We start from the raw sequence: 56,160 nt of genomic DNA on the forward strand, positions 1-56,160 counted from the left end.
ATGGAGCCAGGTGTGATACCACCTATGTCGGCATGGTGGCCGCGTGAACCTACATAGAATAACACTTCGGTGCCTTCTGCATTGAAGGCAGGTGTGATCACAGTAACGTCAGGCAAATGTGTACCGCCATTGTAGGGGTCATTGAGCATATACACATCACCTGGCTGCATGCTACCTGCATTGGCGCGGATGATGGTCTTGATACTGTCGCCCATGGAACCCAGATGCACTGGGATATGCGGCGCATTCGCAATCAGATTGCCTTCTGCATCAAACAGGGCGCATGAGAAATCCAGGCGCTCCTTGATATTGACCGAGAAGGCAGTATTTTGCAGGCGCAAGCCCATTTGTTCGGCGATGCTCATGAACAGATTGTTGAATACTTCCAGCATCACTGGGTCAGCCTTGGTGCCTATGGCCTGGCGTTTAGGGCGAGCTTCCAGGCGGGTAAATACCAGGTGATCCAGTGCAGTGACTTCTGCGCCCCAGCCTGGTTCTATGATGTTGGTGGCATTTTTTTCTGCAATGATGGCCGGGCCCTTGATCTGGTCACCGGGGCGCATGTCATCACGGCCATACAAGCCCGTGTCATGCCATTGTCCACCTGAGAACAACTGGACGATTTCCACTGGTTGCAAAGACTGGCCATTTTCTCTTGGCTGCAGGTAGTCCACGCTTTCATTGCCTTCGCCAGAATTACCTATGGCTTCGACAGAAATCGCTTCTATGACGAGTTGCTTGGCAGTCATCAGGAAGGAGTAACGTTTTTTGTAGGCAGATTCAAACTGATAAATCATGCTGGCAATATCCTGCATCGCCACGACGATGACAGAGTCCGTGCCTTCATAGCGCAAGTGCACACGCTGTTTGACACTCAGGTTTTCCGGCGCCACACCCTGGCTCAGCAAATCATTGCTGGCTGCATCGGACAGGCGTGCCAGTTCTTTTTCCAGCGCGGGTATGGACGTGGGGGCGAGTGGCAATTCCATCGCCAGTTCGCGCATGGCAGTCTGGTCTGCCAGGCCCATGCCGTAAGCAGACAAGACACCTGAGAATGGGTGGGCAAATACCCTGGTCATGCCCAATGCATCTGCGACCAGGCAGGCGTGCTGGCCACCTGCGCCACCGAAGGTGGTCAGGGTATAGTCAGTCACATCATGGCCGCGTTGTACCGAGATGAATTTGATGGCATTGGCCATATTGCCGACGGCAATTTCAATAAAGCCTTCAGCCACCTCTTCTGGTGATTTGCGTATGCCTGTGGCTTTTTCTATTTCTGCTGCCATGGCCGTAAATTTCTCGACGACAGCGTCTCTGTCCAGCGACATGTCAGCTTTGGGGCCAAACACTTTAGGGAAATAAGTTGGCTGTATTTTACCCAGCATGACATTGCAATCAGTCACTGCCAACTGCCCGCCGCGCCGGTAACTGGTGGGGCCGGGGTTGGCACCTGCACTGTCCGGGCCTACGCGATAACGGGTACCGTCAAAATGCAGGATGGAACCGCCACCGGCAGCAACGGTATGTATGCTCATCATCGGCGCGCGCATCCTGACACCGGCAACCTGAGTTTCAAACTCACGCTCAAACTCGCCAGCGTAATGTGACACGTCAGTCGATGTACCACCCATATCAAAGCCGATGATCTTATCAAAGCCTGCAGTCTGTGCAGTACGTACCATGCCGACGATGCCGCCCGCCGGGCCCGACAGTATGGAGTCCTTGCCCTGGAAGCGGTGCGCATCTGTCAAGCCGCCATTGCTTTGCATGAAGAACAGACGCACACCATCCATCTTGCTGGCAACCTGGTCAACATAACGACGCAGGATAGGAGACAGATAGGCATCCACTACGGTCGTGTCACCACGCGAGATCAGCTTCATCATGGGGCTGACCTGATTGGAAATCGAAATCTGGGTGAAGCCAGCTTCAGCAGCGAGTTTGCCTATGATGTCTTCATGCTGGGTATGTCTGTAGCCATGCATGAGCACGATGGCCAGTGCGCGGTAACCGTCTTTATATAAAGCAGCGAGTTCTTTTTTGACTGCGCCTTCATCCAGGGCTTGCAAGACATTGCCATGCGCGTCAATGCGTTCATCAACTTCCACGACTTTTTCATACAAGAGTTCTGGCAAGATGATATGGCGGTCAAACAGGCGAGGGCGGTTTTGATAAGCGATGCGTAATGCATCACGAAAACCTTTGGTAATAATGAGCGCAGTCGGATCACCCTTGCGTTCCAGCAGGGCATTGGTGGCGACAGTCGTGCCCATCTTGACGGCAGACACCAGTTCAGGCGAGATATTCTGGTCTGCTGTCAAACCCAGCAAACCTTGTATGCCAGCAACGGCAGCATCTTTATATTGTTCAGGGTTTTCTGACAGCAGTTTATGGGTGAGTAATTTCCCATCCGGGCGGCGTGCCACGATATCGGTAAACGTACCACCTCTATCTATCCAGAATTGCCAGCGTTGATCTTCAACGAAGTCATTGTGTGCCTGTTTCTGTTCGTTCATTTTGCAACCACCTTTCATAAAGAGATGTCGCCGTTTTGCCGGCAAAGTCTTATCTCGGTCTGGAGCCATTCCTGCCGGGCCTGCAAACTTTGTGTCAAAAATCAGACAAAAATATTTGTTTGCATTTTATGCCCGGAAATATCAGAAGTAATGGATACCCAATATTAAAAAAGCAAAAAAGTTCACTGTTCTTGTGCATCGCCGCCACAGCGTGGTGCAGTTCTTTTCATCTTGGTTTTCATCTTAATAACGACAAGGAAAAAAACTTTATAAACATCTTGTAGATTTTTCCTTTGATGATATTGTAGTAGTTATTGAGATTAAATGTAAGATATTTTATTGACGTTTTATCGATAAAACGTTTACGATATAAAACATAGAGGAGACAAATGATGTTGGATTCAATTCGCAATAAGCTGAGTTTTTCCTGCATATCTGCTCCTTCTCGCAAGAGATTTGCCGGTATTTATATGTTGGCGGTAGCAGTCATCACTACAAATGCACAGGCTGAGGCAGTGGATATACGTATCGCCACCGCCTATGCTGCAGATAACTTCCAGACGATGAATTTGCAACAGTTCGCCAAAGAAGTAGCAGGTGCCAGTAATGGTCAGGTGAAGATGACGGTGTTTGCTGCAGGCAGTTTATTAAAACCGGCAGAAATATTTCCTGGTGTAGTGAGTGAAAAGGCTGAAGCTGGCGAAGTCATCATGTCCAGCCTGGCAAAAGAGATACCGGTGTTTGGTCTTGATTCTTTACCATTCACCGTCAGGGGTTATGAAGATGCTCATAATTTGTGGATGGCTTCCAAAGCGGAAGTGGAAAAAGCACTGGCCAAGCGTGGCTTGAAGTTACTGTATTCAGTACCGTGGCCACCACAGAATCTGTATTCGAAAAAGCCGCTGAGTTCATTGGCAGATTTCAAGGGTATGCGCATGCGCAGTTATAACCCGGCCAGTGAACGTATTGCCGAGCTGGCAATGGCGACTGCAGTACCAGTACAAGTGATAGACCTGGAAAAGGCGATAGCCAGCGATAAACTGGACTTGATGATTACCTCAAGCTGGACCGGGGTAGAAACCAAGGCCTGGAGCAAGATGGCGTATTACTACCAGGCCAATGCATGGATACCAAAAAATATCGTCTTCATCAGCCAGAAAGTGTTTTCCAGACTGGCTGCTGATACGCAACAGAAAATGATGGAGGCAGCCCAGGCCGCAGAAAAGCGTGGCTGGAACATGAGCCGAGATAGTGATGCCGGCTTCGAAAACCAGTTACGCAACAACAAGATCAAGGTTGACCGGGTAGATGCACTATTAAGAAATAACCTCGACAGGCTAGGTGAACAGTTTGTCAGGGAGTGGTTGAAAACAGCAAGCAGTGAAGAAGTATCGATTTTATTGAAATACACGACCGAAAGGTCAATGAAGTAAATCTTTGGCTGACAAGTACCAAGGAATCTTTGATTAAGCGCCGCGCAGTAACTTAATCAGAAATTCCCTGGCGAGTGCAGGCAAAGGCAGATGTGGCAGCATAGGAAAGGGCTCTCATCAAAGTAATAGCAGAGGGCTTACATTTAATTAAATTGGAGCGTTTAATAATGTTTACAAATACCATCAAAAAAATTGCCCGCGCCGGTCTTCTGGTTAGCCTGGGTCTCAGTTTTTGCTACTCTGCCTATGCGCAGCAAGAAATCAAGATAGGTGTTATCTATCCATTGTCCGGTGCGGCTGCATCCTCAGGCAGTGAAATGAAAAACGCACTGGAACTGGCTGCCGACATCGTCAACAACGGTGCCAAAAGTGTACCCAATCTGCCATTCTCTGCTGGCGGTGGCTTGCCTAACCTGAAGGGTGCAAAAATCAAGCTGGTGTTTGCTGACCACCAGGGCAATCCGCAAATCGGTGCGACAGAAACCGAGAGACTGATCACCCAGGAAAAAGTGGTTGCCGTGGTCGGTGCCTATTTCAGTAATGTGACTGCTACCTCCAGCCAGGTGGCCGAGAAATACAAGATCCCTTATGTGAATCCGGAATCTTCTTCTTCCACTTTGACGCAGCGCGGCTTCAAATGGTTCTTCCGCACAACGGCGCATGATGATTTATTTGTCCATAATTTCTTTGAATTCTTCAAAGAGCTGGAAGCCAAAAAAGGCATCAAGGTCAAGCAGTTGGCCACCTTCAATGAAAACACTTTGTGGGGTAATGAAACCACCAAGCTGGAAACCAAGCTGGCAGCAGAAAAAGGCTACAACCTGGTGAAAACTATCGTCTATCCAGCGAAAAGTACACAGCTGACTTCTGAAGTGCAGCAGTTGAAATCATCCAGCCCGCAAGTCGTCATGCAGTCCTCTTATCTGGGCGACGCCATCATGGCAATGAAAACCTATAAGGAACTGGGTTTTTCACCTGACATGATTTTGGCGAACAATGCTGGTTTTACCGACACAGAGTTCCGCCGCACACTGGGCAAGGATGCTGATTACGTCATCACCCGCGAAGTCTGGTCGCCTGATCTGGCAAAAAATAACCCGCTGATCAAGCAAGTCAATGATTTGTATAACAGCAAATACAAGGCTGACTTTACCGGTAATTCCTCCCGCACCTTTACTGGCTTGATGACACTGGTTGATGCGATCAACCGCGCCGGTTCCACCGAACCAGAAGCAATCCGCAAAGCCCTGACTGAAACCAATATTCCCGCCAACAAACTGATCATGCCGTGGAAGGGCGTAAAGTTTGATGAACATGGCCAGAACGTTTTGGGTTCCGGCATCCTGGTGCAGATCATTGATGGCAAATACAACACGGTATGGCCATTCGACCTGGCAACAAAAGATGTGGTCTGGCCTATGCCGAAGTGGGATCAACGCAAGTAACAAGCTCAGTAAAAAATGAAGCACGCTCACCCGGCCTTTTGGCTGGGTGAGACATAAAGATACTCAGTAAATTGTCTGACGAATACCTGACGTCGGTTTTACATGGTTTTACATAATAGGAAGTGCGAGGAGAACTTATGTCCCTTGAAATTATCATTCAAACCCTGGCGTCAGGGATCTTGATCGGATTGATCTATGCGCTGGTGGCGATAGGTTTGACGCTGATCTTTGGCGTCATGGATATCGTCAACTTTTCTCATGGTGAGTTTTTGATGTTCGGCATGTATTCCAGCTTCTGGATGTACTCGCTGTTCGCATTGGACCCCATGTTTACCCTGCCATTAACGGCCTTGTTTTTATTTGCTCTGGGGGTGATGCTCTACAAACTGATCATCAAAAAGATCACCAATGCGCCGATGCTGTCGCAGATTTTTACTACCTTCGGCCTGATGATGTTGTTCCGTGGCCTGGCACAGTTTTTCTGGAAGCCAGATTTCAGGACGGTTGATCATTCCATCGTCACAGGTGCTGTACAGGTATTTGGCATACAGGTGGGTATGCCGCAGGTCACTGCAGGTGTGGGTGCCATTCTGGTGACCATGGGGATTTACCTGTTTCTGACCAAGACCCGTGCCGGTGCTGCGCTGGAAGCGACCGCAGCAGACAAGGAAGCAGCACAACTGATGGGCATAGATTCGCAAAAAATGTTTGCCATGGCCTGGGGCATAGGTGCAGCTTGCGCTGGTGTGGCGGGTGCCTTGCTGTCTACTTTTTTCCCTATCTTTCCTGAAGTGGGTGCGAACTTCATCCTGATTGCTTTTGTGGTGGTGAACCTGGGTGGTTTTGGTAGCGTGATTGGTGCCTTGTTTGCCGGGATTATTGTCGGCGTCATTGAGGTCATGGGCGGCTTCCTGATCGGGCCGCAATATAAATTGGCCTTGGTGCTTGGCTTGTTCCTGGCGGTGTTGATGTTCCGTCCGCAAGGGCTGATGGGTAAGCAATAGCGTAGAAAATAAGGTACAGATATGAACATACAAGACAAAACCGTGATCTCGGCGCATGAGTTGCTGGCGCCAGATTCACATGGCAATTCCTCGGTGAAATACATACTGCTGGCCCTGTGCGTGGTTGCCGCATTACTGGTGCCCGTGGTGGTCAAAGATCCGTCACATCAAAATCTGGCGATATTGATTTTGATGGCAGCACAACTGGGTGTGGCCTGGAACATCGTAGGTGGTTATGCGGGCCAGGTATCGCTAGGGCATGTTGCCTTTTACGGGCTGGGTGCCTACACCTCAACACTGTTGCTAACGCAATGGGGCTTCAACGCCTGGGTGGCCATGTTGTGTGGTGGCATATTGTCGGCAGCGATCAGCCTCATCATTGGCTGGTCATGCTTTCGCCTCAACGGGCATTACTTTGGCATGGCGACCATTGCGGTTGCTGAAATCATCCAGATCATTTTTACCAACTGGGAATATGCCGGTGCTGCTGTTGGCCTGACCATACCCATGGACCAGCAAGGCTGGGGCAGCATGATATTTACCGACAAGGCACCGTATTACTACATTGCCCTCGGTCTTTTACTTGTGACGCTGGCGGTGAATTACTGGATAGAACACAGCTATCTCGGTTACTACTTCCGCGCCATCAAGGATGAACCCGATGCAGCACGCAGCCTGGGTATCAACCTCAGCCGCTACAAGCAAATTGCTTTTGCCGTCAGCAGTTTTTTTACCGCCATCGGTGGCAGTCTGTATGCGCAGAAGGAATTGTACATAGACCCGGGCTCAGTCTTGCATACTGGTTTGTCGATCAAGATGGCGCTGGTATCCATCCTCGGTGGGGTAGGCACTTTGCTGGGGCCAGTCATCGGTGCCGGTGTGCTGACTTTCATTGAAGAAGGTACACGTGCCTTGTTTGGTGGCTCTGGCCGTGGTACTGACCTGGTGATTTATGCAGCATTGATCGTGGTGATTGCGGTCTACTATCCGACAGGTGTGATGGGCTGGATCAAACAATTTTTTGCACGCAGAAAAGCAGTCAAGGCACAAAAAGCACAGGACGTACAAGACACCAAGGATGCACAAGGCAGCAAGGAGGCAGCATGAGCTTATTACGAGTAGAAAGCGTCAGCAAACGCTTCGGCGGTATTACCGCCAACCAGGATGTCTCATTTGAAGTGGGGGCAGGCAAGATCGTTGGCCTGATAGGCCCGAATGGTGCAGGCAAAACGACGATGTTCAATTGTATCGCCGGTTATGCGCCACCAACTACCGGTGAGATCTGGATGAATGACATCAAGGTATCCGGCATGAGCCCTGAGCAATGCGCGCGTGCTGGCATAGGCCGCACCTTCCAGGTGGCACGCACCTTCACCAGTATGACAGCGCTGGAAAACGTCATGGTTGGCGCCTTCCTGATCAACAAGAATGTATCTGATGCCAGGCAAAGTGCCGCGAAATTGCTGAGCTTTGTCAATCTGGGCCAATTCAAGGATAAGCCCGCAGGCAGCATGACTATCAGTGAACAGCGCCGCCTGGCCGTGGCACGTGCACTGGCAGTCAGACCACGCCTTTTGCTCATGGATGAAGTCATGGCCGGCCTGAATCCGACTGAAGTAAGAGAGACTGTAGATGTGGTCTTGAAAATCCGTGAAGAAGGTATTTCCTGCCTGATCGTTGAGCATGTGCTGGAAGGCATCATGCCAATTGCTGATGCGATAGTCGTACTCGACTACGGCAAGAAGATAGCCGAAGGTAGTCCTGAACAAGTATCTAACGATCCCAAAGTGATCGCTGCTTACCTGGGAGATGAATGATGCTGCAAGTAAGAAATCTGAGAGTCAGTTATGACGGCGTGCTGGCCTTGTCCAAAGTCGATATTGATGTCGAAAAGGGCAAGATCGTTGCCCTGGTCGGTGGTAATGGCAATGGCAAGTCCACTACCTTGCGGGCAATCGCCGGCTTGAATGCGGCTGATGCAGGCCAGATCGTATTCGATGGCAAACCATTGGATAAAATCCCGGCCAGCAAACGGGTGGGGCTGGGCCTGTCGCTGGTGCCTGAAGGCCGGCGTATATTCGCCCGCCTGACAGTGGAAAGGAATCTGCAACTGGGCGCCTATACCCGCCGCGATAACGACGAAGTGGCCGAATCCATAGACACCATGTACACGCTATTCCCCATCCTCAAGGAAAGGCGCTATCAGCTCGCCGGTACCATGAGTGGTGGTGAACAGCAAATGCTGGCGATAGGGCGTGGCCTGATGGCAAAACCTAAAATGTTGTTGCTGGACGAACCGTCCTGGGGTATCGCACCCAAGTTCGTCACCAAGGTGCTCGATACCATACAACTAATCAACCAACAGGGCATGTCAATACTGTTGGTAGAACAAAACCTGCACAAGGCGCTGGCAATTGCGCACAACGGTTATGTGATACAGACAGGCCGTATCGTCATGCAGGGTACGGGGCAGGAATTGCTCAACAACGAAGATGTCAAGAAAGCGTATTTAGGCGTCTGATTGGGCATCTGATCGACATCAAGCGGTGTTAGATGGACAGCCAGCAAGTGCAGCACTTGCTGCTGGCCTGTTGCGTCCTTGATTTTGCCAGGAACAAGGTTTTACTCTTTAGGGGCTAGCCATGCTGAACAAGTACATCAGGAACTGGAAGATAGGGCACAAACTGGGTCTGGGTTTTGCGTTTGTTATCTTGCTCATGCTGGCACTGACGGTCACGGGTTACACGCAACTGGGGCGGGTGAATCAGGGGGTGAATCTGGTGGTCAAGGAAGTCTATCCAAAGACGGCAACAGTCAACCGTATTAAATCTGATCTCGATCATATTGCCCGCAGCATGCGCAATCTCTTGTTGCTGTCTACGCTGGATGAGCGAAAACTGGAGCGGGCTGCGATAGACAAATCAGCCAGACAGATAGAGCTGGATCTTGCACAGTTTGGCAAATTGGCCAGCTCTGCTGAAGAGAAAAAACTTTTGCAGGCTGTGCTGGCAGCAAAGCAGCGTTACCAGCCTGTACTCGACAAGTTTCTCAAGCTGGTGGCAGACAATGAGGTTGAGCAGGCCAAGGATCTGGTCTTGCCCGAGATCGCTCCTTTGCAGGATCAGTACTTTGCGGCACTCGATCAACTGGTGGGATTGCAAGCCAGCCAGATGGAACGCAGTGGTAGTGACGCGGCTTATGTCTCTGGTGCAGCGCAAGTGTTGATGATAATCTTGCTGGCTTTTGCCGGTGTGGTGGCGATCCTGATCGCCATCTTTACGACCAGGGCGATTACCTCTTCGCTGAAGGCCGCCATCCTGCTTGCCGAATCGGTTGCCAGCGGTGATTTGCGTGCTGATATAGAAGTCAGGAGTAATGATGAAACAGGTAAATTGCTGGCATCACTGAATCAGATGAGTCAGAGCCTGATCAGTACCGTAGGCCAGGTCAGGCAAAGCTCGGAAAAAATTGGCATAGCCTCGCGCGAAATCGCCGATGGCAATATGGATTTGTCTAACCGTACTGAGCAGCAGGCATCAGGCCTGGAAGAAACAGCCGCATCAATGGAGCAACTGACCGCCACGGTAGGCCAAAATGCAGAGAACGCTGCCCAGGCGCATGAGTTGGCGGGCAAGGCTTACCAGCATGCGGGCAAGGGCGGGAAGGTGATCGATCAGGTAGAGCTCACCATGGGCGCGATCAAAGCCAGTTCCAACAAGATAGTCGATATCATCGGTGTCATTGATGGCATCGCTTTTCAAACCAATATCCTGGCCTTGAATGCAGCAGTGGAGGCCGCACGTGCCGGTGAAAACGGGCGTGGCTTTGCAGTGGTGGCGGCAGAAGTACGCAATCTGTCGCAAAGATCAGCCAGTGCAGCGAAAGAGATCAAGACTTTGATTGCTGATTCGGTGGGACAGGTGGATGCCGGTGGCAAGCTCGTCAATGAAGCCAGCCTGACCATGCGCGATATTGTCAGCTCAGTCCAGCATGTGGCAGAAATCATCAGCGAAATCAGTGCGGCCAGCCGTGAACAAAATACCGGCATAGTGCAAGTCAACCAGGCCATCAGCATGATGGATCAGATGACGCAACAGAATGCTGCACTGGTAGAGCAGGCGGCTGCCGCGGCCAGGAGCATGCAGGATGAAGCAGAATTACTGGTGGATACGGTGGCAGTCTTCAAGCTGGAAAAAACCATACAAGCTGCGCCAGCGCAGGCCAGGGCGGTGCCGGTATTGGCGATTTCCAGGAGTAACAAGGCCGTAAATGGCTGAAGCGAGCTGGATGCCAGGCTGCGTACGCTGTGGATAAAAACATAAAATATCGATTTTTTATTGATAAATCAATGCGAAAAGACTGACTTTTTTTTCAAAGAAGATAAAATCAGGCTATGAGTTATGCCAGTCTTTTATTCAATTTATCTTTAAAGAGTCACTATGTCCACAACCAAGCCTGTCAAGAATGTCACGAAAGCCGGTCTTAGCCCGGCCGCTTCCACCGCTACACCCAGGGTGCCTATCGTCTCCTCTTCCCATTTGGCTGAGGGCAGGAGTGCAGAATTGAGTGAATTTGAGTTTGGAATGATTATTGCCAGCAATGCCTTCAACCGCTGGGCGGTCAGGTGCATGGCTGCGGTGGGCATGAAAGACATGACCATTACCGATGTTCTGGTGCTGCACCATATCAACCACCGGGCGCGTGAGAAAAAGCTGGCCGATATCGCCTTTATCCTGAATATTGAAGACACCCATATCGTCAATTATTCTCTCAAGAAACTACAAGCCCTGAAGCTGGTACAGACAGAAAAACGCGGCAAGGAAATCCTGTATTCAACCAATGAGGCAGGCCGTGATATCTGCCGCCGCTATTCTGAAGTCCGTGAGCAGGTACTGGTATCTGCCCTGACTGGTGACGGTACCGAGAGTTTTGAGTTAAGCGAGTTGGCGCGCTTCCTGCGGGTATTGTCTGGCTTGTATGAACAGGCGGCCAGGGCGGCGACGTCCTTGTAGCAACTCTCCTATCCCCACGGCAGTGTTTGTCTGCGTGGGGGATAGGCCGTTATTTTACTGGTCCTGGTGCAATTGCCTGACTTGCTTCTGGTTCTTTTTGAGATTGATGGCCAGCAAGACAACAATGAGCTTGAAGATCATGAAGGCAATGAAGATACTCAAAGCCAGCGGCAAGATCATCAGGACAACAGCGATTGCCACGCAGATTACCAGCAAATGTGGCAGTGGCAAGGCCATCATGGCCAGGAACGCCTTACGGCAAAAATAATAAAATTCATGGGCTGCCTGGCGCATCAGCACGAATAATTGTTCGGTTTGAGCAGATTTCATTTGATTTCCCTTGTTTTCTGGTTTTGTGAAGTTGCTGCGATGGTTCAGAATACGCCCAGGCTAACTGGCATGCAGCAGCTTTGCGACGAAATGCCTGAATACGGGATCAAGAGGTGGCTAAAGCTTGTCAAAGGGTTTGCCAGTACCCTCTTTGGCACAGGCTAATTGATACAATTGATAATTCATGTAAGTAGTCATTGCCAAACCTGCGTAAATTAGTTTGCCAAGGTACAATAAAAAATCGTCAGCATTCTTATTGCTATCATGACAGACCAAAAAAATACCGAATTCGCTTTCCTTGAAGCTTTCACTGCGGAACTGTCTGCCAAAAAGCTGGTATTCCCCACTTCTTTGGGGGCAACCATGAAAATCAGGAAGGCTCTGAGCCAGGCCGATATTTCTATCGACATGGTGACGCGCATCATAGGTACCGAGCCGGTTTTGTCCGCCAAAGTGCTGCACCTGAGTAATTCTGCCAGCTTTAATCCCCAGGGTAAAAAAATTACAGACTTGCGGGCCGCGACCAATTTGCTGGGGTTTTCTGCAGTACGCAATCTGGCCATTTCCATAGGCATGAAGCAACTGGCGGAGAATAAATACAATGGCAGTCTGTCTGCCCAGATGGATGGCTTGTGGCGGCGCAGCCTGCGTGTGGCAGCACTGGCCATGGTGATTGCCAGAAGCTATACCCGCCTGAGTGCCGACAAGGCCATGCTGGCTGGTTTGTTGCACGATATAGGCAAATTCTATATTTTGAACCGCGCCAATCATTATCAGGAATTGTTCAGTTCAGAACAGGTGCTATGGGATTTGATCGATCACTGGCATGCCAGCATAGGCAGCGCGATACTGGAAGACTGGGAAATTTCTGAGGATATCCGCGTCGCTGTGCTTGATCACCGTGATCACCAACCTGGCCCCACTCACAAAGCCGGGCTGATAGACGTAGTGACTGTAGCAGACTTTCTGGATGCGCATTTCGTCAATGAAAGCATAGCCGAAATGGACTGGAATACCGTACCAGCCAGTTTCAAAGTGCTGAATATCGATAAAGACAATATTGATGCCCTGATGCAGGAAACCAGGACTGAATTGGCTTTGGTGTTGAAGGCGATCAATTAAGCTACTGATTCAGTAAGGTACTAATTCAGCAAGGCTCGTATACGTTCGTTGCCAGCCCGGCTGACTGGTACTTGCGCACCACTCTTCAGGACCGCAACCTGGCTGTCCTTGCTGGTTTTCTCCATCGCTTGCAATGCACTGATCTGTAACAGAAAAGAGCGGTGCACACGCACGAACTTACTAGCGTCCAATTGCGCTTCCAGATCAGACAGGCTCTGGGTTTTCATATACGACTTGCCTGCAGCATGGATAAGGATGTAGTCATCCTGCGCTTCAACATAGTCTATGTTTTCCAGTGGCACCACATGCACCTGGCCACGGTCACGTATCAGCAGGCGTTGCAGTTTTTCACTTTGCTGTGTCACCAGCGTTTGTATGGCTTGTGCTGACGACGGGGTTTGCTCTGTGAGCAGCTTGCGTGCCTTGCTCAGTGCTTCATCAAAGCGCTGTTGCGAAAAAGGTTTCAATAAATAATCGACCGCATGCAGATCAAACGCTTTTAATGCGTATTGATCATAGGCTGTAGTGAAGATCACGCCACTGCGCCTGCCGGTTAATTCCAGCACCTCCAGCCCGGACAATTGCGGCATCTGTATATCCAGCAAGACCAGGTCAGGATTGAGTTTGCTGATGGCATCCACAGCTTCCAAGCCTGTTTCGCATTCACCTATGACTTCGATATCAGGGTGAGAACGCAGATATTCCAGCGATAATTTTCGGGCCAGTTCTTCGTCATCGACGATCAAGACTTGTAGGCGCTTATTCATATTTATTTATACCTGCTCATGATTATTCTGCTCAAAAGGCAAAGCCATTTCCAGTGTAAATTTTTCGTCTGACCGCTGCCAGCTGACGCGTGCCTGTTCGCCATACAAGGCAAAAAAACGCTGGCGCAGATTGACGAGGCCCAGGCCATTGCCCGTGCTGTTGCCTGGGTCGGTGCTGGCAGGGTTTTCTACTGCGATATGCAGCCAGCGGTCACGTTCAAATATCGTGACTTTGATGATGCCGCCCTTGGGTAAATTGCGTATGCCATGCTTGATGGCATTTTCCAGCAAGGGTTGCAATATCATGGGCGGGATCAATGCATTTTCTGCTTCTGCTGTGACTTCAAATTCCATGCCCAGTTTTTTGCCAAAGCGGATTTTTTCCACTGCCAAAAAATTTTCGCATAAAAGTAACTCTTCCTTCAGGCTGATTTTTTCTTTCTCGGCTATCGCCAGGGTTTGCCGGAAAAAATCAGCAAGCGCTATCGTCATGGTGCGTGCGGCGACTGCATCAATGGCAGTCAGGGCACTGATAGAGTTGAGACTATTGAATAAGAAGTGAGGGTCAATTTGTGAGCGCAAGACTTGCAGTTCTGCATCCCTGGCCAGCAGGCGCGATGCAGCTTCGCGCCTTTCAGCCTCACGTATATTGTCGAAGGCGATATACACATCAAAAGCCAGTAATGCCAGCAGGTAAACAGCAAAACCGGTGATGAAGAACAGTACCGATAAATGGCTGCTCAGATGCAGCACTTCTACTTCATCTGATGCCAGTACCAAGACCTTGTTCCAGCCATAGCAAAGTCCCAGCCAGCTTATCCCGGAAATCATGGATGCACTGGCAAAGACCAGGGCGGCTATGCTGAAACTGCGGCGATTAAAGGGTAGTGAACGACAAACAAAATAAGCCGAAGAAGTCAGGAAACTGCCAAACAGAGCCAGCGGCAGCGAGAAGACCAAGGCAAACGACCAGTTGACCAGATCAGCCGCCACCAGCAATCTGGCGATCAGCACGCCTGTCATCATCCAGGCAGTGATATAGACCAGAAAGCGGCGACGATCCGACAAAATAGGGTGCATTGATTGCTATCGTCAGTTGATGATTTCAACACCGCCCATGACGGCATAGCCCTTGATGTAAAGCTTTTTCGTATTCAGCATGGGCGGGACAGTTTTATCATCGAAACCACCAAGTATGGGCGAGCCGTGTGAAACCACAGTCCAGTCATTTGGCACTTTCAAGACGATACCACCCCACATGGCAAATACATTCAAAGTCGCTTCTGATTGCATGGACGCAGTACGTAAATCCAGTTCCACGCCACCCATGATGCAATTGATTTCGCCACCGCGAAATTCCTGGGAACTGTTTTGCAGCTTGTTACCACTCATGACGGCGACAATATTGCAGACAGAATCCTGGTTCGTACCATTGTTGATCAGTTTTTCCTCGTCGCCGATCTTGCCCTTGAATATCACCATCAGACCAGCAAAGATCAGGAAAACCGGCCACCAGTCACGCATGCGGAAATAGATGATGCCCATGTGATGCAGGATCAGCAAAGAGCCAAGGCCGACAAAGCCGCAGCCTATGATATAGCCAGCAGTAGTATCGCTTTTTGATATCTTCAATGCACCAACGAAAATGAAGACCATGGGCCAGAAGTGAAAGATTTCACGGGCGTTAAACAGATTCAAGTTGTCTAGCAGTGCCAGTGCACCAAAAATCAGGAGCATGGCTCCGATCAGGATACGGCCCTGGGGATTATCGTTTTTCATGATAGTGATCCAAAAATTGTGAGCGTTAATTTTTATTTCTGTGCTTCTCTGGCTGCCAGCAAACCACCTACCAGATGCTGAACGCCAAAGGCAATCAGCAGCAAAGGCCAACTGGTGCGGAAGTTCCAGCCCCACAGCTGTTCTATGGATACATACAGCCATAGTGCAAATACCAGGCTGAAGCAGCCTTTAGCGATATGCTCAGGCTTGCCGGGGCTGACAATATCAACCACGCCGCCGATGGCGATCATGGCTGGCAGTAGAAACCAATAGTCAAACGCATGAATCATGTCCATGCGATCCATCAAAAAGACGCTACCCGCGACGATCAGGGTCAGACCAAAAAACAAATTACCCTTGCTGTGACGCTGAGCTTCAGAATTGCCAGACATATCTTATCCTTTCATTCGCCAAAAACTTCTGTGTTTTTGTTCCGTGATTAAAGATACTGAAAACGCAGATGCTTGTCGTGCCAATTTCGGCGAATGACGGTGCTTCGTCGGTGACTGACGAAAGCCGGTGAGGACAGGGCAAAAACAGGTGGAATGGCAGCTTGAGCAAAGAGCTGTGTCAATATGGTTCTAGCTCAATAACTGTATGAAATGCTCGGCAGTACGCACTATGCGCTTGGATTCAGTGCCAAAGACATCGTGCGTCTCTTGCACGATATATTCATTGGAGCCCTTGGTGCAGTACAGCAAACCACGGAAATTCGTACCCAGGTAGGTGAACGGTGCCAGCTTGGTCTTGACGGGTACATCACTGCCTATCAGGGCACGCAGTTTGCGCTCGACATCGTAAAGGCTTTTTTCATCCAGGGTAACTGTCGTTCCCTTGGGTGTAGGGAAAGTCGATTGAAACATCGGGTTTTGCCCCATGGGGTTCCTGAACGTGATTTTAATGCCCAGTTTCAGGAACTTGGATACTGCAGTGAAGTCGTTTTCATCGTACATGGCAATGTCCCGGATTTTATGCCGCCACGCGCGATGGCAGCGCTATATGATGTGGAAAGATTGCCAGAAATCAGCCATTTATACAACTTTTCTTATAGGGGGCAGGTGTTAAAACAAAGCGGCCTTATATCAACCTTATATCAACCTTATATGGTATGTCCCTTGGCCATGAGCACCGCACCGGCCAAAATGAAAACGACACCGGCCAATTCCAGCTTCAAAAGCGTTTGTATGGTTTTGGCTTGCCTTTGGGGAAGTTCAGGCAACTGGTTTTGTTTGACTGCCTTGCCCCAGCGCAGGAATACCATGGTCGGGTAGACAGATAGCAAGCCCACGATGATGAAAGCCGTCATCTTAAGCATGAAGGCATGGTTGTGCAGGTAATAATCCTGACCTTTTTCAAAATACAGGACGCGCAGAACACCCAGCACAATGATGAGCATGGCGCTCATGCCATAAATACTGTCGATGAAGCGCAGGCTCCGGGCTGATGACACAGTAAGTGGCTGGCGTATCAGCACGAGCTCTGCCAGCAAAGTGCCAACCAGGGTAAAGGCTGCGATATGGTGCAGCAAGGCGACGAGTATATTCACGGTGACAGCTCCTGTAATCGTTTTAAGCAGGGAAGTGCAGAAAGTCTAAGCCATTTGCACTCTGCTTGCTTAAAAAATAAGACCAGGGCCGTGAATTTTGTCGTCAACCAGCCAAAATCCGGCGTGAACAGCAGCTTATTGCTGTAATGCCTCGCAGAAGGGCAGGCTCAGGGCTTGCAGGATATTGCCCTGCTTATCCTGGGCAAACGCCAGTACTGACAGGTTTTTACGTTTGGCATTGGCTGGTAAATTCAGTTGGGCGGCAAAGTTGGCTGCCTTACCAGCCGTGAGTTGATAAGCATCACCCCATTCCCTGGCGACAAAATCATGCTGCAAAGTGGCACCGCGGTTTTCACCTGCCTGCACTTTGCTGACCAGGCCTCGCTCGACCAGGGCAAAATGCAGTTTGGCGTCTTGCATGCTATTACCTTGCAGATTGAAATACAGTTTGTTATCCGCCAGTTTTTCTATACCCAAACGCAAGGATGCAGCGGCAGGTTTTTGATTGATGCGGCGAATGTCATCTGTCATACCATTGCGCCAGCTGCGCAACTCTTTGCCAGCGATGAAGATTTCTGGCGTATAGACAGTGCGGTTATTCGCCAAATCAGCCAAAGTCCTTTGCCTGTCGGTGTAAGTCTTTTTGGCAAATACATCTTTCCAGCCCAGATAATCCCAGTAATCGACATGCAAAGAAACGAGAATGACCTGCTCACTGTTCAGTCCGGTGCTTTGATAGAGGCGGCTGATGGTTTTATCGGCAGGCGGGCAACTGTCGCAACCCTCGGAGGTGTACAGCTCCAGCAGGGCGACGGTATGTGCGGGGCTGGATTTGCTACAGATTTCGGCGGCTTGTGCGTTGCTGGTGGGGTAAGCAAACAAGCTAAGCAAGATCAGGGCTTTCATGGCTATCCTCATCGTATGGATGTCCATTAGTCGTACTTAAACTGTTTTGCTTACATCTTGATGCTTGTTTATTCACCTATCTGCTTTTTCCAGTCCGCATAGTTTTGCGGGACATTGGCATCAGGCACCATGATAGTCGCCAGACTTTGTTTGAGTGCAGCCAGTTCTTCTTCTGGATCAGTGTAATTGACAGAGATGGGCAGGCTTAACAATCGGCCTTGTAGTTCATGGAATTGCAATGCTGGATGCTGGTCTGACAAAATCTTTATCGCATGCTCATCGGCCTGACTCAATAGCCCCTTGATGGCATACACGATGAGGTTATAGCTATCAGGCGAACGCGTCCAGCTGAGCTGGCGCGCAAACCGTAGGCGCAGGCGGCTCAACATGCCAGCCAGGGCACTGGGTTTGCCCCAGACATTGGCGACCATGACGCCGTTTTTCACCAGATTGGCATGGCATATCGCATAAAACTCGGCTGTATTCAAGTCAGCTACCAGGCCATTTTCATCATAGGCATCCAGCAGCAAGACATCGGCATCATAAGTGTTTGTCTGCAAATGTGTGACTGCATCGCAATGGATGACTTTCAAACGTTCATCATCTGGTGGCAACATGAACAGCTCACGCATCGCGATCACGTCGGCATTGATCTCCAGCACGGTGATGCGGCAGTCTGGCAAATGGCGATAGCAATATTTGACCAGTGAGCCACCCCCCAGACCTATCAGCAAGATATGGCGAGGCTGCGGGCGGAACATGAGCAAGCCCATGACTGTGCGTGAGTAGGCGCACACCAGTTCATCCGGCGCATCCAGCTTCATTGCACTTTGCATGCATTTGGGGTTCAGGTACATGATGCGCAGATTGCCGTCATCGAAATGAAAAGGGCGGCCCTCGTGCGTTTTTTGTATTTCTTCCAGATGGCGGATATGTTCGCGCTCAGCTGCTGGCACCTGCTTCAGGAACAGGCTGGACAGGCTTTGCCGGGGTTTCTTCATATTCGCCACCTTTAAGTTTCTGTTTAACCTGCCAGTTGGGCCTTCAGCGCCGCAATCTGGCTCAGCAATTCACTGTTCTCAGTCTGCAGATGCAAGACTTGCTGGCGCAGACTGCTGAGTTCATCGACACCGCTGCTGCTGGCGCTGTCTTGTCTACCTTCCATCAATGCAGGCGCAGCGGTTTCGGCTGCAACCGCCTTGGCCGGGGCTTTTTGTTCACGTACTTTTCCCCTGACCTGGCGGGCGGCTTGTTGCAATTCCTTGCGGCCACCGGCTACAGCGGCGACTTGATCTTCATTGGGCAGGGAGGCAATTGCTGCTGCTGCACTGATGGAGATAGTGCCATCGCGCACCGCCTGTACCAGTTCAGGTGCTGCTGCTTTCTGGATTTTTTCTATCTGTACCACGGCGTTGCTGCTGATGCCTGCCAGACGGGCGATCTCCTGGCGGCTTTGCGTGGGTTTGACGACAGGGACGGCGACTTCGCTTTCCGCATTGTCTGATGGTGCCTGTTCTTCCTGTGCCTTCATGCGGGCGAGGACGATTTCCTTTTTGCGCAAGGCCAGCATGCCGCGCTGGAAGTCGGTCACGCTGCGGCGACCCAGATGATTGTCTATCATCCACAGTTGCACGTCTTCGATATTGCTGAAGTTGTCGTTTTGAACAATATTGTAGGGCAGATTATGGCGCTGACAAATCGCATAGCGGTTATGCCCGTCTATCAGGATTTCACCCCAGCAAACCAGGGCATCACGGCAGCCTTCGGTCAGGATGCTACGCTCCAGAGCAGTAAATTCGTGCTCGGTCAGGGGGTCTATATAGGCGCGCAAGGCCTCATGGATGATGATACTCATACAATAATATCCAGGCTGGAATTTTTCGGGGAAGGCGGCATTGTAGCCGAGAACAGGCGCAACACCGTTGTCAGCGGGTAGCACGTGTACAATACTGGTCTTTCGGCGTAATCTTTCAGGCGCAACCTGCCCTGTAGAGTACGCCCACTAAGTACGCTTATTTTATAGACCATATTCGTTACAAAGATTGCCATGGATGCAATGCATCCACAGCCGCAGTTTTCAAACGCACTTCATGACAGACAGGAAAAACCAGCATGATGACCTATGAAGAATATCTGGATGAAGTCACGACTTTAATGACAGAGAGATTTGACCTCAGCGATGATGAAGCCATCAAGCACGTGATGCGCGCCCAGGCCGCTGATTTCTTCACCCTGCACGATGATATTCCCGAAATGCGCACGCAAGAGCGGGCAGAGCAGGATGCCAAGACGATTTACGACATGCGTAACAAGTCGCGTGGCCATGCGCCAGTCAAGCTGGTAAAAACTGGCGGCAAGCCACGTAAAGCCTGAGCACGCTGACCGGATGAAAACACCAAAACGACTGCAGCCCCTGCAGGAAGAAGGTTTGATCGACGAAGTCATGCGCCAGCTCATGAGTGGCAAGGAAGCCACCGTGTATGTCGTGCGCTGCGGCGAAGAAATTCGTTGTGCCAAAGTCTATAAAGAAGCCAGTCAGCGCAGTTTTAAAAATGCGGCGTCTTACCAGGAAGGTCGTAAAGTCAAGAACAGCCGCCAGGCCCGCGCCATGGAAAAAGGCACACGCTATGGCCGCAAGATGCAGGAAGAAGTCTGGCAAAATGCCGAGGTCGATGCCTTGTATCGCCTGGCAGCGGCTGGTGTCAAAGTCCCCAGGCCTTATATCTGCCATGAAGGTGTATTGCTGATGGATCTGGTGACAGATGCTGATGGCAATGCCGCACCCCGTCTCAACGATGTGGAATTGACGCCTGAGCTGGCGCGGAAATATCACGCCCAGTTATTGCATCAGGTTGTCCTGATGTTGTGCGCCGGGGTCATCCATGGCGATCTGTCTGAATTCAATATCCTCGTCGATGAAGAGGGACCAGTCATCATCGATTTGCCGCAGGCGATAGATGCCGCCAGCAATACCGAAGCGGGTGTCTTGCTGGAAAGAGACGTGAACAATCTGGCGACCTACTTCGGCCAGTTTGCACCAGAGCTCAACGGTACAAAGTTTGGTAAGGAAATCTGGAAGTTGTTCACAGCAGGCTTGCTGTCGCCGGAAACCGTATTGACTGGCATCGTTGCACAAGATACCCGCCCGGTTGATCTGGAGGCTGTCATGGAAGAAATCGAGTCTGCCATCTTTGAAGAAAAAGAAAGGCAAAGGCGTTTGCTGGAAACCTAGGCGTTCTTGTACATTTCTTGTGACTCCGGGGAACTCTTGCCAACAGTCTTTGTCCATCCTGAACACTGGTGTATCAGTCACACAATTGTTTAGTACAGGAGAATCTGCATGATCAAAGGAAGTTGTTTTCACCTGCGCCACGTCAGAAAAGAAGATGTACTGCCCATGCTGGAGTTAATGAATCACCCTGATGCCAAGGGTGATTTTTTATCCCAGGAATTAATGTTGCCAGGTGTGGCAGAGAAAAAATTCGAAGATGAATCACGCTCCAAAGAGCAGTTCGAGACTTTTTTGATCATCGACGAAAATGAAAAAATGATAGGGCGTGTGTTTCATTTCAAGACCGTGCCGTATTTCAATTCCCGCGAAATCGGCTATGGCATGTTTGTCAAAAACCTGCACGGCAAAGGCATCATGACCGAAGCTGTGAAATTGCTCAGGAATTACCTGTTCAATACCATGCTGATCAATCGCCTGGAAATTCACATGAACACAGATAATATCGCTTCAGAAAAAGTGGCGATCAATTGTGGCTTCCAGAAAGAAGGGGTTGCACGAGGTGCCACATTCTCGCGCGGCAAACACCGCGATATCGCCATGTACGCCCTGCTCAGGGATGAGTGGGAAAAGCTGACCTAGCCAGCCTGGTTTATTAGCACTCATTTCTTCACCGGATAAATCTTGAGCAAAGCCGTATTGATCTTGCGCATTTGCTCGGTACTGACATCCTTGCTGCAAACGATATAACGGTTCAAGCCTGCAGGCATGCCTTGCAAATCCATTTGCGTGGTCTGGCTCAGGCTTTCTTCCTTGTCCTTCAGATATTCCCAGTCTTCTCTGTCTATCAGCATATAGGACGCACGGTTGGCGGCAACCATGCGGGCCATGATCATGGGCAGGGTAGTGCTGCGCTCGACCTTGTTTTTAGTGGTCGTGAACATGGCATCCAGTTCCGGGCCATATGAAACTGCATCGACCACACCCAGCGTCAGGTTGGGATCAGACATCAAGGACTTCAGAGTGCGATGTGCGGCGACCTGTTTTGTGGCAGCCGGGCTGACCAATAAGGTATGTGGCGGGTCAGTATGAAATATCTCGGAAAACTGTACCAGCGCTTCTCGCTCGGCGATTCTGTACCAGCCAAATGAACAATAATTTCTGGCACCGCCAGAAAAATTACTCCAGATACGTTTTGCCGGCTCTTCTACGAAGCGGTGAGGGATTTGGGCATTGCTAAAAACCTGCTTGGCACGTTCCAGCAATACGCCTTTCTCCACACCATTCTCGAGGTATTGATGAGGTGGCTTGATACGCCAGGCTACAGTGATGGCTTCTTGTGCATATGCACTTTGACTCAGCGCACCTTGACTTACTATTAATATGCCCGCTGCGCACACAGTGCCTGCTAACTGGTAAAGATTCATTTTATTATCGCTGAATGTTTAATTCATTCTAAGCGATCAAATGGCCTTACAAGGGAATTTCAGGCCTAAAAGACGGGGAATAAGTGTAATTTTTGCTTCAGAGATACATTTTTCATGGGGCCTGCGATACTTGCAGACCCCAGCGCTCGTCATTGACGTCAGTGAGTGACTTGCTCAATGATGCGGCGACCTGTATTTCAACTCTTCTTTCTGCTCACAACAAAGATCAAAATCGACGGAATACAAGGCTGGCGTTGACGCCGCCAAAACCGAAGCCATTGGAGATGGCATAGTCCGTTGCTATTGTGCGGGCCGTTCCGGTGACTATGTCTATACCCTCCGCTGCCGGGTCGGGTTGGGCCAGGTTCAGTGTCGGAGGTGCCATCTGATCGCGCAGGGCAAGCACGGTGAAAATCGCTTCCACACCGCCAGCAGCTCCTAGTAAATGGCCTGTCGAGGATTTGGTGGCAGATACGGCAGGGCCGCGACCTGTTCCGAATATCGCCTTGATGGCAGCCAGCTCGCTGATATCGCCGACCGGTGTCGATGTCGCATGGGCGTTCAAATGCCCGATCTGTTCCGGCGCTAGCCCTGCTTGCCGTATCGCCAATTCCATGGCGCGTCGCCCGCCGTCGCCGTCGGCGGGTGGGGACGTCATGTGGTACGCGTCGGCGCTGGTGCCATAGCCTAGTAGTTCAGCGATTGGCGTGGCACCGCGGCGCAAGGCATGTTCCAGCTCTTCGATGACCAGCATGCCTGCTCCTTCTCCCATGACAAAGCCGTCACGCTCAATATCGAAGGGGCGCGATGCCTGCGTGGGATGCTCATTGAAGCTGGTGGACATGGTTCTTGCGGCAGCGAATGCGCCAAAGCTGACACGATCAATGCAGGCCTCGGCCCCACCACACAAGGCAATATCCGCTTCGCCAGCGCGTATCAGGCGTGCTGCGTCGCCAATGGCCTGTGCACTGGCGGCGCATGCGGTGACAGGTGCACCTAGCGGGCCACGAAAGCCATGGCGAATGGAAATGTGTCCAGCTGCCATATTGGCCAAAAAACTGGGGACGGTAAATGGGGAAAGTCGTTTGGGGCCGCGGCCATCAGTGGTTCTCACAGCATCGACAATAGCGCCGAACCCGCCCACGCCTGAGCCCACGATGGTTGCCGTTCTTTCGCGTTCGCCGTTGGTGCCGGGCTGCCAGCGGGCCTGGTTCAAGGCCTCCTGCGCTGCGGCCAGGGCAAACAGGCTGAACCTGTCCATTTTCTTGTGGTCCTTGGGTTCCACAGTGAGGGCAGGGTCGAATCCCCATGGGCGATCTGGCGACAAGTCGGGCACAACGCCAGCAACTTTGGCTGCTATCCCTTCAGTGACTTCTTCAGGCAGTAAAGCCAAGCCTGAATGGCCATTCAAGAGACGCTGCCATACAGCCTCGACCCCACAACCCAGGGGGGACACTATACCCATGCCAGTCACGACAATTCGTCTTGTATTCAAATCATGCTCCTCTTTTGATCAATGAAAGTGTGCAGGTAGCGATAAGCAAAATACGCCATGCAGCGGCCAAACGTACGTCACAGTCGTCGTAGAAATTATGAATAAGTATAGGGCGGCGATGAAGGAAAAATCGGCACATCACGCCAATGGATATGCAAAATGCGCCATAATGAAAGAACTATGACCTTATCCTGGCAAAGCACTCTTACTGTTTCGGCCCACTTCCTGCACGGCATGTTGCACTTCGTGCGCACCCATCATGGAGAAAAATTGGCCGCGCAGGTACTGGCGAGTGCAGCTATCCCCCAGTCCCTGCTCCACCAGCCTGATGCACGGTTGACGCGTCAGCAATACGTCGCGCTGTACAGGACAGTTGCGGCGACACTGGATGACGAGATGCTGGGCTTGTGGTCCCGGCCTATTCGCACTGGTACCCTGAAGTACCTCATGCTCAGCCTGCTGGATGCACCAACCGTGCTGGTCGCTTTGAATCGTTTTGTCCGTTTCTGGAATCTGCTGCTGGATGATTACCGGCTGCAGATTTCAACCAAAAATAATCTGGTAAGGCTGGCTCTGGTGGAAAGAGCGCCCGGTACACAGGTCACTCCACTCGGACATGAGTTGATGATGAAGCTGATACACGGCATTGCATCCTGGTTGCTTGGCAGGGAGATCAACCTGCACCGGGTCGAGTTCAGCTTTGCCAGGCCCAGGCATGTGGAGGATTATGCCTTCCTGTATCCCGGCGAGCTGTGCTTCGATTCTGGCATGACGAGTATTTATTTTTCATATCAGGATTGTGCTGAGCTGTTCAAGCGCGAGAAGCACGAGCTATGGGCATTCCTGAAACGTGCGCCAGAAGACTGGACCTTCAGTGCATTTCATCGCGCTTCGGTTGTGGCCAAAACGCGTGAGTATCTTGAGCTACACATTGCACAACCAGTGACGATACAGGATCTCGCAAGGGCATTGCACACTTCTGTACGTACATTGAATCGTCGATTTGCAGAAGAGGGAACGCATTTCCAGGCCGTGAAAGACGGGCTGCGACGGGATATTGCCGTTCACAGGCTGACAAACTCGAACACGGCAGTAGCATCGCTGGCCTTCGATCTTGGCTTTTTCGATGCCACGGGTTTTTGCCGTGCCTTTAAACATTGGACTGGCAGCAGCCCTTCTGACTATCGAAGGGGCAGTCGTCTGGATGAGTGAAGATGGGAGAAAGGCTGCTGATGTTACAAAGCCGCAGTGCAGATCAAAGCTGATCTGCACTGCGGCTTAGGTTTTACTACCTATTGTAATTACTGACGAACAGGCTTCTTGGCACCTGTGGCGGCGCTAGATTTGGCCTTGTAGGCTGGTTTGCCGTTATTTGCAGGAAACCCAGGTGCTTTCTTCAAATTTGGTGTGGCTGGAAATGGGAATTTCACTGCAGATTTTTTCTCTGTGCTGGCAGCAGGTTTGCTGTCTGCTGCAGTTACTTCTGCACTGTCTGGAGTGACAGTTTTTGCAGCTGGCTTTTTAGCCGGAGTGGTTTTCTTTTCCAAAGTTTTTTCTATTGTAGTTATTGTTGCTGCTGGCAATGGCGCAACTGGTGTAATCACCGGCACAGGTGTAGCGGGTGCAGCAGGTGCAACTTCAACTGCTGGTGCACTGGTTTTCAAAGGTTTTTTTGCTGTTTCCGTTTTTGCGGGGGCTGGTTTGATTTCAGTCTTTGCAAGCGGGGCTTTGGTCGCAGGCTTGGCTGCGACTTTGGCTACTGGTTTTTCTGCAACTTTAGCGACTGCCTTGGCTTTTGCTGGTGCTTTTGCCGCTTTGGCTTCTGGCTCAGCCAGCAGGGTCAATTGTTTGGTCGCTGCGATTGGTTTGGCTGCGAGTTTTTTTGCAGCAGGTTTTGCGGCAGAAGCGGGAATAGTTTTAGGTGCTGGTGTTGCGACAGTAGTTGCAGCCGCTGTTACTGTTGTGGCGACGGTACCTTGTTTGCTGACGATTTGCCACAATTCTGCCCTGGTATCGCTGCTGATGTTGGCCAGTTCGCGACCATAGGACAGGATTTTTTCCAACTGTGGCTGAGCTTGCGAGCGGCTTAAGTCGAGCAATTCTTGCGCTTGTTTGACGGCAAACAATTCATGGGTCACGCTATTCGCATTTTCCAGTGATTGTTTGGCAGTATTGAAATTCAGGGCGATCAGTTTTTCCAGGCCGCCAAAGGCAAGTTGTGACCAGGCTTGAAAAACGGCAATTTGTTTTGCCAATTGATTCTGGGCAGCAGATGATAATTGTTCAGTAAGCAAAGACATGAAACTCTCCAGAGTAGGGGGAATTGAAGCATCACGAAGATAGACGCCAATTGAAACAGCATATTGCTTAAAAAATGGCGCAATGCAGCATTATTTGTTAATAACGCATTCTATCGCTAGCCTGCTTAATTTGTAAGCATTATTTTTGCATCGCAATATTTGTTTGGAAAATATTGCTTTATTGCCGAAAAATTAAGGAGGGATTGTGTATTCTAGTCTGCTTTACACACCTGTCAAATTGAAAGGCGATCAGAATAAATAGCTGGCGCTGAATACCAGGCTGTTGCGGGAGTTGTTCTGGTACTTTCCTGTGTTGTAACTGTACTGTGGTCTGGTGATGCCGTAAGCCAGTTGCAGCTTCCAGGAAGAAAAATTGCCACCCACACCTACGCGCACATCCACCCGATTACGGTTGACTTGCCCGACTTTACCGTCGGGGTAAACCAGCCAGCCTATATGTGAAAACACATCTAAGCGCTCTTGCAACTGGTAGTCCGCATTGGCTTCCAGATACAGGGTTTTATTATTGAGCCCTATGTAATTGGGGGAGTAATAAATTCTGGCGCTGAGATTGTCGAACATCAGGCCGGTAAACACTTCGCCGTAATTAAGGTCGGTAGATTTTGGGAAAATAGCAGCGGTAGCACCGGCCTCCCAGATCATGCCTGAGCGCAGCCGTTGAGAAAACCCCGAATACAGCAAGATTTGTTCACCCTCACCACTATTGCTATTGAGTTTTACTTTTGAACCGAAGGCGCCGGCATACCAGCCGTCCGGGGTGTCATATACCAGGTTTAATTGCACCACGGGCTGCTCATTGCTCAGCGAGATACCGCGATAGCTATAGTCTGATGCAAGCGTGATACTGCCACTGACTTGTGCATATGCCTTGCCAGTAATAGCAAAGATAGAAAAGATCAGGATCACGCAAAATTTAAGCAATACCATTCCTTAATGAGTTCGTATCACGATATGCATTTTATGCTGTTATGGCTGATTTGCCGTTGCCGCCGCTTTTGCTGACGGCGCGCTCAACTGGCAAGAGCAGGCGCATTTATTGGTCAGTCTGTTGAGGGTGGCGCACAGGTTGACTTGCCCGCTGGTATTGGCATCACTAAGGTTCACTGGATTAACCACCAGATCAGCCCGGATTTGCGCGAGACTGGCTGACGGCTTCAGTTCACTGAGCAAGGCCATCATGCCCGAGATATGCGCGGCTGAGTAAGACGAGCCAGAGACAAAGCTCCAGCGTGCGCCCGGCGCTGTCGTTGGTATGTCACGACCCGGTGCTACCAGTATCTCATTCGCCAGCAGCTTCGTTTTGCTGTCCGCCACTGCGAACACGCCAGGATGTGAAGCCGGGAAGCCGCCATCTGCACGGTTGGGGTCCATGGCACCAACTATCTTGATGTTGCGGGATATGGCAGCGTCCAGCAATTGCTTCAGCAAGCGGTCTGGCGGGCCAGACAAACTCATATTAATCACCTGCACACCCTGTGTCAGGGCGAAATTAAGCGCTTTGCCCAAAGTGAAGCTATTACACCGGGTTTTGTTTTCAGGCTCTTGCCAGCAGGCTCTCAGGGCCATGACATGGGTATTGGGGGCGATGCCCTCTATACCCACGCCATTGCCAGCGCGCGCAGCGATCACGCCCGCCACGCCTGTTCCATGGTTCTCACCCACATAGGGATTGCCATCGATGAAATTTTGATTAAGCGAGATTTGCCCCGCCAGATCAGGGTGCTTGATTTCTACACCACTGTCGATGACGGCGACTACCACATTGCGGCCAGTTGCAATCTTGCGTATCTCATCAAGTTGCCAGTATTTGTTCGCAGGCTGGACCGGGAATAAGGTATCACTTTTTGCCTGTGCATCAAAGGTATTGATGGTCTGCACCCACGCCACGCGGGCATCCTTGCTCAGGCTGGCGATGGTCTGCTCTTCAGAAATGGTGTCGCTTTCTTCCATGACAAAGCAATCCACATTCAGCACTGGCATGGGCCAGTCTTCCAGCAGTTTCAGTCCATGGGCGCGTGCCAGCTCTTCGGCGATGCGGCGACGGGCAGTGCGGCTGACATCATTGCTGTAACCGCCGCTATAGCTGACATCCGGGCGAAAATGCGGTGCTGGCAAATGGAGCATGACCAGTATCCGGCGTTTGGCTTCAGGTTCTTTTGCTGTGTTCTGTTCCTGATCAACGACAGTGTCAGTGTTGGCCAACGTAGAGCCTGACACTACCGTCAATGCGAGGAAAAGACAAAGGCCGAATTTATTGAGGCTATTGGTCCAACTTATATTCCAGCGTGGTTTCATTTTGCATCTCCCGAACCCAGAGATTCAACCAGCTCTATCCCTGCCTCAGCGCGCAACTCTTTGATGCTTTGTGTCAGCCTGGTATCGGCAACATTGAGCAGGTAGGCATTGGTGACCGTGGGGCCATCAATGATGCGGGCGTCGTTCATAGACATGATGCGTTGTATATCTCTGACTGTGGTTTCTGGTTTGAACACGACCACAATATTACCGGAAGAACGCTCACCGTTGCCGAGTACGCGATAACTGCTGTCGTCCTGTCCGGGTAGGGCCATATGCGCAAGCAGCCCAACGATGATGGCGGTTTGTGCTGCCATTACTGCCATTCCCCAGCGCATGGGAGTCTTGCCATCTGACTTGAACATGGACTGCAAGCGTGTCAGCAAATTATTATCTTTAGTCCTGATAGCTTGTATCTGCGTATCCAGCCTGGGTAACAGGCGGGCGAGGGCGCGATCCACATCTGGGACTGTGCTTGCTGCCGGTTCACTGCTCTTCAGCTTCAGCTGCCATTGCAGATCATCCTGACATGCAGTGCAGGTTTGCAAATGCGCTTGCACCAGTTGCTTTTCATCTGGCTGCAGGGTATTGACGACATACCAGGGCAGCAAGTCCTGCACCTGGCTATGGGTAGATTCATCTGATGGATGAACCTGCGTGGTTTTCGTGTTCATAATATTTCCTCCATGCTGTCGGAAAGCATGAATCTCAAACGCTGTCTGGCGTGGAACATCCTGGTCTTGACGGTATTGACCGGGCATTCCATGGTTTCAGCGATTTCCTTGTATCCCATCTCATGATAATAAGTCAGACTGACGACAACGCGTTGTTCCATGGGCAGGGCACGCAAGGCCCGGTTCAGATCAGCGTCAAGTTGCTGGGCTGACATCTGCTGCTCTGGTTCATACTGGGTTTCCGCTGCATGATGTTCAAAATTGGATTCGACTGCTTCGTCAAAATGATGTATGGCCTTTAAAGCCTGGCGATAGGCTATCGCAAATATCCAGGTGGATACGCGGGAAGTATGGTTAAAGCTGGATGCCTTTTGCCAGACTACCAACATCGTATCGTTAACTATTTCTTCTATCAAATGCGTATCACGTGTCATCTTGTCCAGAAATCTGGCCAGCCTGCCAAAGTACACGCGATACAAAGCCTCAAACGCCTGGCGATCGGCGTTTGCAATCAACGTGATCAATTCAACTTCCTGCGCTTCCGGGGTATTTGGACGTTTCTTGTCTGTTTTACCTCGCCATCCCCAATTCTCAAACATGCCTGCACTCTCCTCGATTAGCTGTTAATACCTGTTCAGGTGGAAAAGGTTCATGTGGGCGTAAAAAATATTTGGCATCAGCTTGATGAGAATTTGTTGTGTAGATTGCATTATTTATAGGTTGGCGTGACGTCTGCCAGATTTTGCCAAGTACAAGTGTTCGTAAATGATTGTAGCGCATCGCCATGACGAAATTTTTTATCTTCTCTCATCATATTTCCTCTTCAAATTTTCCTCTTCAAATTTCCGTTGCAAAAATCCCCTGCAAGTTCACAAGCTGCCGATGCTTTTTCTCACGTCAAAAAAAATATTTAATTTTTCTTTGAACCAATTTGGATGATTGGCGCATTAACCGCTTGAAACAAACGGAGAGGTCTATTTTTTCATGCGAAGAAAAACCTCTTTTAATTCACCAGCATTGCTTATCGATGAACCTTATCTCTCCTCTTTTTGTTCAGCAAGCGATGTGTGGAAATCAGTTGTGGACAGTAGATGCGATGACTCTGCTACGGCTCTTGTTGTTGGCACCGGTTCTTGAAGAATTGGTCGTGCGTGCCGGTTTGCAGCAATACGTGATAGGCCGGTTTTATCACACTGGTATCAGTGCGAAGTTAATGCCGGTGCTGATATCTGCAACGGCGTTCAGCGTTTTGCATATGGCATCAGGACGGAGTGTAGTACTGGCGGTTTTTTTGCCTGGGCTGCTGTTGGCGATGATGTACCAAGCTACGCGCGACTGGCGACTATGTGCGTTGACCCATGCTGTATTCAATGGAATGGCTCTTGGTGTTTGCATGCAGTAAAAAATTTTAATCATTGAAGGGAAACTATGATGAACTTGCATTTTCGTTTTACGCGCTTGCTGCAGCAGGCTGGTGTGCTGGGCGGTACATTGGTACTACTGGCTACCGGCATGTCGACAGCTCATGCCGCTGACGCCCTGAATGGCAAAAGCCTGTACCTGAATGGCCCGACTGCTGGCGGCACCAGCTGTACTGCGTGCCATGGTGCCAGCCCGGCCAATAACGTCAACGGCATTTTGCGCGGAGCGAATAATCCCACGGAAATCAGCAATGCTTTTGCACAAAACAAAGGCGGTATGGGAAACCTGTACCGGAATAAATTCACTGCAGATGAAATCGCTGACCTTGCAGCATTTATCGGCAACCCCGGTGTCGTGGCCGGGCCTATCGCCACAGTGTCGCCAGCCAGCTTGGTATTCACCGGAACGACCATAGGCCAGACCAGCACTGCCCTGAGTACAACACTCAGCAATACTGGATCGGCAGCCTTGAATATCACCTCAATTGCGTTGACAGGTGGCTCAGCCAACGACTTTAATTTGGCTGGCGGCAGCTGTGCGGGCGGCAGCTCACTGGCACCAAGTGCCAGTTGTACCGTGCTGTCCACGTTCAAACCTACAGCACAGGGTAACCGTACTGCCAACATCAGCATCAACCACAATGCGACAGGCGGCATTAGCCTGGTTACGCTGAGTGGCACTGGTAATGCTGCTGCCCAGGCTGGCCTGACAGTGTCAGCCAGCAGTCTGAACTTTGGCACGCTGCTGGTGAACGCTGCGTCTGCTGCACAGACCGTTACGATCAGCAATAGCGGACAGGCAGCATTGAATTTTAGTTCCATCGCTTTGAGTGGTGCAAATGCAGGCATCTTTGTCGTAGGTGGCACTTGCAGTACTCAGGCTGCGGTTGCCGCAGGTGGCCAGTGCACCATCACCTTGCAGGCAACACCGGCCACTGCTGGTGCTTTTGCGGCAGCATTGAATATTGCCAGCAATGCCTCGAACGGCAATGCCGTCATCAGCCTGGCAGGTAATGCAGCAGCAGCAACGCCAGCCATTACCGCAACACCCAGCGTGCTTGCCTTTGGTGCTCAGACAGTAGCTGGTTCACCATTGACACAACAGATCAGTTTGTCCAATACCGGCAACGTTGCCTTGACATTCACAGCGATCAAGATCAGCGGCGCATCAGCAATTACGCTGGGTGCAGGTAACACTTGCGGCAGCAACCTCGCAGTTGGCGCGAGCTGCAATGTGCCTGTGGTATTCACACCAACGGTCGAGGGTGATGTCAGTGCCAGCCTGGCCGTGACATCAAATGCCGCGCCATTGCAAGTAGCTATTACTGGCACTGCGACTAAACAGGCGGTTGCCAAACCAGTCTTGTCAGATACCAGCACTGTACAGTTCAGCGATACACAGGTTGGCACCTCTTCTGCCAAGCATACGACCACGCTGAGTAATACCGGTACTGCGGCACTGAAGATCATCAGCCTGGTCTTGAATGGCAGCCAGCTCAATGACTTTATATTGGCCGGTACATGCAGCGTGAACGGCACACTGAGCCCGGCAGCCAGTTGCACCATTGATACCAGCTTCAAGCCTGGCAGCGCTGGTAGCAAGGCAGCAAATGTTCTGCTGGTGACCGATGGTGGCGCGCAACTCAGTCTGGGTCTGGCAGGCACTGGTGTAGCGATCCCTGTCAAGACTGTTACGTTGAATATCAATCCGCAATCCTTTGATTTTGGTTCGACCACGATAGGTAGTGCGAATCTGGTGAAACGCTTCACGCTGACCAACCCAGGCAATACCGCGATTGCGCTGACAAATGCTGCTTTTAGTGGTGCGTATGCAGCGGTGGTGGATAGCTCATCCTGCCCACGCTTCCCGTTCAGCCTGCAGGCAAATACCTCTTGTGAACTGGTGGTCAGTTACGCACCAACAACTGCAGGTACCAATAATGGCAGCGTCGTCATCAGTTCTTCTGACACCAGCACGACCTGGAGCATAGCCTTCTCAGGCACTGCCGTGAATGCCGTCGCCCCGTCTGTGACAGTCAATGCACCAAGAAATGAAGGTGGCGGTGGTTGTTCGGTTGCCCGTGATGGCAATGATCCCATGCTGCCTGTTCTCGTGATACTGGCTGCTGCAGTCATCATCTGGCGCAGAAAACAGGCCCGTCAGGTCAGAACGCAGGATTAATCAGTAAAGCCGGACTGCGGTCCGGTTTTCAGGTTTCAGGATATTAAGTTACAGGATATGGGATGTGAATATGAAATTCTCTATGAATATATACAAAAAACACTTTGCGTTGGGTATTGCTGCACTAGTCATGGCATCGTCGGCAATGGCGCTGGATAAAGGCAGTAACGCCCCGGCATTTGATCTCAAGGGTGTGGAAGGTAATATCAATCTGGCCAAGTATCAGGGCAAGTTGGTGTATCTCGATTTTTGGGCTTCATGGTGTGGTCCTTGTCGCCAGTCTTTCCCGTGGATGAATGAGCTGCAATCCAGATATGGTGCCCAGGGTTTGCAAATCATTGGTGTCAACCTGGATCAGAAAAATGAAGATGCCCGCCAGTTTCTGGCGACCACGCCAGCCCGTTTTTTGGTGGCGTTTGATCCGGCTGGTGCCACTCCCCGCAGCTATGGTGTGAAAGGCATGCCCAGCAGCGTGCTGATAGGCCCGGATGGAAAAATCATCTTTGAGCATGCAGGCTTCAAGGAGGCCGACAGGGCTGCGCTGGAAGAAAAAATAAAATCTTCATTGGGAGCAATCAAATGAAGATCATAGTAAAGAAAACCACGTCCCTGTTACTGATAGCCGGTGCCGCATTTACGCTGTCTGGTTGCAGCACGATCAAATCTGTACAGCCCTGGGAAAAAGGCAATCTGGCGAAATCTGCCATGACCTTTGAAAACGACAGGCTCGAATCCCGTTACGGCGAACACATTTACACCAGCCGCGAATCAGCGTCTGGTGGTGCTGGCGTGGGTGGTGGCGGTTGTGGTTGCAATTAATCAGAGAATTTCGACATGACTAAAATTATTGAAAAAACTTCGGTCCCCCTTATTGCCTCGACCGTATCTGAAACCTTGCCTGCTTCACCTGACATGCAAACCATAGGCGCAGCACTGCTGACTGCCGCCTTGCTACTACCCGGTGTCGTCAAGGCCGAAACGCCGCCCGAGCATGCCAGTCTCAGTCTCAAGTATCTGAACTATGAAGAAAAACAGGCGGGTCTGAAACGCATTACAGCAAACTCGCCTTCGCTGTCGCTGATTACTCCCCTGGGGGCAGACTGGTCACTCGATGCTACCCTGACTTCGGATGATGTATCGGGTGCTTCGCCACGCTACCATACAGCGATCTCTGGTGCCTCGCGCATGAATGACCAGCGTACTGCCGGTGACGTGGCGTTCACTCGCTATTTCCCACGCGCCAGTCTGACAGTCGGTACTGCATATTCAACTGAGCATGATTACGAGTCACGTGCCCTGTCTTTAACCGGGAATTTTTCTTCAGAAGATAAAAATACTACCTGGACTGTCGGTCTGGGTGGCAGCCATGACCGCATCAATCCCACCAATCTGATCGTCAAGAACGAAACCAAGAAGACCACGAGCATCATGGCAGGCGTCACGCAGATTCTCACTGCGGAAGACATCGTCCAATTGACGCTTAGTCATAGCAGAGGTGAGGGATATTTCTCTGACCCTTACAAGGCGCTGGATCGTAGACCACGGGAGCGTAATCAGACCACGCTGTTAGCCCGCTGGAATCACCACTTTCTTGGCACGGGTGGCACGGGCCGTTTCAGCTATCGCTATTACAACGACACTTACGATGTCAAGGCGCATACCCTGACGGCGGAATATGTACAACCGCTGGCACAAGGCTGGACAGTGACGCCATCGTTGCGCGTGTATACCCAAAGTGCAGCCAGTTTTTATTTTGACCCCGTCTATGATGCGCAACTCGGCGCGCCATTCCCGCCAGGCTATCAGTTTGCTTCTACCCAGCCTAGTTCTGCCGATCAGCGTTTGTCCGGCTTTGGCGCACTGAGCTTTGGCTTCAAGGTCAGCAAACAACTGACGAGTGACTGGACAGTAGACATCAAGCTGGAAAACTATGAGCAGCGCGGTAGCTGGCGACTATTCCACAAAGGTAGTCCAGGCCTGGCAGCATTGACAGCGCAGAGTATACAACTGGGTATCAGCAAACAGTGGTAGCAGCTTTGCTGCTAAAAACAGGAGTTCATATGAAGCAGTATTTTTATAAATGGTTTTCTGCATTGCGGCTGTTGTCGCTATTGCCGATATTGTTGATAGCGAGCTTATTGCATCCGCTTGCCCATGCCGATGATTTTCTGGAGCCAGAGCGCGCATTCCAGCTGCAGGCACAGTTGAATGATGTCAATGGAGCAAAAACTCTGGTGCTCTCGTGGGCTATCGCCAAGGACTACCATCTCTACAAAGAGCGCCTGAGTTTCAATGCAGTAGAGCAAGGTATCGCTCTTGCTGAACCTCGCTTGCCGGACGGTATACGCAAATTCGACACCACCTTCAATAAGGAAGTTGAAACCTACCAGGATAAACTGGTGGTGGAATTGCCCGTCACCAAAGCGGACAAGGTCTTCACTTTGAAGGTAGGCTACCAGGGCTGTGCTGATGCAGGCTTGTGTTATCCGCCTGCAGAACAACACTACAAGGTGGATACTTCTGTACCGGGTAAGTTGAGTGTGGTGCCCGCAGAGCAGCTTACGCAAGTTGCAGCAGCCAGCATATCTGCTTCGCCTGTGCCTGCCAAGGATACCGCACATACTGAAGATGACAGTTCTCTGGCGCAGCGCACCTTGCAAAGCGGCAGCCTGTGGCGCATAGGCCTGGCCTTCCTGGTATTTGGTTTGCTGCTGTCTTTTACTCCCTGCGTATTACCTATGGTGCCTATCCTGTCATCCATCATCGTGGGTGAGGGCAATGTATCGCGTGGCCGCGGTTTCATGCTGGCGTTGTCATACTGCCTGGGCATGGCCATGGTTTATACCCTGCTGGGCGTGGCTGCAGGCCTGGCCGGTGAAGGCTTGGCCGGAGCCTTGCAAAAACCCTGGGTCTTACTGACATTTGGTGCTTTGTTGGTTGGCCTGGCTTTGTCGATGTTCGATGTCTATCAATTGCAATTGCCTGGTGGCTTGCAAAGCCGTCTGAGTCAAACCAGTGGCAGTTTCAGTGGTGGCAAATTCCTGGGTGTGTTTGTCATGGGGGCTTTGTCTGCATTGATCGTCGGCCCCTGTGTGGCCGGGCCACTGGCGGGTGCCTTGCTGTATATCAGTCAGACCCGTAATGTCATGATCGGTGCCTGGGCGCTGTTTTCCATGGCAGCAGGCATGAGTGTACCTTTGCTGTTGACGGGCATTTCTGCCGGTAGCCTGCTGCCACGAGCCGGGGCCTGGATGAACCATGTCAAGAAACTGTTTGGTTTGCTGCTGATTGCAGTCGCTATCTGGATGGTGTCGCCAGTATTCCCTGTGACGGTGATGATGGCTGCCTGGGGTGCTTTCGCCATCCTGTGCGCGGTCTTCCTGCATGTGTTTGACCCTATACCAGCAGGTGCCAAATTGCGTCTTTATGTTGCGCGGGCTCTGGGTGTCACTTTCATGCTGGTGGGGATGTTTGAGTTGATCGGTGCTGCCAGCAATGGCAAGGATGCCTTGCAGCCTTTGGCACATTTGCGCGTTACAGAAAATAGTGGGACACAACTGGCTACTGGCGATGCAAAGAACCATGCAGAGAATAAATTCACACGCATACAAAGTGTAGCTGAACTTGAGGCCACTCTTGCCAAGGCAGACGCTCCAGTATTGCTGGATTTTTATGCCGACTGGTGCGTGTCCTGCAAGGAGATGGAGAGGTTTACCTTCTCTGAACCCAAAGTCAGCGCCCAGCTCAAGCAATTGCGCTTGTTGCAAGTTGATGTGACCGCCAATAGCGATATGCAAAAAGCACTGATGAAGCGCTTCTCCCTGTTTGGGCCACCGGGCATCATCCTGTTTGATCGCAACGGCAAGGAAGTGCCAAACAGCCGCATTATCGGCTACCTGGAGCCTGAGCGCTTTGTCCAGCATCTGTCGCGTCATTTTGCGCTCTAATACAGTATCGCCACAATATCTATTCACTACTATGTCCACACCCAAACATGCCCGCGTATTAATTCTTGGCTCTGGCCCCGCAGGTTATTCCGCAGCGGTGTACGCTGCCCGCGCCAATCTGAAACCTGTACTGATCACCGGTGTAGAACAAGGCGGCCAGTTGATGACCACAACAGATGTAGAAAACTGGCCAGCTGACCCTATGGGCGTACAAGGCCCGGAACTGATGCAACGCTTTTTGCAGCATGCAGAACGCTTTAATACAGAAATCATTTTTGATTACATTCACACTGCCAAGCTGGACGAAAAACCGATACGCCTGATCGGCGACCAGGCGCAATACACTTGTGATTCCCTGATTATCGCTACTGGTGCATCTGCACAATACCTGGGCCTGCCGTCTGAGCAAGCCTTCATGGGCAAAGGGGTCTCTGCCTGCGCCACTTGCGATGGATTCTTTTACCGTGGCAAGGAAGTGGCTGTGGTTGGTGGTGGCAACACCGCTGTGGAAGAAGCCCTGTACCTGTCAAATATCGCCAGCAAGGTCACTGTCATCCACCGTCGTGACAAGTTCCGTGCAGAGGCAATCTTGATAGATCGCCTGATGGCCAAGGTTGCTGAAGGCAAGATCGAAGTCAAATGGAACCATACGCTCGACGAAGTTATCGGTGATGAATCTGGTGTAACCGGCATCAATGTCAAAGCGGCTGATGGAACAATTACCCCTATTACGCTGCATGGCGTATTCATTGCGATTGGTCACAAACCGAATACCAGCATTTTTGATGGTCAACTGGACATGAAAAACGGTTATATCAAAACCCGTACCGGTACTGAAGGCATGGCAACAGCCACCAATGTACCGGGCGTGTTTGCTGCTGGCGACGTACAGGATCATATCTATCGCCAGGCCATCACCAGCGCAGGTACAGGTTGTATGGCGGCACTGGATGCACAACGCTTCCTGGAAAACTGATCAGGAATAAACAGGAAGTGATAAAGTGAAAACAATCATCAACTTGCGAACCTGGAGGCAGGGAAATTTGCGAGACTAGACTATTTTATAAATAGTCCGACTCTTGGCTCAGTGAAAAATCACATCTCCCGCCGCTGTGTTCTGCAAACTATCGCAACAGCTTTTGCTACCAGCGCGCTGAGCCCGATTTCGCAAGCCGCAGATGCCAGAAGCAATGCTGGTGCTACGCATCATTTTGCAATTGGCGAGACAGATTTTTTACTGGATGGAAAACGCCTTCAGATACGCTGTGGCGAGATTCATTTTGCGCGCGTGCCAAGGGAATATTGGCTGCACAGGCTCAAAGCCATCAAGGCTATGGGCTTGAATGTGGTGTGTGCCTATCTGTTCTGGAATTATCACGAATGGCATGAAGGGCAATATGACTGGCAAGGCCAGCGTGATGCTGCAGAATTTTGTCGCCTGGCACAGCAAGAAGGTTTATGGGTTATTTTACGACCAGGGCCTTATGCCTGTGCGGAATGGGAAATGGGTGGCTTGCCCTGGTGGTTGCTCAAGCATGAGGGTAACTTTTTGCGTAGTAGTGATGCGCGTTTTATTGAGCCAGCCGCCCGTTGGCTGCGTGAAGTAGGGCGCATCCTGGGCCCTCTGCAGATTACCCGGGGCGGCCCCATCCTGATGGTGCAGGTGGAAAACGAATATGGCTTCTTTGGCAGTGATTTAGCCTATATGCGTTTGATGCGCAAAATCATGCTGAATGCCGGTTTTGATGTGCCGATGTTTACCTGCAATCCTACTAATGCCGTCGTCCGCTCACACATACCCGAGCTGTTTTCCGTTGCCAATTTTGGGGCTAATCCTGAGCAGGGCTTTAAGGTGCTGGCTGAAGTGCAAAAAGGCCCATTGATGTGTGGTGAATTTTACCCCGGCTGGTTCGATACCTGGGGTACGCCACATAAGCGTGGTGACATGGGCAAGGTCATTCGCGATCTGGACTATATGCTTAAAGCCAATGGCTCGTTCAGTTTGTATATGGCACATGGCGGAACTTCCTTTGGTCTGTGGGCTGGATGTGACCGTCCCATGCGGCCCGATACCAGCAGCTATGACTATGATGCACCGATCAGCGAAGCGGGATGGATGGGCGATAAATTCGCGCAATTCCGTGCGACGATTGCGCCGTATTTGTTACCCGGTGAAAGCATGACAGTAGCACCTGCAGCAAACCCTGTGATTGCCATCCCCACATTCAAGCTGACAGAAACTGCCGCAGTCATGGCAAATCTTCCAGGTGCAGTCATCCACGCTGTATCGCCACAGGCGATTGAACACTACGATATCAGTCGCGGCCTGATTGCTTATGCCACCACTTTACCTGCTGGCCCTGAAGGCGTGCTTGATGCTGCTCTGGTACGCGACCTGGCCTGGGTATTTATTGATGGCAAAGCTGCAGGCGTGATGGATGCGCGCAGCCGCCGCTTCCGCGTCAATTTGCCAGCGCGCACCAGGCAAGTTAAGCTGGAGATTTTGCTGTACACCATTGCGCGGGTGAATTTTGGTATAGAGATGCATGACCGCAAGGGCCTGCACGGCCCCGTCTATTTCATTCCCAGGACTGGCAGCAGTTCCAGCCCTGAAAAACAACTCATCAATAATTGGGAAATACGTGCGTTGGACTTTGGTGCCGATGCACAACTGCCTGTGTTGGATTGGCAGCCTCTTGTGTCTGACAAGTTTGCTTCTACAGATGTGATGAAACCTGCATTCTGGCGTGGCAGTTTTTCCCTCACTACTGTTGGCGATACATTCCTGGATGTCTCCAACTGGGGCATGGGTGCAGTCTGGATGAATGGTATTTGCCTCGGGCGTTTCTGGAATATAGGGCCTACCCAGACCATGTATTTGCCCGGCCCATGGTTGAAGTCTGGCCGCAATGAAATTATTGTGCTGGACTTGTCTGGACCAGACAGAAACGAGATCACGGGGCTCAAATTGCCTGTACTTGATCAACTACGGCCAGAGAAGGACTTCTTCCCACGTAATAATCGGGGGCAGCTTATGCTGGCAGGTTTGCTGCCGGTTCATGGAGGCAGTTTTTCAGCTGGACCTGCACAGCAGGAAATCCGTTTCGCCAAAACAGTCTTTGGCACACAGTTCTGTCTCGAATCCCTGGATGATTTTGATGGCAAAGGCTTTGCCGCAATCGCGGAAATTGAATTATTAGACCTCGATGGAAAAATCATGAGCCAGGCGACCTGGACCATTGCCTATGCCGATAGTGAAGAAAGCGTGCGCGAAGATGGTTCTGCCCTGAATGCGATTAACGGCCAGGCATCTGATCATTGGCACACGGCCTTGAATGGCAAAATTGCATTGCCACATCCGCACAGGCTGGTCGTTGATCTGGGTAGCAAGCCTGGAATTAGCGGTTTCCGCTATACCCCACGCCAGGGCAGTGATGAGGTTACCGGGCGTATCAAAAATTATCGCATTTTTATCGGTGAAAAGCTGGTGTCTGCGGGTAATTGAAATAACGACAGTACTTGATGCAGGTGGGGCTTGAGTGAAACTGAGGGGCTGTCTGGTCTGGCCATGTACAATACCGTCCGCGCTGATGACAGACTCAGTCATCTTTTTCTGCAGCTTACTTCATTCAACCATGTCACAGACAACTATAGCACCTGAAGTTCAATACACAGATATCCGCGATCGTTTGCGCCAGTTTGTTGCTGAGCGCGATTGGGCGCAGTTTCATACACCCAAAAACCTGGCCAGTGCGCTGACTGTTGAGGCGGCAGAGTTACTGGAGATTTTTCAATGGCTGCCAACCGGCAGGGCAGAAGAGCTCGATGAACAGGCCAAGAAAGCCATCCGTCATGAGATGGCCGATGTGCTGAATTACCTGGTCATGCTGGCTGATGCACTGGAAGTGGATTTGTTCGCTGCCAGTATGGAAAAAATCGTCCTGAACGCGATCAAATATCCGGTAGGGCAAGTGAAAGGCGATGCCAGGAAATACACCGCCTACGACACCGACAAGAAAACAGACATGTCCTAATGCTGCGCACTACGCAAGGCGGCAAAATAAAATGTCAGTGACGTCAGAGCAAACAGTAACAAGCAAGCCAGGATAGGATAGGGCGATGTCGTGTGATGAATCAGGCTGGCGATTAGCAGCGGCCCAGCCGCTTTTGAAAACAAGGCAGGGCCAGACATGGCACCAGATATAGCACCATAGTTTTCTGTGCCAAACAGGGTTTGCGGTATCGTACCGCGTACGATGGTCAGTATGCCATTGCTGAGGCCATACAGTATGCAAAACAGCGCAACTGCCCAGGCTTGTGTACCGATGAAGATGAGTACCAGCAAGGCTGCGGGCAAGGCTGCAAAAGTGAATTTACCCACGGTTTGTGGCAAGGCATTTCTGGCTATCGTCATTTCTCCTATGCGACCCACCACCTGCATGGGGCCGATCAGGGCCGCCATCAACACCGCCAGTGTGGCGGGATGATTCATTTCCTTTAGCAAGGGGATCAGATGTACTGACAAGGCAGAAAAAACAAAACTGTTGGCAGCGAAAGCGAGGGCCAGTTTCCAGAAGGTAGGGTGGCGTACCGCTTCTTGCAGGCTGAAGTGTTTTTTTTGTTTTATGACAGGTGTGACGCTGTCTTGCGCTTTGCTTTTTTTCTGTAGTAGCAAATGCAAGGGCAGGCACAGCAGGATTTGCGCCAGGCCATAGGCCAGATAAGTATGCCGCCAGCCCAGTAAAGTATTCAATTGCTGGGTCAGTGGCCAGAATACCGTGCTGGCAAAACCGCCAAACAGGGTCAGGGTAGAAATCGCTTGACGGCTGTGTTCTTTGAATTGCTGGGTCAGGGTGGCAAATGCGGCTTCATATAAAGTCATTGCCATGGCCATGCCCAGTATGCTCCAGGCAAAATAATACATGGCCAGGTTTTGTGCCTGACTGAGTATGATCAAGCCTGTGCCACAAGTCAGTGAACCCATGCCCATGACGAACTTGCCGCCGTGACGGTCGAGCAAAATACCGATGTAGGTGGCAATCATGCCAGCCACCAGCAGGCTCCATGAAAATGCCGCGAACACCAGTTCCGCACGCCAGGCCATCTCGCGCTGGATTTCTGGTGCCAGGATGGCGATGGCGTAATACAAGGAACCCCAGGACAGGATTTGCGTGACAGCGAGTATGGCGATGGTCTGGTAGGCGTGCGGCGTATGCTTCATTGTCTGGGCAGCTTTTGATTAATTTGTTATTTTGATTTTCAACAGCATGGCTATTGCTGATGCAGGGCAGGCACCTTGTAGCTGTCGCGAAGCTTGTAAAGATGTCGGCAATTTGCCAGCGTCGATTTTTTCAAACCCCAGTTTGTGAAAGTAAGCATCTGCATCTGTCGTCAATAAATACAAATGTTTCACACCAGCTGCGCCTGCTGTGTTGATCATGTGTTGTAACAGTCGTGTACCGCATTGCTGGCCTTGCGCCTCAGGTTTGATGGCGAGTGAGCGCAAGAGGGCGGATTTGCCATATATCTCCAGACCGGCGCAGCCCAGGAAATTGTCACCAGCGTATATCAACTGAAAGTTGTTGATATGTTCCTGTGCGCCATCCAGCGGCAAGTCCAGATCTTGCAGCAGGCTGGCAATAGCGGCCCATTCTGTTTGGCTGGCTGGAGCAATCTGCAACTCACTGGCAGGTAAATGCAATCTCTTGCGGTTGTTGGCAGGTCTGGTTTTGACAGGTGTACAAGTGCTTGCTGTGCGGTTTTGTACTGCAGGCAGCAATAGCTGCATGGCGGCCCGCACCAGGGCTATTTGTTCTGCACTCGCGGCAGACAGTAACTGGTCGGCGTGCCTGTTCAATTGTGCATCCAGCTGGCTGGCGCGCTGCTGGCCAGCCGGGGTCAGGCTCAGGTTGACGCTCCTGCGATTATCAGGATTGGTGGTTTTTTTGATGGTGCCATCGGCAACCAGGGCATCTGTGGCACGGCTGATCCAGCTTTTATCCAGGCCCAGGCGTTTCACCAGGGCCTGCTGAGTCAGCCCGTCCTCGCGCAATAATTCAGTCATCAAATGACATTGCACTGTTGATGCGGCATCCCCGCAAGCATGGTTGCGCTGGTCTCGTACATAGAGTCGGGCAAATTCCCTGATCAGGGTGCCAGTGCTGGAATTGTCGTTCATTTTAAATATTGGTTGCTTTACGCAACAATCATAGGCGTAAAAAGCCATTGTTGTCAAACGCAACTAAATTTAAAAACAAAGGATTAAACTTGATGGGATGGCAGACGCAGTTGATGAATGCTGGCGTAGTTCAAAATTCTAAGTTGCCTTGGCTGAACCTTCATCCGGCCCCTTGCCACTGCCTTCCAGCTTGTAAAACAACAGGCACATGGCTGGTGCAAAGATCAGCCACAAGAATACCGTCCACATTTGCGACTGCTGTTCACCAGAAGTCGGCAGGGCAAGGTAGGCTTTGGTCGGGTCAGTTAAGGATACATAGACCTTGAGCTGGGCACCGGGAACCAGCTCAGCTGGTTTTAATCCTGTCATCCTCAAGACATGCTTGGCTTCGCAACGGGTGCAGATAGGGGATATGGTGTCGGTGGTTCTTTCCACACCGTTCAGGTTATAGCTGTAGGTCAGTTGCAGTAATTGCTTGTTGAAACTGCCATTCACAACATAGCCGGGGTTATTGTCTACGTCATGCACCAGGAGGACAAGACTGCCGTCAACCTGCTCAAACTCGCTCACCGGAATACGCATGGCATTGAGTTTTTGCAGATTGTCTATGCCAAAATAAATCGAGATGATGGCACAAATGACGACTAAGGTTCTGACTATCATGTGTGGCGATCTTGGGTTACCGTTTTGTGTAAGTGGGGATGGAGTGTTTTTGCCATGCTTGGCGAAATTTTACTCGTTGCATACTGCGGCAGGACTGCTGAAGTGATAACAAGTGTCAAATGTCTTGCAGATTTTAAGTCTAGTGAGCTTCAGACTTATTTGGTGGGCAGGGCTTGCGGCCTTTTATCTGTAGCGATGACTTTGACCGGCATCCATCCCGGATTGGACGCTTCCAGTTTTTTCCAGATTGCGGCATTTTTGCCCAGTTCACCAAAAGACTGAGCCTTGCTCAATTTCTTGCGAGTGATGGCTGCCCAGGTGGCCATATCATCGCACTTGTTTGTGGTATCCATAAGGTTCAAGGCAAAGTTCTGGCTTTTTTCCTTGCCAGGCATGATCAGGCGACAGTAGGTGTTGTCCTTGCCAATTTCCAGGATATAAGCTTGTTGCTGCTCATCGTAATAGGCTACATTCTTTTGTGTGCTCAGGTCATCCCATTCGTTCGCGACCATGCTAACGGTTTGCAGTAACTTGCCGTGAAAATCCGTGCGCTTGACTGTCAATTTGTTGAGCTTGCTGATTTCCACGCAATCGATAAAATCGCTATTGGCAGGCGCATTGATCAAATCTGGCGATGGGCAAAGCACGTCTTCACGTTCACCGTAGTTGCTCATCAGCCTGACTTGCGTGTCTGCTGCCTTGCCATCTTTGGCCGCCTGGGTTTTGGCGTACTTGCTGCTTCTGGCAACCAGGATGTTTTTGTCATCGATCACATTCACCAGATCGTAGCTCAGGTCTGGCCAATCATCATAGGCAATGAACCAGAATCTTTGCGGTTTGCGTAGGGCATATTGCAGAGATTGATCACCGGAGCCGGGTTGTTGTGCATCTGTCGCGATCTTGCTTACCCTTAGCCAGTCTGTCAGTTGCAAGACTTTGCCTTCTCCCTGCTTGTCACAGCCCAGCATGCATCCAGCCGCGAGCAAGAGCAGCATTGACGCTGCCAACTTGCACACTGCTTGATGATGGATCGGGGGTTGTATGTGTCCTGGCAAGCTTGCTCTCTATGTCTGCGGAAATATCAGGCGACATTGTAACGCCTGACTTGTTCCAGGTCATAGACAGTATCAGCTTAAGCACAGGTTGAGTTGTAAATTTGCTTCTGCATATAATTCTGTACAGTCTTGGTCAGTATCAAACAAGTCTCTTGCAACGCCCATGGCAGTAGCAATTACCCGCATATCATGTTCGCTGATGGCAAACAGGCCGAAGCGGAACTGATAGCCCCAGTTCTTTATGCCAGCAGAAAACTCCAGCGTTTGCAGCAGGGGCAGGATGCTGGCCTGCCGCGATGCTGTCCACACCACATCACGCCGGTAAGGATGAAAACCACCACCCATGTCGGCCTGATAGGCGTCCCGCGGCTTGACCCGGCCTATGGCAGTGAATGCCTGCAATCTGATCTTGCTGCCAAAGACCTGGCTGGGCGAGTAATACACCACCCTGTCGCCAGCTTGCATGCGGCGCAAAGGCGCTGCCTTGCCATGGCAGACTTGCATGAAGCCATCTGCCTGACCACGCTGCACGTGGTCGGCAGAGGCAACAGCGATCCAGTTACGGTACTGTTGCGTAGTCATGATCAGGCTGGTGCGAAAACGCGCAGACGGTGGCCATCAGGGTCTTGTGCTACGAAGGTATAGCCAAAATCCATGCTGCAAGGTGTTTGGACTATCGTCATGCCACGTGTAGCCCAGCTGTCATAGGTGCTGTCTACCGTCGCATTGTCGCTTACTGCAAAAGCCAGCTCACTACCGCCAGAGGAGGTGGCCGCCGGTTCTACCGTGTGTTTTGACCACAAACCCAGTTTGTGGCCAGAGTCCAGTATGAACAAATAAAAAGTAGGCGATGCTTCTACGGGTGTCAGACCCAGGATGTTGCTGTAAAACGCTGCGCTTGCTTCCGGGCTGTCAACATACAAAAGTACATAGCTTGGGGTCATCATGGTGTTTGCTCCTAAAAGAGATGGTGTTGTTTGCGTTGATGTATTGTTCAAGGCAAAGACATCTTAGGATGCAGTAGTGTCAGTTTCTGTCAGCAGTGATGGGGGAGCGAGGCAAGTACTGGCATTTTTAAAATACCTGCACTTGCCTGGCTGGCTTGCAGCAAAGTACCGACTTAGCTGGTGCCAGGGATTCTTTGACCAGCATTGTAATAAAGTGCCGGGATTTTTTTCTTGCTGAGCATCATCATGCCCAGGCTGGCAACTGCCAGCATGAACCAGTTTAATCCTGGCATCTTCATATCCTGTGCCAGGTCAAACAAGACACCACCAGCCAGGCTGCCCACCATGGTGCCCATGCTCTGATAAAACATTTGCTGCGACATCAATCTGCCGGTATCAGCAGCTGATTTGTTGGCAAAACGGGCTATCAGCACGTCCAGCGAAGGGCCATAAAATACCTGCCCAAAAGACAGCAGGATGGCAGAAATGATGACGGCTGCTGCACTATGGGTAAACACCACCATGATGGCGAAACTGACGAACAGGCAGGCATAACCTATTTTCAGGAAGCGGAAATGATCCAGCGTGCGCACCGCGCGCTTGGAAATTGGTATCTGGAAAAAGATAATCACCAGAGCCGCCAACCAGAAAGGTGTGGACACCGGTATCTCAGGGGTGAATTTGGGGATATGCAGGCTGAAACCTATCATCGGTTGCACGGCAAAACACCAGAATACTGAATTCGACAAATAAAACATCAGTGGTAATTCGACAGGCTTGTCTGATTCCGCAGCCACTACTGCAGTTGTACTGGATGTGTCATCTGCCAGTGCCTTTTGTTCCAGTGCCAGGCCTTCTTGCTCATGCTCGCTGATGGCACGCATGGCAATCAGCATGAATAGCCCGTACACGATGAAGGTGATCAGCACGATCAGAAATACCAGCTTTAGCTGGTTATGCGGCACAAAACTGGCTGTGAGGTAACCACCAACCAGACCCATGCGTATTGCGAAAGCCAGCTTGCTGAAGATGGAAGTCTGGTCCAGCCCCTTGAGCTTCAATAAATAATTTTTTAAACCGGGGAATGACAGACCGCTACCCAAGCCTGCCAGCAAGGCAAACAAGGCTAGTGCCCAGGCCTGATTCAGGTAAGCCATGAAATACAGGGCTATGCCTTCCAGCAGGATGTTGCCAGAAATTGCCAGCGGGTGGTTTGCCATCTGTGAAAACCTGCTGCCCATATAAGAGCCCAGCACCCGGCCCAGATTCAAGCCAAATAAAATCGATGCTGCCCAGAATCCCGAGAAAGCCTTACCGGTTTCAGAAACAATGATGGGCGTGTATAAGGCGACGCCACCAGACGCAATTGCGACACCAATATAAATCAGATAGGAATTGAATACAGGATTGAATTTCTTGGTTTGCATAGGTCAGGGCGTAAGCGCCTGGGCGGCGCTATGGATACTTAAAGCAGGAATGGCATGAAATGCTGATCGGCACGTGACATGCATGAACTTATGTTGTGATGCTGCTCAACATAAAAAGTTCATTGATATGCGCAAATCAAATATGCTTTAAATTGTACGCCTAATTTTGAAACTCTGTTGCCGGGTCGCAATATGCTGCAAACCCGGTTTGTACATCATTGCCAAGTGTTTAGATTTTTCCCAGATACAACCAGGTCCAGCCTGCCATCAGGCAGACGCTGAGCAAGAGCAAGCCAGTTGCCCCATTTGGCCGCAAGATGCCCAGGTAACCAATCGCCACCGTAGTCACACCTTTCTTGACCCGCTTCATGCTGCGCCAGCGTTGTATGAATTTCAGCATGGAGAGGACAAAGGTAAACGTCGCGCAAGACAGTAAAGTCACCCTGAACACATTCAAGAGATTTAATTCGCCCAGGGATATTTTTTTATAGGCCAGACCGACGAGCGCCATCAGCACTGCCGCACCGATAGAAATGGCGACGTTGGCGTACATGGTCTTGCGGCTGTTAACGGCGGCGTCTTCCAGCTCACACTTGAGCAAGTCGACTTTTTCATTAATCAGTGTGGAGGTTTCATGCTTGATGGCGAGTATGCGCTGGTCTATTGCTGCACCTATCTGCGCCGTGGAATAATCTATCAGTTCCCTGATGTCATCCTTGGTCATGCTGCGCTGGCTATGGATTTCGTCGGATAGCAGGGCGATATTCCTGTCCACCTGCTCGCCAGCCTGGCGTATCACTTCCGATAATTCATTGCTGACCTGGTGGATGGATCTGTCCACCAATGGTGCTACCCGTTCATCAATGACACGGTTCAGACTCTGTTCAAAAGCAGACGATGCCTGTTTCAGATTCAGTGGGTCAAACGCCATCTTTTCTCCGGTGACTAAGCTTGGTAAGAACTCATTTCATCAATAGGGATGAGATGCGTTTGCCTCATAACCTGGGGTGGCCAATGGTCAAACTATGGACGAGGCAGTCAATAGCTTTGCCTATTGACAACGAGTCGAGTTGTCGACACCTGCAGTCCAGTACGCGTTATGAGGCAAACCCTTAGTGAACTGACAATTTGGGCGCATTGCAGCGCGTAGTGTGCCACCTCGCGCTTGCAAAGGCACCAGCCTTAGCTGCACAGGGTACACACCTTAGGCCTTGCACTACATCCCAAATCGTCTTGTTCGCACTCACCCCTATTTATGAAATGAGTTCTATGTATTTGATGTCATCGGGGGAAATTTCAAGGCCAGTAGCCCTATTGAGCCTTATTGGGGCAAAAACATCTTGTTCAATATTCATTATCAGAGTCTAGTCAGATGATACCAATAAGACACTGAAACAGTACTTGGGCATTTTTGATTTAATTTTTGCAAGCTTTTGTGTACCCTTAGATTGCTTCCTGGGAAACGAAACAGCTGAATGCCTGTTTGGCGATGTGTTTTGATGCTTCAGGCCAGGTATTTGGGCTTACTCAGATACGTAAACAAGTGAACAAAGGATACTTATGCTGATCAAAAAACTTACCATCATCGCGTGCGCGGCGGTAGGTATGCTCGCCAGCTCTTTCGCTACTGCACAGACCTATCTTGGTGCTTCTGTGGGTCAGAGCGATAACAGCAACTACTGCAACTACGCCACAACTTGCGATTCCAAGGCCACCAGCTACAAGCTGTTTGGTGGCTATAACTTCAACAAGAATTTTGCAGTGGAAAGCAGTTATTTTTCCGGCGGCAAAACCTCAATCAATTCAGGCGTGGCGCTTGGTCATAGCGAACAAAAGAAAACCGGCTTCAGTCTGGCCGGAGTGTATAACTATGAATTCAACGAGGCTTTTGCCGGTTTTGCCAAACTCGGGATTGCGCGCGTGAAAGCAGAAACGACTTACGACACTTCAGGCCTGCCTTCTTATTCCGCTTCGAATACGGGCAACCAGGCCCTGCTTGGCGTGGGTGTATCGTACAAAATCAATCCTAACCTTGCTGTCCGCGCAGAATTCGAGAAATACAATGCCCGCACTTTCTCCAATAGCGGCACTTCCGGAAGCAATCTGTCGGCTGGTTTGCAATACAATTTTTAATTGATTGTCGCCGGTGGCGTTGATGGATGGATTCCATCAACGCTCACGACTCTGACGATGAGATGATGAGCCTTGCCTGGGGTTTGGTTTGGTCTCAGGCAAGGCTTTTCTTACCGACTTTGCTCATTTTTTTGACTGGCACAGGCAAAGCATCCGCTGTGGCACGCGCCAGTGTAGTCAAACCATCCCGATCTTCCAGTAAGTCGCTGTCGATGAGGTACCAGGGTTTGGCTTGAGGGTAGGGCTGTGCTTGGGTGATCGTGGCTGATAATTGCGTTAACAGTTGCTGACCCACCGCGGTCGGCTTGATGAAGAGTTGATCATCACAGATCAGCGCAAACATCTTGCCCGACATATAAAGTGCATATTCACCAAACATTTTTTTCGCGACCACGTCTTCACATCTACTTAACTGATCGAGAATAAATTCTACAAAACTTGCTTGTGATCCCATGATTTTATTCTGAAAAATTTAATTTCAGTCAGGACGGCGAAAATCATCAGCTATCCAGGCCCTGGCATTTTGCTGATTCAATTTATAGTTAGGCGCAACCCTGACCCTGGCTAACTCAGTATTACCTGCATCCTGGGCGCTGAGCCAGGCATAGGGATCATCTTCATCAGGCACGATGTCGAGCATGATCTTGAAGTCAGCTTCATCAGTCGCAACCATCAGACTCTTGTGCAGCGTTGCATGCAATTGCTGTTCATGACGGCGTATCACTTCAGATGCGGTTTTCACCAGCGTGCCAAACGCATTGGCGTCCAGTGGCTTAGGATTCTTTTTATCGCGCCCCATGGTCCATGGGCCAACCAGAGCTGGTTCAGGCTCACCATCCTTGATCATGGCAACTGCCCAACCCTCATCATCGTCGTTCTTGATGACCTGGGCTGTCCAGCCCTTGTCGCGCCACAGGCGTGGCTCATGGATTTTGTTGTCCTCTTCCTGAGGAATGTTATCTTCTGATGTGTATTCGTTATCGTTCGTCAAAGCTGTTCCCGGTTTATTTCTTCAGGCTGCACATCCTACACTCAAGCGGCCAGTTTGTCTGAATCCTTCTTGCTTAGAACCGACCTTAGAACAGGCAGAGCAGCCAAACCGTGTTTGGCGCGGGCATTCAGGCATTTGTCATCGCCAGGCTGCACCTCACGGCAGGGGGATGGCCTCTGCTCGTACATGCTGCATTTGACGACTTTGCCAACTTCACCCACCAAAGCCTGACAGTGCGGCCTGGATTGATTGGTGCCGCTCAAACAAGAATACACTGGTGTCAATGCTTCGACCATGGAATCAGCAATGCCATTTGCATCTGCCTCGGCCCAGTAAAACGAAACCCGGTAGCTGGCACAGCAGGCTCCGCAATCAAGGCAGGGTTCATTTTTGTTAGCAATCTGTTGGTCAGTAATTTGTCTTTCCATAAAATGTGTATGAGTACCGGTTAGTGGTGCTATGCCACGCTGGAATTTTAAATTCAGTTTTTTCACTTGCCAACAGGCTTGAGTGACAAAAACAATCCTCCTGATATTAACACTGCGCCCAGCAGCAGGGATAAAGTCAAGGTTTCATCCAGTATGATGATGGCCAGTGATACACCGACGATAGGCATCAAGGCTGTGAACATTGATGCCTTGGCACCCAACTGCTTTACGGCCAGATTAAACAACAAGACCGATACCACACTCACCAGCAAGCCCTGATAAACCGCCTGCACAGCGATAGCACCGGCATCTAGCTGGAACAAGGCTGTACCAGCAAAGAAGAAATACACCGGCACATATAGCAGACCACCTACCTGTATCACGCTGACCACCGATAGCGGATTGGTATTCCAGCGCCGCATCAGCACCGTATAAAACGACCACATCAGGGCAGCGAGCATGAACAGCAAATCACCACGCCAGGCCTGGGCATGAGCGGCCGATTGTGGCTGCAAAATACTGCCCGCCTTGACGATGACGACACCAACCAGCAGCAGGCCTAGTCCCAGCATAGGGATACCGTCGCGCTTGTCCAGCATCATCTTTGCCAGCAAGGATGTGAACAAGGGCGTAAAAGCAGGATAGATAAGTGAACTATGCGAAGCAGGTGCCCAATGCAGACCGCCTACCAGTACCATGTTGTACAAGGGGCCAGCCAGTAACAACAGGATCAAGGCTTTTGGCCAGCCTATGCCAGCGGCGTTCTTGACGCCAGCCTTGAGAAAGAAGGGTAGCATCACCACGCCGCTGACGGCAAAACGTAATACGGTCAGGTCAAAAATATCCAGCGATGCGCGGTAACCAAAACTGGCAACCACCGGCTGTGCACCCCAGATCAATGCTACCAGCAAGCCATAAACTAAACCCATTAACCCCATTGCGCACATCCTCTACAGAGTGTAATTTTTTCAAAGCACCGAATAATCGCTATTGCGCAAATCCGTCAATAGCATGTGACCAGGCGCGTGGGTAATGCATAGTTCAGGTTTTGCATGAATCAGTGCTGCCTGGGGTGTGACACCACAAGCCCAGAATACGGGTAGTTCACCCTCATTGATCGTTACCGCGTCACCATAATCAGGCTGGGCAAGGTCGGTAATGCCTATCAGCGCCGGGTCACCTATATGCACCGGTGCGCCATGAACGCCAGGGAAACGCGAAGTGATCTGTATCGCCCGTATCGCATCTGCCGCCTTCATGGGGCGCATTGTGACTACCAGAGGCCCCTGGAATGCGCCTGCAGGCGAGGTTGGTATGGCAGTGCGATACATGGGCACATTGCGCCCTTGTTCTATATGGCGTATGCCTATACCATTTTCCATCAATGAATGCTCGAACGTGAAAGAGCAACCCAGGGCAAAGGTCACCAGGTCATCACGCCAGATGTCACTGATGTCAAAAGGCTCAGTCACAAGCTCACCATTGCGGAAGACACGATAGCTAGGTACATCGCTACGGATATCAAGATCAACCCCGAGGAAAGGCAGGAAAGGGTCACCAATCTCTGACACAGCAATCAAGGGACAGGGCTTGGGGTTTTTTTGACAAAAGCGGTGAAAATCGCTGGCATCTTTGGCAGGCAAGATCACCAGATTCACTTGCACATAACCAGGCGCCAGCCCCGAGGTTTCTTTGCGCCATAAACCTTGGCGTATGGCAAGGCGCAGTTCTGCAGGTGACTGGGATATAACAGAAGATGAGGACATGGGCTTCTCCATAGCATGTGGATAGTGAGAGGTTTATCAATGAGTCATGACGACCGGATAAGTATTGCAATCAGTATAAAATGTGATCTTGATAGAAGATAATTGAAGTTATTGCCAATAGTTGATAAGATTTATCTATCATGCGACCCTCACTACAGCAACTTGAAACCTTTTACTGGATAGCCAGGCTGGGTGGCTTCCATGCCGCGGCCAAACACTTGCACCTGACCCAGCCGACGATCAGCGCCAGAATCCAGGAGCTCGAAGACATCCTGGGCCTGAAGCTGTTTGAACGTGGCGGTCACCGCGCCGTCATCACGCCAGTCGGACGCGACGTGCTGGCACAGGCAGAAAAAATGCTGCGCCTGTCTGACGATCTCGAACAAATCAGCAAACGGCGCAACCCCATGCGTGGCCTGCTGCGTCTGGGCGCAAACGAATCCACTGCCATGTCTGGCCTGATAGAATTGTTGGGGCGCTTAAAAGCCCAATACCTTGATGTGCGCATAGAGCTGACCATAGATGTAGGTGCCAACCTGAGCCGCAAACTGAATGCGCGCGAACTTGATATCGCCATCCTCAGCGACCCCGTCTCTGCACCCCATGTCGTTGACGTTGCGATAGGCCATGTTGATCTGGCCTGGGTGGCATCCACCCAAACCGTACTGAACGAGCAAGCGTTGCACCCCGCAGGCATGGCGGCACTGCCTGTCGTCGCCATGCCGTCACCAACGACGATATGCAATGTCGTCATGGAATGGTTCAGGCTGGCAGGGCATGAACCAGAAAATCTCAGTATCTGCAATTCCATGGCGATGATGATCAAACTGGTCGCCGCAGGCCACGCCATTGCCGTGCTACCGCGTGCAGTGGTTGATGCAGAAATCAAAAGTGGCATCATCCGTACATTGACAGTAAAGCCGCCACTGAATCCGTTGATGTACTACGTTTCTTACTTGCGCCAGGAACAAGGGCTGGCGGATGGCAAGCTCGTTACCATGGCCCGTGAAGTATTGCAGCAAAGCGGTTTGCTGCTGCCACTCACATCTTCACTACCGCGATAAAGCCGCAAGTTCCTTGCAGCATCAATGAAGTTTTTATAGAGGGACGCACATGTCTTGTGCGTAAGCCCTGCTGCATTTGGTTCCTCAAAATTTCACTTTCAATCCCAAATATTGCGCTTCCGTCTCAATCTGCCAACTTGAAAAGCAGGTATTGCCTATATTGCGCCATGTGCATGCAATCAAGCAGCACCGGCGAAGGAACAAACTTGCCTTTGCATAGTCTTACCAGTTTGCAGATCTCTCCATGAGTGGGTCTGGATTTCTTAATCCTGAATCAGAAAGCACAACGAACATGAAAAAAACTTACCGCCTTCTCCCTGCAAAATTACTGATGGCAATGCTGGCACTGGGTGCAATTCAAGCGCATGCAGCAACATCCATGTCAGACGCAGACATCTTGAACATCCTCAAACAACGCGTCGATACTGACAAGAAAGGCGTCGGCCTGGTAGTCGGCATTGTTGATGAAAAAGGTAGCCGGGTCATCAGCTACGGCTATGCCAATCTCGCAGAACGCCGCCCTGTCGATGCCGATACCCTGTTTGAAATTGGTTCTATCACCAGCGCATTTACTGGCGTGGCCATGATGGATATGGCAGAAAAAAACGAAATCAGATTAAAAGATCCGCTCGCTACTTACCTGCCTGGTAACGTCAAGGTACCTTACTATGACGAGAGGAAAATCACACTCGCTGACCTGTCCTCACACCGCTCTGGCTTGCCTGCCTTGCCTGCTAACTCTGGTGGCGATAACCCATATTCAGGCTTCAACGCCAATAAGGCTTATGAATTTCTGTCCAGCTACGACATGAAATACGACGTCGGCACCCGTTTTGTCTATTCAAGTTTTGGCAATGGCCTGCTGGGCTTGGCACTCAGCCAGCGCGCCGGTACCGACTATGACACCCTGATCAAAAACCGCGTCACGACTCCTCTGGGCATGACAGCCACTGGCGTCAACCTTACCGCAGACATGCAAAAACGCATGGCAACAGGCTACAGCAGCAAGGCACAATTTGCCGCGGCACCAGCCTGGAACTTCACTTCATTTGAAGGCGCAGGTGGCTTGCGCTCATCCGCCAATGACATGCTCAAATTTGTTGCCGCAAACATGGACCAGGCCAAGACACCCTTGAACAGTACGATGCATAAGCTGCAGGTACCATTTGAGGCAGGCAACCGTCTCTTGTTTGTTTGGGGTGGCTATAACAATAAATTTGACAGTTCCATCCTCGGCCTGGAAGGCAAGACCGGTGGCTACAGCAGCTATATTGCCTTCGATAAAAAAGCAGGCAAAGGAGTTGTGATCTTGTCGAATGCCGATGTCAGCGTGGCAGATATCGGCAACAAGATTATCAATACCGAGTTCCCGCTGGCGCAATAAGTTGATGGCTGCAGGCAGATGCGCCTGCAGCCATCAGCAAAAAAGTGGTAATGAAAAATTGAATGACATCATTACAGCAAACATTGCAATTCAGTAGCCATATCCGGATACGACCTTTGATCGTCATCCTGATAATGCACGTCCTGCTCCTCCTGGCTTTATCACGCAGTTACTTTCCACAGACAGACAAAGTCGAGTCTGGAGCAGCAGTGACTTTCCTGACGTCTGTTACTCCGCAAACAGCTCCATTGCTACAAAAAAATGAGCATCAAAAAGTAGAGCGTCAAAAACTGCTACCAGCAACCAAAAAAGAATCAGTGCAAGCACTCAGGGCGACCGTGGTCCTTGCACCAATCGAGAAATTACCTGCACCTCCGGCAGCAGCAAAATCATTTGCCGACATAACGGCAGACACCGAAGCAGATGTGCCTGGCAAAAATGGAATCAACCTTGCACAGCTTCGTTCTCAGGCAACAACGCTAGCCAAAGAGTCGGCACAAGCTGAGGGCAGTGAAGCTGGTTATACGGGTATTCTCGGTGATTACTACGGCAGCTATAACGGTGCCGATACAGGTACGTTTTATATCCACGTCGATCACACTGGCAATATCTTTGGCTCTGCCGATTCACGCACAACCCATAGCAGTTTGACGATCACCGGTAAAGTATCGACAGATGGTGTCGTACAAATGAAAGGAAAAGGTCTGGCAGGCTCTGCCAGCTTCGATGGAAAAATTAATCTCAAGTCAGGTGCTGTGTCCGGTCACTGGAATTTGACGGGTTTTGGAAGAGGGCAATTTTCTGGTCAGCGTGCCAAGGCTGTTGGTGGCAGGGCTTATTGATGAAATAAAGTAACTCGCTGATGGGCTGGCAAAAACTATGTGCACATGCCAGTAGTTTTATTTGGGCGATGTTGGTAATGGCAAAAAACCCAGTCGCTGTGCCTTGTCTACAGCCTCTTTAACCGCCTGCTGAACAACCTTGTTTAAAGCTTCTCTATCAAGCAATTTTTCTGCAATTGGGTCATGCCCCTTTGTCAGGTCGCTAGTATTTTGTTCCATGATTTTTCCTCAAGAATAGCAATAGATTTTTGGCTGCCGCCTTCAGCAATTAATTTTGGATCAGCCAATTCTGAATTGTCGAAGACACTCCATTTATCAGCCAAGGGCAAATATAAATGACGAAAGTTTTGTATGCTACGCGCATAACGTCGTGCGATGACATCTGGCGGAATATTATGTCCGCCCATTTTTACACGCAAGGCTACCCGTTC

At 50.7% G+C, this 56,160-nt stretch carries 59 protein-coding genes (2 of these 59 running past the window's edge); 26 read left to right on the forward strand and 33 right to left on the reverse strand.

Translation table 11 applies throughout. The features are described from left to right. Positions 1-2,516: the 5' portion of a hydantoinase B/oxoprolinase family protein gene (locus tag AC3WQT_RS22200; protein WP_492707163.1), read on the reverse strand. The gene continues 1,126 nt to the left of window position 1, outside the view; only the first 2,516 of its 3,642 coding nucleotides appear in the window; its start codon is at positions 2,514-2,516; the stop codon falls past the left edge of the window. A 389-nt stretch (positions 2,517-2,905) separates the two neighbouring features. Here AC3WQT_RS22200 and AC3WQT_RS22205 point away from each other — a divergent pair, with 389 nt between their 5' ends. The 8 genes from AC3WQT_RS22205 to AC3WQT_RS22240 all read left to right on the forward strand — a co-directional run bounded on the left by AC3WQT_RS22205 (position 2,906) and on the right by AC3WQT_RS22240 (position 11,410). Continuing rightward, positions 2,906-3,949, forward strand: a complete 1,044-nt coding sequence (locus AC3WQT_RS22205; RefSeq protein ID WP_492707165.1) for a TRAP transporter substrate-binding protein — start codon at positions 2,906-2,908, stop codon at positions 3,947-3,949. A 167-nt stretch (positions 3,950-4,116) separates the two neighbouring features. Next, the gene (locus AC3WQT_RS22210; protein WP_492707166.1) at positions 4,117-5,394 is read left to right on the forward strand and encodes an ABC transporter substrate-binding protein; all 1,278 of its coding nucleotides are present in this window, start codon (positions 4,117-4,119) and stop codon (positions 5,392-5,394) included. Between the two features lie 137 nt (positions 5,395-5,531). Then, complete coding sequence (locus AC3WQT_RS22215; protein WP_492707168.1) at positions 5,532-6,398, forward strand: branched-chain amino acid ABC transporter permease; 867 nt, start codon at positions 5,532-5,534, stop codon at positions 6,396-6,398. Between the two features lie 21 nt (positions 6,399-6,419). Then, a complete protein-coding gene (locus AC3WQT_RS22220) occupies positions 6,420-7,505 on the forward strand; it encodes a branched-chain amino acid ABC transporter permease (protein WP_492707170.1) in 1,086 nt (361 codons plus the stop codon). Beyond that, positions 7,502-8,215: an ABC transporter ATP-binding protein gene (locus AC3WQT_RS22225; protein WP_492707172.1), complete on the forward strand. Its 714-nt coding sequence runs from the start codon at positions 7,502-7,504 to the stop codon at positions 8,213-8,215. Before AC3WQT_RS22220 ends, AC3WQT_RS22225 begins: the two co-directional genes overlap by 4 nt. Further along, on the forward strand, positions 8,215-8,919 hold the full coding sequence (locus tag AC3WQT_RS22230; RefSeq protein WP_492707354.1) for an ABC transporter ATP-binding protein: 705 nt from the start codon (positions 8,215-8,217) through the stop codon (positions 8,917-8,919). The genes AC3WQT_RS22225 and AC3WQT_RS22230 overlap by 1 nt, the downstream gene beginning before the upstream one ends. A gap of 121 nt (positions 8,920-9,040) precedes the next feature. Beyond that, complete coding sequence (locus tag AC3WQT_RS22235) at positions 9,041-10,675, forward strand: methyl-accepting chemotaxis protein (protein ID WP_492707174.1); 1,635 nt, start codon at positions 9,041-9,043, stop codon at positions 10,673-10,675. A gap of 162 nt (positions 10,676-10,837) precedes the next feature. Then, entirely contained in the window at positions 10,838-11,410 is a 573-nt protein-coding gene (locus AC3WQT_RS22240; protein ID WP_492707176.1) for a winged helix DNA-binding protein, read from the forward strand. 54 nt (positions 11,411-11,464) lie between these two features. Here AC3WQT_RS22240 and AC3WQT_RS22245 read toward each other — a convergent pair whose 3' ends face one another. Then, positions 11,465-11,740: a hypothetical protein gene (locus AC3WQT_RS22245; RefSeq protein ID WP_492707178.1), complete on the reverse strand. Its 276-nt coding sequence runs from the start codon at positions 11,738-11,740 to the stop codon at positions 11,465-11,467. Between the two features lie 264 nt (positions 11,741-12,004). On the opposite strand from AC3WQT_RS22245, the gene AC3WQT_RS22250 reads away from it, so the two are divergent. Beyond that, the gene (locus AC3WQT_RS22250; RefSeq protein ID WP_492707179.1) at positions 12,005-12,862 is read left to right on the forward strand and encodes an HDOD domain-containing protein; all 858 of its coding nucleotides are present in this window, start codon (positions 12,005-12,007) and stop codon (positions 12,860-12,862) included. 20 nt (positions 12,863-12,882) lie between these two features. On the opposite strand, the gene AC3WQT_RS22255 is transcribed toward AC3WQT_RS22250, so the two are convergent. The 9 genes from AC3WQT_RS22255 to AC3WQT_RS22295 form a co-directional block, all read right to left on the reverse strand. Further along, complete coding sequence (locus AC3WQT_RS22255; RefSeq protein ID WP_492707181.1) at positions 12,883-13,629, reverse strand: LytR/AlgR family response regulator transcription factor; 747 nt, start codon at positions 13,627-13,629, stop codon at positions 12,883-12,885. Between the two features lie 6 nt (positions 13,630-13,635). Next, the gene (locus tag AC3WQT_RS22260) at positions 13,636-14,709 is read right to left on the reverse strand and encodes a sensor histidine kinase (RefSeq protein WP_492707183.1); all 1,074 of its coding nucleotides are present in this window, start codon (positions 14,707-14,709) and stop codon (positions 13,636-13,638) included. 12 nt (positions 14,710-14,721) lie between these two features. After that, the gene (locus AC3WQT_RS22265; protein ID WP_492707185.1) at positions 14,722-15,408 is read right to left on the reverse strand and encodes a LiaI-LiaF-like domain-containing protein; all 687 of its coding nucleotides are present in this window, start codon (positions 15,406-15,408) and stop codon (positions 14,722-14,724) included. A gap of 32 nt (positions 15,409-15,440) precedes the next feature. Beyond that, positions 15,441-15,800, reverse strand: coding sequence for a LiaI-LiaF-like domain-containing protein (locus tag AC3WQT_RS22270; protein ID WP_492707187.1), 360 nt, complete (start codon positions 15,798-15,800; stop codon positions 15,441-15,443). A 189-nt stretch (positions 15,801-15,989) separates the two neighbouring features. After that, entirely contained in the window at positions 15,990-16,361 is a 372-nt protein-coding gene (locus AC3WQT_RS22275; RefSeq protein ID WP_492707189.1) for a hypothetical protein, read from the reverse strand. A 146-nt stretch (positions 16,362-16,507) separates the two neighbouring features. Further along, positions 16,508-16,954 (reverse strand): DUF2214 family protein, encoded by a 447-nt coding sequence (locus AC3WQT_RS22280; RefSeq protein WP_492707191.1) that lies wholly within the window; start codon positions 16,952-16,954, stop codon positions 16,508-16,510. Positions 16,955-17,089: 135 nt separating this feature from the next. Next, positions 17,090-17,860: a DUF1223 domain-containing protein gene (locus AC3WQT_RS22285; protein ID WP_492707193.1), complete on the reverse strand. Its 771-nt coding sequence runs from the start codon at positions 17,858-17,860 to the stop codon at positions 17,090-17,092. Positions 17,861-17,928: 68 nt separating this feature from the next. Beyond that, positions 17,929-18,861 (reverse strand): fused MFS/spermidine synthase, encoded by a 933-nt coding sequence (locus AC3WQT_RS22290; RefSeq protein ID WP_492707195.1) that lies wholly within the window; start codon positions 18,859-18,861, stop codon positions 17,929-17,931. A gap of 23 nt (positions 18,862-18,884) precedes the next feature. Then, positions 18,885-19,715 (reverse strand): ParB N-terminal domain-containing protein, encoded by an 831-nt coding sequence (locus tag AC3WQT_RS22295; RefSeq protein ID WP_492707197.1) that lies wholly within the window; start codon positions 19,713-19,715, stop codon positions 18,885-18,887. 260 nt (positions 19,716-19,975) lie between these two features. On the opposite strand from AC3WQT_RS22295, the gene AC3WQT_RS22300 reads away from it, so the two are divergent. The 3 genes from AC3WQT_RS22300 to AC3WQT_RS22310 all read left to right on the forward strand — a co-directional run bounded on the left by AC3WQT_RS22300 (position 19,976) and on the right by AC3WQT_RS22310 (position 21,731). Next, positions 19,976-20,233 (forward strand): hypothetical protein, encoded by a 258-nt coding sequence (locus AC3WQT_RS22300; protein ID WP_492707356.1) that lies wholly within the window; start codon positions 19,976-19,978, stop codon positions 20,231-20,233. Positions 20,234-20,246: 13 nt separating this feature from the next. Then, the gene (locus tag AC3WQT_RS22305) at positions 20,247-21,092 is read left to right on the forward strand and encodes a PA4780 family RIO1-like protein kinase (protein ID WP_492707199.1); all 846 of its coding nucleotides are present in this window, start codon (positions 20,247-20,249) and stop codon (positions 21,090-21,092) included. Positions 21,093-21,200: 108 nt separating this feature from the next. After that, a complete protein-coding gene (locus AC3WQT_RS22310) occupies positions 21,201-21,731 on the forward strand; it encodes a GNAT family N-acetyltransferase (protein ID WP_492707201.1) in 531 nt (176 codons plus the stop codon). A 20-nt stretch (positions 21,732-21,751) separates the two neighbouring features. On the opposite strand, the gene AC3WQT_RS22315 is transcribed toward AC3WQT_RS22310, so the two are convergent. Next, a complete protein-coding gene (locus AC3WQT_RS22315; protein ID WP_492707203.1) occupies positions 21,752-22,516 on the reverse strand; it encodes a hypothetical protein in 765 nt (254 codons plus the stop codon). Positions 22,517-22,742: 226 nt separating this feature from the next. Next, a complete protein-coding gene (gene fabF, locus AC3WQT_RS22320) occupies positions 22,743-24,011 on the reverse strand; it encodes a beta-ketoacyl-ACP synthase II (protein WP_492707205.1) in 1,269 nt (422 codons plus the stop codon). 180 nt (positions 24,012-24,191) lie between these two features. On the opposite strand from fabF, the gene AC3WQT_RS22325 reads away from it, so the two are divergent. Further along, entirely contained in the window at positions 24,192-25,223 is a 1,032-nt protein-coding gene (locus AC3WQT_RS22325) for an AraC family transcriptional regulator ligand-binding domain-containing protein (protein ID WP_492707207.1), read from the forward strand. 89 nt (positions 25,224-25,312) lie between these two features. Here AC3WQT_RS22325 and AC3WQT_RS22330 read toward each other — a convergent pair whose 3' ends face one another. From AC3WQT_RS22330 to AC3WQT_RS22350, 5 genes are all read right to left on the reverse strand, one after another. Beyond that, complete coding sequence (locus tag AC3WQT_RS22330) at positions 25,313-26,311, reverse strand: phasin family protein (protein WP_492707208.1); 999 nt, start codon at positions 26,309-26,311, stop codon at positions 25,313-25,315. A gap of 249 nt (positions 26,312-26,560) precedes the next feature. Beyond that, the gene (locus AC3WQT_RS22335) at positions 26,561-27,253 is read right to left on the reverse strand and encodes a TorF family putative porin (RefSeq protein ID WP_492707210.1); all 693 of its coding nucleotides are present in this window, start codon (positions 27,251-27,253) and stop codon (positions 26,561-26,563) included. Positions 27,254-27,298: 45 nt separating this feature from the next. Continuing rightward, positions 27,299-28,627 (reverse strand): S8 family peptidase, encoded by a 1,329-nt coding sequence (locus AC3WQT_RS22340; RefSeq protein WP_492707211.1) that lies wholly within the window; start codon positions 28,625-28,627, stop codon positions 27,299-27,301. Next, positions 28,624-29,301 carry a zf-HC2 domain-containing protein gene (locus AC3WQT_RS22345; protein ID WP_492707213.1) on the reverse strand — a complete coding sequence of 226 codons (678 nt, stop codon included), beginning with the start codon at positions 29,299-29,301 and terminating at the stop codon, positions 28,624-28,626. Before AC3WQT_RS22345 ends, AC3WQT_RS22340 begins: the two co-directional genes overlap by 4 nt. Further along, positions 29,298-29,900, reverse strand: coding sequence for an RNA polymerase sigma factor (locus AC3WQT_RS22350; RefSeq protein ID WP_492707215.1), 603 nt, complete (start codon positions 29,898-29,900; stop codon positions 29,298-29,300). The genes AC3WQT_RS22345 and AC3WQT_RS22350 overlap by 4 nt, the downstream gene beginning before the upstream one ends. Before the next feature lie 332 nt (positions 29,901-30,232). On the opposite strand from AC3WQT_RS22350, the gene mrtJ reads away from it, so the two are divergent. The 9 genes from mrtJ (at position 30,233) to AC3WQT_RS22395 (ending at position 40,885) form a co-directional block, all read left to right on the forward strand. After that, positions 30,233-30,703, forward strand: coding sequence for a JDVT-CTERM system glutamic-type intramembrane protease MrtJ (gene mrtJ / locus AC3WQT_RS22355; RefSeq protein ID WP_492707217.1), 471 nt, complete (start codon positions 30,233-30,235; stop codon positions 30,701-30,703). 26 nt (positions 30,704-30,729) lie between these two features. After that, positions 30,730-32,904, forward strand: a complete 2,175-nt coding sequence (locus AC3WQT_RS22360) for a choice-of-anchor D domain-containing protein (RefSeq protein ID WP_492707218.1) — start codon at positions 30,730-30,732, stop codon at positions 32,902-32,904. Between the two features lie 82 nt (positions 32,905-32,986). Beyond that, on the forward strand, positions 32,987-33,487 hold the full coding sequence (locus AC3WQT_RS22365; RefSeq protein ID WP_492707219.1) for a TlpA family protein disulfide reductase: 501 nt from the start codon (positions 32,987-32,989) through the stop codon (positions 33,485-33,487). Beyond that, positions 33,484-33,723 carry a DUF4266 domain-containing protein gene (locus tag AC3WQT_RS22370; protein ID WP_492707221.1) on the forward strand — a complete coding sequence of 80 codons (240 nt, stop codon included), beginning with the start codon at positions 33,484-33,486 and terminating at the stop codon, positions 33,721-33,723. The genes AC3WQT_RS22365 and AC3WQT_RS22370 overlap by 4 nt, the downstream gene beginning before the upstream one ends. Positions 33,724-33,738: 15 nt before the next feature. Next, positions 33,739-34,935, forward strand: a complete 1,197-nt coding sequence (locus tag AC3WQT_RS22375) for a DUF3570 domain-containing protein (RefSeq protein WP_492707222.1) — start codon at positions 33,739-33,741, stop codon at positions 34,933-34,935. Between the two features lie 29 nt (positions 34,936-34,964). Further along, positions 34,965-36,851, forward strand: a complete 1,887-nt coding sequence (gene dsbD / locus AC3WQT_RS22380; RefSeq protein WP_492707224.1) for a protein-disulfide reductase DsbD — start codon at positions 34,965-34,967, stop codon at positions 36,849-36,851. A gap of 31 nt (positions 36,852-36,882) precedes the next feature. Further along, positions 36,883-37,827 carry a thioredoxin-disulfide reductase gene (gene trxB / locus AC3WQT_RS22385; protein WP_492707226.1) on the forward strand — a complete coding sequence of 315 codons (945 nt, stop codon included), beginning with the start codon at positions 36,883-36,885 and terminating at the stop codon, positions 37,825-37,827. Between the two features lie 111 nt (positions 37,828-37,938). Next, entirely contained in the window at positions 37,939-40,356 is a 2,418-nt protein-coding gene (locus tag AC3WQT_RS22390) for a beta-galactosidase (RefSeq protein WP_492707227.1), read from the forward strand. 130 nt (positions 40,357-40,486) lie between these two features. Further along, the gene (locus AC3WQT_RS22395; RefSeq protein ID WP_492707229.1) at positions 40,487-40,885 is read left to right on the forward strand and encodes a nucleotide pyrophosphohydrolase; all 399 of its coding nucleotides are present in this window, start codon (positions 40,487-40,489) and stop codon (positions 40,883-40,885) included. Here AC3WQT_RS22395 and AC3WQT_RS22400 read toward each other — a convergent pair. The 8 genes from AC3WQT_RS22400 to AC3WQT_RS22435 form a co-directional block, all read right to left on the reverse strand. Next, positions 40,882-42,072, reverse strand: a complete 1,191-nt coding sequence (locus AC3WQT_RS22400) for an MFS transporter (protein ID WP_492707231.1) — start codon at positions 42,070-42,072, stop codon at positions 40,882-40,884. The genes AC3WQT_RS22395 and AC3WQT_RS22400 overlap by 4 nt on opposite strands. Positions 42,073-42,090: 18 nt before the next feature. Then, on the reverse strand, positions 42,091-43,029 hold the full coding sequence (arsN2, locus tag AC3WQT_RS22405; protein WP_492707233.1) for an arsenic resistance N-acetyltransferase ArsN2: 939 nt from the start codon (positions 43,027-43,029) through the stop codon (positions 42,091-42,093). 138 nt (positions 43,030-43,167) lie between these two features. Continuing rightward, on the reverse strand, positions 43,168-43,692 hold the full coding sequence (locus AC3WQT_RS22410; protein ID WP_492707235.1) for a hypothetical protein: 525 nt from the start codon (positions 43,690-43,692) through the stop codon (positions 43,168-43,170). Positions 43,693-43,847: 155 nt separating this feature from the next. Further along, positions 43,848-44,687 carry a hypothetical protein gene (locus tag AC3WQT_RS22415; RefSeq protein ID WP_492707236.1) on the reverse strand — a complete coding sequence of 280 codons (840 nt, stop codon included), beginning with the start codon at positions 44,685-44,687 and terminating at the stop codon, positions 43,848-43,850. A 132-nt stretch (positions 44,688-44,819) separates the two neighbouring features. Further along, the gene (locus AC3WQT_RS22420; protein WP_492707238.1) at positions 44,820-45,329 is read right to left on the reverse strand and encodes an EVE domain-containing protein; all 510 of its coding nucleotides are present in this window, start codon (positions 45,327-45,329) and stop codon (positions 44,820-44,822) included. Between the two features lie 2 nt (positions 45,330-45,331). Further along, positions 45,332-45,694 carry a VOC family protein gene (locus AC3WQT_RS22425; RefSeq protein ID WP_492707239.1) on the reverse strand — a complete coding sequence of 121 codons (363 nt, stop codon included), beginning with the start codon at positions 45,692-45,694 and terminating at the stop codon, positions 45,332-45,334. A gap of 173 nt (positions 45,695-45,867) precedes the next feature. Then, complete coding sequence (locus tag AC3WQT_RS22430; RefSeq protein WP_492707241.1) at positions 45,868-47,121, reverse strand: MFS transporter; 1,254 nt, start codon at positions 47,119-47,121, stop codon at positions 45,868-45,870. Between the two features lie 229 nt (positions 47,122-47,350). Further along, positions 47,351-48,052 carry a hypothetical protein gene (locus AC3WQT_RS22435; RefSeq protein ID WP_492707243.1) on the reverse strand — a complete coding sequence of 234 codons (702 nt, stop codon included), beginning with the start codon at positions 48,050-48,052 and terminating at the stop codon, positions 47,351-47,353. Positions 48,053-48,681: 629 nt separating this feature from the next. Between AC3WQT_RS22435 and AC3WQT_RS22440 the strand changes: the two genes are divergently transcribed. Continuing rightward, complete coding sequence (locus tag AC3WQT_RS22440; protein WP_492707245.1) at positions 48,682-49,254, forward strand: outer membrane beta-barrel protein; 573 nt, start codon at positions 48,682-48,684, stop codon at positions 49,252-49,254. Positions 49,255-49,348: 94 nt separating this feature from the next. Here AC3WQT_RS22440 and AC3WQT_RS22445 read toward each other — a convergent pair whose 3' ends face one another. The 5 genes from AC3WQT_RS22445 to AC3WQT_RS22465 all read right to left on the reverse strand — a co-directional run bounded on the left by AC3WQT_RS22445 (position 49,349) and on the right by AC3WQT_RS22465 (position 52,439). Further along, positions 49,349-49,708 carry a TfoX/Sxy family protein gene (locus tag AC3WQT_RS22445; protein WP_492707247.1) on the reverse strand — a complete coding sequence of 120 codons (360 nt, stop codon included), beginning with the start codon at positions 49,706-49,708 and terminating at the stop codon, positions 49,349-49,351. 24 nt (positions 49,709-49,732) lie between these two features. Next, complete coding sequence (locus tag AC3WQT_RS22450) at positions 49,733-50,245, reverse strand: hypothetical protein (RefSeq protein WP_492707249.1); 513 nt, start codon at positions 50,243-50,245, stop codon at positions 49,733-49,735. Positions 50,246-50,286: 41 nt separating this feature from the next. Beyond that, a complete protein-coding gene (locus AC3WQT_RS22455; RefSeq protein ID WP_492707251.1) occupies positions 50,287-50,673 on the reverse strand; it encodes a YkgJ family cysteine cluster protein in 387 nt (128 codons plus the stop codon). A 62-nt stretch (positions 50,674-50,735) separates the two neighbouring features. After that, on the reverse strand, positions 50,736-51,602 hold the full coding sequence (locus AC3WQT_RS22460) for a DMT family transporter (RefSeq protein ID WP_492707253.1): 867 nt from the start codon (positions 51,600-51,602) through the stop codon (positions 50,736-50,738). A 39-nt stretch (positions 51,603-51,641) separates the two neighbouring features. Beyond that, positions 51,642-52,439, reverse strand: coding sequence for a putative hydro-lyase (locus AC3WQT_RS22465; RefSeq protein WP_492707255.1), 798 nt, complete (start codon positions 52,437-52,439; stop codon positions 51,642-51,644). Between the two features lie 140 nt (positions 52,440-52,579). Here AC3WQT_RS22465 and AC3WQT_RS22470 point away from each other — a divergent pair, with 140 nt between their 5' ends. The 3 genes from AC3WQT_RS22470 to AC3WQT_RS22480 all read left to right on the forward strand — a co-directional run bounded on the left by AC3WQT_RS22470 (position 52,580) and on the right by AC3WQT_RS22480 (position 55,729). After that, on the forward strand, positions 52,580-53,503 hold the full coding sequence (locus tag AC3WQT_RS22470) for a LysR family transcriptional regulator (RefSeq protein WP_492707257.1): 924 nt from the start codon (positions 52,580-52,582) through the stop codon (positions 53,501-53,503). 292 nt (positions 53,504-53,795) lie between these two features. Continuing rightward, positions 53,796-54,887, forward strand: a complete 1,092-nt coding sequence (locus AC3WQT_RS22475; protein ID WP_492707259.1) for a serine hydrolase domain-containing protein — start codon at positions 53,796-53,798, stop codon at positions 54,885-54,887. A 62-nt stretch (positions 54,888-54,949) separates the two neighbouring features. Continuing rightward, positions 54,950-55,729, forward strand: coding sequence for a hypothetical protein (locus AC3WQT_RS22480; RefSeq protein ID WP_492707261.1), 780 nt, complete (start codon positions 54,950-54,952; stop codon positions 55,727-55,729). Between the two features lie 57 nt (positions 55,730-55,786). On the opposite strand, the gene AC3WQT_RS22485 is transcribed toward AC3WQT_RS22480, so the two are convergent. Continuing rightward, positions 55,787-55,948, reverse strand: a complete 162-nt coding sequence (locus tag AC3WQT_RS22485; protein ID WP_492707263.1) for a hypothetical protein — start codon at positions 55,946-55,948, stop codon at positions 55,787-55,789. After that, on the reverse strand, positions 55,924-56,160 hold the end of the coding sequence (locus AC3WQT_RS22490; RefSeq protein ID WP_492707265.1) for an ATPase. 339 nt of this gene lie beyond the right edge of the window; the window shows 237 of its 576 coding nt (coding positions 340-576); its start codon lies off the right edge, out of view; it ends in the stop codon at positions 55,924-55,926. The genes AC3WQT_RS22485 and AC3WQT_RS22490 overlap by 25 nt, the downstream gene beginning before the upstream one ends.

This window comes from Undibacterium sp. FW305-107 (genome assembly GCF_058788535.1).

Excerpts from the sequence above, each read along its gene's own strand:
- AC3WQT_RS22205 (WP_492707165.1), top strand. The coding sequence starts at position 2,906 with ATGATGTTGGATTCAATTCGCAATAAGCTGAGTTTTTCCTGCATATCT.
- AC3WQT_RS22210 (WP_492707166.1), top strand. The coding sequence starts at position 4,117 with ATGTTTACAAATACCATCAAAAAAATTGCCCGCGCCGGTCTTCTGGTT.
- AC3WQT_RS22215 (WP_492707168.1), top strand. The coding sequence starts at position 5,532 with ATGTCCCTTGAAATTATCATTCAAACCCTGGCGTCAGGGATCTTGATC.
- AC3WQT_RS22220 (WP_492707170.1), top strand. The coding sequence starts at position 6,420 with ATGAACATACAAGACAAAACCGTGATCTCGGCGCATGAGTTGCTGGCG.
- AC3WQT_RS22225 (WP_492707172.1), top strand. The coding sequence starts at position 7,502 with ATGAGCTTATTACGAGTAGAAAGCGTCAGCAAACGCTTCGGCGGTATT.
- AC3WQT_RS22230 (WP_492707354.1), top strand. The coding sequence starts at position 8,215 with ATGCTGCAAGTAAGAAATCTGAGAGTCAGTTATGACGGCGTGCTGGCC.
- AC3WQT_RS22235 (WP_492707174.1), top strand. The coding sequence starts at position 9,041 with ATGCTGAACAAGTACATCAGGAACTGGAAGATAGGGCACAAACTGGGT.
- AC3WQT_RS22240 (WP_492707176.1), top strand. The coding sequence starts at position 10,838 with ATGTCCACAACCAAGCCTGTCAAGAATGTCACGAAAGCCGGTCTTAGC.
- AC3WQT_RS22245 (WP_492707178.1), bottom strand. The coding sequence starts at position 11,740 with ATGAAATCTGCTCAAACCGAACAATTATTCGTGCTGATGCGCCAGGCA.
- AC3WQT_RS22250 (WP_492707179.1), top strand. The coding sequence starts at position 12,005 with ATGACAGACCAAAAAAATACCGAATTCGCTTTCCTTGAAGCTTTCACT.
- AC3WQT_RS22255 (WP_492707181.1), bottom strand. The coding sequence starts at position 13,629 with ATGAATAAGCGCCTACAAGTCTTGATCGTCGATGACGAAGAACTGGCC.
- AC3WQT_RS22260 (WP_492707183.1), bottom strand. The coding sequence starts at position 14,709 with ATGCACCCTATTTTGTCGGATCGTCGCCGCTTTCTGGTCTATATCACT.
- AC3WQT_RS22265 (WP_492707185.1), bottom strand. The coding sequence starts at position 15,408 with ATGAAAAACGATAATCCCCAGGGCCGTATCCTGATCGGAGCCATGCTC.
- AC3WQT_RS22270 (WP_492707187.1), bottom strand. The coding sequence starts at position 15,800 with ATGTCTGGCAATTCTGAAGCTCAGCGTCACAGCAAGGGTAATTTGTTT.
- AC3WQT_RS22275 (WP_492707189.1), bottom strand. The coding sequence starts at position 16,361 with ATGTACGATGAAAACGACTTCACTGCAGTATCCAAGTTCCTGAAACTG.
- AC3WQT_RS22285 (WP_492707193.1), bottom strand. The coding sequence starts at position 17,860 with ATGAAAGCCCTGATCTTGCTTAGCTTGTTTGCTTACCCCACCAGCAAC.
- AC3WQT_RS22290 (WP_492707195.1), bottom strand. The coding sequence starts at position 18,861 with ATGAAGAAACCCCGGCAAAGCCTGTCCAGCCTGTTCCTGAAGCAGGTG.
- AC3WQT_RS22295 (WP_492707197.1), bottom strand. The coding sequence starts at position 19,715 with ATGAGTATCATCATCCATGAGGCCTTGCGCGCCTATATAGACCCCCTG.
- AC3WQT_RS22300 (WP_492707356.1), top strand. The coding sequence starts at position 19,976 with ATGACCTATGAAGAATATCTGGATGAAGTCACGACTTTAATGACAGAG.
- AC3WQT_RS22305 (WP_492707199.1), top strand. The coding sequence starts at position 20,247 with ATGAAAACACCAAAACGACTGCAGCCCCTGCAGGAAGAAGGTTTGATC.
- AC3WQT_RS22310 (WP_492707201.1), top strand. The coding sequence starts at position 21,201 with ATGATCAAAGGAAGTTGTTTTCACCTGCGCCACGTCAGAAAAGAAGAT.
- AC3WQT_RS22315 (WP_492707203.1), bottom strand. The coding sequence starts at position 22,516 with ATGAATCTTTACCAGTTAGCAGGCACTGTGTGCGCAGCGGGCATATTA.
- AC3WQT_RS22325 (WP_492707207.1), top strand. The coding sequence starts at position 24,192 with ATGACCTTATCCTGGCAAAGCACTCTTACTGTTTCGGCCCACTTCCTG.
- AC3WQT_RS22330 (WP_492707208.1), bottom strand. The coding sequence starts at position 26,311 with ATGTCTTTGCTTACTGAACAATTATCATCTGCTGCCCAGAATCAATTG.
- AC3WQT_RS22340 (WP_492707211.1), bottom strand. The coding sequence starts at position 28,627 with ATGAAACCACGCTGGAATATAAGTTGGACCAATAGCCTCAATAAATTC.
- AC3WQT_RS22345 (WP_492707213.1), bottom strand. The coding sequence starts at position 29,301 with ATGAACACGAAAACCACGCAGGTTCATCCATCAGATGAATCTACCCAT.
- AC3WQT_RS22350 (WP_492707215.1), bottom strand. The coding sequence starts at position 29,900 with ATGTTTGAGAATTGGGGATGGCGAGGTAAAACAGACAAGAAACGTCCA.
- AC3WQT_RS22360 (WP_492707218.1), top strand. The coding sequence starts at position 30,730 with ATGATGAACTTGCATTTTCGTTTTACGCGCTTGCTGCAGCAGGCTGGT.
- AC3WQT_RS22365 (WP_492707219.1), top strand. The coding sequence starts at position 32,987 with ATGAATATATACAAAAAACACTTTGCGTTGGGTATTGCTGCACTAGTC.
- AC3WQT_RS22370 (WP_492707221.1), top strand. The coding sequence starts at position 33,484 with ATGAAGATCATAGTAAAGAAAACCACGTCCCTGTTACTGATAGCCGGT.
- AC3WQT_RS22375 (WP_492707222.1), top strand. The coding sequence starts at position 33,739 with ATGACTAAAATTATTGAAAAAACTTCGGTCCCCCTTATTGCCTCGACC.
- dsbD (WP_492707224.1), top strand. The coding sequence starts at position 34,965 with ATGAAGCAGTATTTTTATAAATGGTTTTCTGCATTGCGGCTGTTGTCG.
- trxB (WP_492707226.1), top strand. The coding sequence starts at position 36,883 with ATGTCCACACCCAAACATGCCCGCGTATTAATTCTTGGCTCTGGCCCC.
- AC3WQT_RS22395 (WP_492707229.1), top strand. The coding sequence starts at position 40,487 with ATGTCACAGACAACTATAGCACCTGAAGTTCAATACACAGATATCCGC.
- AC3WQT_RS22400 (WP_492707231.1), bottom strand. The coding sequence starts at position 42,072 with ATGAAGCATACGCCGCACGCCTACCAGACCATCGCCATACTCGCTGTC.
- arsN2 (WP_492707233.1), bottom strand. The coding sequence starts at position 43,029 with ATGAACGACAATTCCAGCACTGGCACCCTGATCAGGGAATTTGCCCGA.
- AC3WQT_RS22410 (WP_492707235.1), bottom strand. The coding sequence starts at position 43,692 with ATGATAGTCAGAACCTTAGTCGTCATTTGTGCCATCATCTCGATTTAT.
- AC3WQT_RS22415 (WP_492707236.1), bottom strand. The coding sequence starts at position 44,687 with ATGCTGCTCTTGCTCGCGGCTGGATGCATGCTGGGCTGTGACAAGCAG.
- AC3WQT_RS22420 (WP_492707238.1), bottom strand. The coding sequence starts at position 45,329 with ATGACTACGCAACAGTACCGTAACTGGATCGCTGTTGCCTCTGCCGAC.
- AC3WQT_RS22425 (WP_492707239.1), bottom strand. The coding sequence starts at position 45,694 with ATGATGACCCCAAGCTATGTACTTTTGTATGTTGACAGCCCGGAAGCA.
- AC3WQT_RS22430 (WP_492707241.1), bottom strand. The coding sequence starts at position 47,121 with ATGCAAACCAAGAAATTCAATCCTGTATTCAATTCCTATCTGATTTAT.
- AC3WQT_RS22435 (WP_492707243.1), bottom strand. The coding sequence starts at position 48,052 with ATGGCGTTTGACCCACTGAATCTGAAACAGGCATCGTCTGCTTTTGAA.
- AC3WQT_RS22440 (WP_492707245.1), top strand. The coding sequence starts at position 48,682 with ATGCTGATCAAAAAACTTACCATCATCGCGTGCGCGGCGGTAGGTATG.
- AC3WQT_RS22445 (WP_492707247.1), bottom strand. The coding sequence starts at position 49,708 with ATGGGATCACAAGCAAGTTTTGTAGAATTTATTCTCGATCAGTTAAGT.
- AC3WQT_RS22455 (WP_492707251.1), bottom strand. The coding sequence starts at position 50,673 with ATGGAAAGACAAATTACTGACCAACAGATTGCTAACAAAAATGAACCC.
- AC3WQT_RS22460 (WP_492707253.1), bottom strand. The coding sequence starts at position 51,602 with ATGGGTTTAGTTTATGGCTTGCTGGTAGCATTGATCTGGGGTGCACAG.
- AC3WQT_RS22465 (WP_492707255.1), bottom strand. The coding sequence starts at position 52,439 with ATGTCCTCATCTTCTGTTATATCCCAGTCACCTGCAGAACTGCGCCTT.
- AC3WQT_RS22470 (WP_492707257.1), top strand. The coding sequence starts at position 52,580 with ATGCGACCCTCACTACAGCAACTTGAAACCTTTTACTGGATAGCCAGG.
- AC3WQT_RS22475 (WP_492707259.1), top strand. The coding sequence starts at position 53,796 with ATGAAAAAAACTTACCGCCTTCTCCCTGCAAAATTACTGATGGCAATG.
- AC3WQT_RS22480 (WP_492707261.1), top strand. The coding sequence starts at position 54,950 with ATGACATCATTACAGCAAACATTGCAATTCAGTAGCCATATCCGGATA.
- AC3WQT_RS22485 (WP_492707263.1), bottom strand. The coding sequence starts at position 55,948 with ATGGAACAAAATACTAGCGACCTGACAAAGGGGCATGACCCAATTGCA.